42 protein-coding genes (1 of these 42 cut by a window edge) are annotated in these 56,018 nt (G+C 33.7%); 18 read left to right on the top strand and 24 right to left on the bottom strand.

Features of this window, described 5'->3' with window-relative positions:
- The 3 genes from GBO31_RS24045 to GBO31_RS24035 all read right to left on the bottom strand — a co-directional run.
- On the bottom strand, positions 1-221 hold a 221-nt coding region (locus GBO31_RS24045), incomplete at its 3' end, for a hypothetical protein (protein ID WP_219011175.1).
- 13 nt (positions 222-234) lie between these two features.
- The gene (locus tag GBO31_RS24040) at positions 235-3,897 is read right to left on the bottom strand and encodes a hypothetical protein (RefSeq protein ID WP_219011174.1); all 3,663 of its coding nucleotides are present in this window, start codon (positions 3,895-3,897) and stop codon (positions 235-237) included.
- Positions 3,898-4,307: 410 nt separating this feature from the next.
- The gene (locus GBO31_RS24035) at positions 4,308-5,210 is read right to left on the bottom strand and encodes a histone deacetylase family protein (RefSeq protein ID WP_219011173.1); all 903 of its coding nucleotides are present in this window, start codon (positions 5,208-5,210) and stop codon (positions 4,308-4,310) included.
- A 136-nt stretch (positions 5,211-5,346) separates the two neighbouring features.
- Here GBO31_RS24035 and GBO31_RS24030 point away from each other — a divergent pair, with 136 nt between their 5' ends.
- Entirely contained in the window at positions 5,347-6,609 is a 1,263-nt protein-coding gene (locus GBO31_RS24030; protein ID WP_219011172.1) for an MFS transporter, read from the top strand.
- Between the two features lie 60 nt (positions 6,610-6,669).
- Here GBO31_RS24030 and metG read toward each other — a convergent pair whose 3' ends face one another.
- From metG to GBO31_RS24005, 5 genes are all read right to left on the bottom strand, one after another.
- A complete protein-coding gene (metG, locus tag GBO31_RS24025) occupies positions 6,670-8,736 on the bottom strand; it encodes a methionine--tRNA ligase (RefSeq protein WP_246615978.1) in 2,067 nt (688 codons plus the stop codon).
- A gap of 205 nt (positions 8,737-8,941) precedes the next feature.
- On the bottom strand, positions 8,942-10,567 hold the full coding sequence (locus tag GBO31_RS24020; RefSeq protein WP_219011171.1) for a DUF1501 domain-containing protein: 1,626 nt from the start codon (positions 10,565-10,567) through the stop codon (positions 8,942-8,944).
- A 6-nt stretch (positions 10,568-10,573) separates the two neighbouring features.
- The gene (locus tag GBO31_RS24015; protein WP_219011170.1) at positions 10,574-12,034 is read right to left on the bottom strand and encodes a DUF1800 domain-containing protein; all 1,461 of its coding nucleotides are present in this window, start codon (positions 12,032-12,034) and stop codon (positions 10,574-10,576) included.
- 233 nt (positions 12,035-12,267) lie between these two features.
- Positions 12,268-13,896 (bottom strand): DUF1501 domain-containing protein, encoded by a 1,629-nt coding sequence (locus GBO31_RS24010; protein WP_219011169.1) that lies wholly within the window; start codon positions 13,894-13,896, stop codon positions 12,268-12,270.
- Positions 13,897-13,903: 7 nt separating this feature from the next.
- Entirely contained in the window at positions 13,904-15,448 is a 1,545-nt protein-coding gene (locus tag GBO31_RS24005) for a DUF1800 domain-containing protein (RefSeq protein WP_219011168.1), read from the bottom strand.
- Between the two features lie 103 nt (positions 15,449-15,551).
- On the opposite strand from GBO31_RS24005, the gene GBO31_RS24000 reads away from it, so the two are divergent.
- The 10 genes from GBO31_RS24000 (at position 15,552) to GBO31_RS23955 (ending at position 22,494) form a co-directional block, all read left to right on the top strand.
- Positions 15,552-16,448, top strand: a complete 897-nt coding sequence (locus GBO31_RS24000; RefSeq protein ID WP_219011167.1) for a S66 peptidase family protein — start codon at positions 15,552-15,554, stop codon at positions 16,446-16,448.
- Positions 16,449-16,457: 9 nt separating this feature from the next.
- Positions 16,458-16,817: a YraN family protein gene (locus GBO31_RS23995; RefSeq protein WP_219011166.1), complete on the top strand. Its 360-nt coding sequence runs from the start codon at positions 16,458-16,460 to the stop codon at positions 16,815-16,817.
- A 35-nt stretch (positions 16,818-16,852) separates the two neighbouring features.
- Positions 16,853-17,749, top strand: a complete 897-nt coding sequence (locus GBO31_RS23990; RefSeq protein WP_219011165.1) for an aldo/keto reductase — start codon at positions 16,853-16,855, stop codon at positions 17,747-17,749.
- Positions 17,750-17,846: 97 nt separating this feature from the next.
- The gene (locus GBO31_RS23985; protein WP_219011164.1) at positions 17,847-18,968 is read left to right on the top strand and encodes a helix-turn-helix domain-containing protein; all 1,122 of its coding nucleotides are present in this window, start codon (positions 17,847-17,849) and stop codon (positions 18,966-18,968) included.
- Positions 18,969-19,053: 85 nt separating this feature from the next.
- Positions 19,054-20,175, top strand: a complete 1,122-nt coding sequence (locus GBO31_RS23980; protein ID WP_219011163.1) for a T9SS type A sorting domain-containing protein — start codon at positions 19,054-19,056, stop codon at positions 20,173-20,175.
- Positions 20,176-20,279: 104 nt separating this feature from the next.
- Complete coding sequence (locus tag GBO31_RS23975; protein WP_219011162.1) at positions 20,280-21,200, top strand: SMP-30/gluconolactonase/LRE family protein; 921 nt, start codon at positions 20,280-20,282, stop codon at positions 21,198-21,200.
- Positions 21,201-21,291: 91 nt separating this feature from the next.
- Positions 21,292-21,462 (top strand): hypothetical protein, encoded by a 171-nt coding sequence (locus GBO31_RS23970; RefSeq protein ID WP_219011161.1) that lies wholly within the window; start codon positions 21,292-21,294, stop codon positions 21,460-21,462.
- 228 nt (positions 21,463-21,690) lie between these two features.
- Positions 21,691-21,873 (top strand): hypothetical protein, encoded by a 183-nt coding sequence (locus tag GBO31_RS23965; RefSeq protein ID WP_219011160.1) that lies wholly within the window; start codon positions 21,691-21,693, stop codon positions 21,871-21,873.
- Between the two features lie 59 nt (positions 21,874-21,932).
- Positions 21,933-22,103, top strand: coding sequence for a hypothetical protein (locus GBO31_RS23960; RefSeq protein ID WP_219011159.1), 171 nt, complete (start codon positions 21,933-21,935; stop codon positions 22,101-22,103).
- 181 nt (positions 22,104-22,284) lie between these two features.
- Positions 22,285-22,494, top strand: a complete 210-nt coding sequence (locus tag GBO31_RS23955) for a hypothetical protein (RefSeq protein WP_219011158.1) — start codon at positions 22,285-22,287, stop codon at positions 22,492-22,494.
- Between the two features lie 1,426 nt (positions 22,495-23,920).
- On the opposite strand, the gene GBO31_RS23950 is transcribed toward GBO31_RS23955, so the two are convergent.
- The 5 genes from GBO31_RS23950 to mfd form a co-directional block, all read right to left on the bottom strand.
- A complete protein-coding gene (locus GBO31_RS23950; protein ID WP_219011157.1) occupies positions 23,921-25,072 on the bottom strand; it encodes a carcinine hydrolase/isopenicillin-N N-acyltransferase family protein in 1,152 nt (383 codons plus the stop codon).
- 4 nt (positions 25,073-25,076) lie between these two features.
- Positions 25,077-26,267, bottom strand: a complete 1,191-nt coding sequence (locus tag GBO31_RS23945) for a serine hydrolase domain-containing protein (protein WP_219011156.1) — start codon at positions 26,265-26,267, stop codon at positions 25,077-25,079.
- 87 nt (positions 26,268-26,354) lie between these two features.
- Positions 26,355-27,335, bottom strand: coding sequence for a helix-turn-helix domain-containing protein (locus GBO31_RS23940; RefSeq protein ID WP_219011155.1), 981 nt, complete (start codon positions 27,333-27,335; stop codon positions 26,355-26,357).
- A gap of 198 nt (positions 27,336-27,533) precedes the next feature.
- Positions 27,534-27,851 carry a hypothetical protein gene (locus GBO31_RS23935; protein WP_219011154.1) on the bottom strand — a complete coding sequence of 106 codons (318 nt, stop codon included), beginning with the start codon at positions 27,849-27,851 and terminating at the stop codon, positions 27,534-27,536.
- Positions 27,852-28,013: 162 nt separating this feature from the next.
- Entirely contained in the window at positions 28,014-31,379 is a 3,366-nt protein-coding gene (mfd, locus tag GBO31_RS23930; protein ID WP_219011153.1) for a transcription-repair coupling factor, read from the bottom strand.
- 308 nt (positions 31,380-31,687) lie between these two features.
- Between mfd and GBO31_RS23925 the strand changes: the two genes are divergently transcribed.
- Positions 31,688-33,394 carry a LamG-like jellyroll fold domain-containing protein gene (locus GBO31_RS23925; RefSeq protein WP_219011152.1) on the top strand — a complete coding sequence of 569 codons (1,707 nt, stop codon included), beginning with the start codon at positions 31,688-31,690 and terminating at the stop codon, positions 33,392-33,394.
- 56 nt (positions 33,395-33,450) lie between these two features.
- Here GBO31_RS23925 and GBO31_RS23920 read toward each other — a convergent pair whose 3' ends face one another.
- From GBO31_RS23920 to GBO31_RS27415, 3 genes are all read right to left on the bottom strand, one after another.
- Complete coding sequence (locus GBO31_RS23920; protein ID WP_219011151.1) at positions 33,451-34,590, bottom strand: aminotransferase class V-fold PLP-dependent enzyme; 1,140 nt, start codon at positions 34,588-34,590, stop codon at positions 33,451-33,453.
- Between the two features lie 168 nt (positions 34,591-34,758).
- Positions 34,759-34,914: a hypothetical protein gene (locus GBO31_RS23915; protein ID WP_219011150.1), complete on the bottom strand. Its 156-nt coding sequence runs from the start codon at positions 34,912-34,914 to the stop codon at positions 34,759-34,761.
- Between the two features lie 151 nt (positions 34,915-35,065).
- Complete coding sequence (locus tag GBO31_RS27415; RefSeq protein WP_429725825.1) at positions 35,066-35,839, bottom strand: helix-turn-helix domain-containing protein; 774 nt, start codon at positions 35,837-35,839, stop codon at positions 35,066-35,068.
- Positions 35,840-37,162: 1,323 nt separating this feature from the next.
- Here GBO31_RS27415 and GBO31_RS23905 point away from each other — a divergent pair.
- Complete coding sequence (locus GBO31_RS23905; RefSeq protein ID WP_219011148.1) at positions 37,163-37,315, top strand: hypothetical protein; 153 nt, start codon at positions 37,163-37,165, stop codon at positions 37,313-37,315.
- A gap of 29 nt (positions 37,316-37,344) precedes the next feature.
- Here GBO31_RS23905 and GBO31_RS23900 read toward each other — a convergent pair whose 3' ends face one another.
- The 8 genes from GBO31_RS23900 to GBO31_RS23865 form a co-directional block, all read right to left on the bottom strand.
- Positions 37,345-37,545, bottom strand: coding sequence for a hypothetical protein (locus GBO31_RS23900; RefSeq protein ID WP_219011147.1), 201 nt, complete (start codon positions 37,543-37,545; stop codon positions 37,345-37,347).
- 8 nt (positions 37,546-37,553) lie between these two features.
- The gene (gene pdeM, locus GBO31_RS23895; protein ID WP_219011146.1) at positions 37,554-38,195 is read right to left on the bottom strand and encodes a ligase-associated DNA damage response endonuclease PdeM; all 642 of its coding nucleotides are present in this window, start codon (positions 38,193-38,195) and stop codon (positions 37,554-37,556) included.
- Positions 38,195-38,491 (bottom strand): type II toxin-antitoxin system RelE/ParE family toxin, encoded by a 297-nt coding sequence (locus GBO31_RS23890; RefSeq protein ID WP_219011145.1) that lies wholly within the window; start codon positions 38,489-38,491, stop codon positions 38,195-38,197. The genes pdeM and GBO31_RS23890 overlap by 1 nt, the downstream gene beginning before the upstream one ends.
- Positions 38,476-38,709 carry a hypothetical protein gene (locus GBO31_RS23885; RefSeq protein WP_219011144.1) on the bottom strand — a complete coding sequence of 78 codons (234 nt, stop codon included), beginning with the start codon at positions 38,707-38,709 and terminating at the stop codon, positions 38,476-38,478. The genes GBO31_RS23890 and GBO31_RS23885 overlap by 16 nt, the downstream gene beginning before the upstream one ends.
- A 38-nt stretch (positions 38,710-38,747) precedes the next feature.
- Positions 38,748-41,225, bottom strand: coding sequence for a ligase-associated DNA damage response DEXH box helicase (locus tag GBO31_RS23880; RefSeq protein ID WP_219011143.1), 2,478 nt, complete (start codon positions 41,223-41,225; stop codon positions 38,748-38,750).
- Positions 41,226-41,353: 128 nt separating this feature from the next.
- On the bottom strand, positions 41,354-41,719 hold the full coding sequence (locus tag GBO31_RS23875) for an endonuclease domain-containing protein (protein WP_219011142.1): 366 nt from the start codon (positions 41,717-41,719) through the stop codon (positions 41,354-41,356).
- A 76-nt stretch (positions 41,720-41,795) separates the two neighbouring features.
- On the bottom strand, positions 41,796-43,406 hold the full coding sequence (locus GBO31_RS23870; protein WP_219011141.1) for an ATP-dependent DNA ligase: 1,611 nt from the start codon (positions 43,404-43,406) through the stop codon (positions 41,796-41,798).
- Positions 43,403-44,431 carry a ligase-associated DNA damage response exonuclease gene (locus GBO31_RS23865; protein WP_219011140.1) on the bottom strand — a complete coding sequence of 343 codons (1,029 nt, stop codon included), beginning with the start codon at positions 44,429-44,431 and terminating at the stop codon, positions 43,403-43,405. The genes GBO31_RS23870 and GBO31_RS23865 overlap by 4 nt, the downstream gene beginning before the upstream one ends.
- Before the next feature lie 372 nt (positions 44,432-44,803).
- On the opposite strand from GBO31_RS23865, the gene GBO31_RS23860 reads away from it, so the two are divergent.
- From GBO31_RS23860 to GBO31_RS23840, 5 genes are all read left to right on the top strand, one after another.
- Positions 44,804-45,373 carry an RNA polymerase sigma factor gene (locus tag GBO31_RS23860; protein ID WP_219011139.1) on the top strand — a complete coding sequence of 190 codons (570 nt, stop codon included), beginning with the start codon at positions 44,804-44,806 and terminating at the stop codon, positions 45,371-45,373.
- 97 nt (positions 45,374-45,470) lie between these two features.
- Entirely contained in the window at positions 45,471-47,087 is a 1,617-nt protein-coding gene (locus tag GBO31_RS23855) for a vitamin K epoxide reductase family protein (RefSeq protein WP_219011138.1), read from the top strand.
- Positions 47,088-47,192: 105 nt separating this feature from the next.
- The gene (locus GBO31_RS23850; protein WP_219011137.1) at positions 47,193-47,435 is read left to right on the top strand and encodes a hypothetical protein; all 243 of its coding nucleotides are present in this window, start codon (positions 47,193-47,195) and stop codon (positions 47,433-47,435) included.
- A 200-nt stretch (positions 47,436-47,635) separates the two neighbouring features.
- Entirely contained in the window at positions 47,636-51,004 is a 3,369-nt protein-coding gene (locus GBO31_RS23845; RefSeq protein ID WP_219011136.1) for a hypothetical protein, read from the top strand.
- 20 nt (positions 51,005-51,024) lie between these two features.
- Positions 51,025-56,018: the 5' portion of a DUF6443 domain-containing protein gene (locus tag GBO31_RS23840; RefSeq protein WP_219011135.1), read on the top strand. The gene runs 373 nt beyond the window's last position; only the first 4,994 of its 5,367 coding nucleotides appear in the window; the start codon lies at positions 51,025-51,027; the stop codon falls past the right edge of the window.

Here is a 56,018-nt window from a genome sequence, read left to right as displayed (position 1 = left end):
CCACCAGCTCTTACGGCTACAGATTGTTTGGCTCTTCCTAATCCATCAAAATAGTTTACCGATACTATCTTATCACTTTCTAATACCTGTGATTGTTGTCCGTCTTGCACTTCGGTTTGATAAGCGGTGGTTTGTACATAATTTTCTGATGTTGTCTGTGCACTTGTTATGGTAGCTACTAATACAGCAACTACGGTCATTAATTTTTGTAATGTCTTCATGTTGTGTTCTGTATTAATTGTTTTTATAATTGTACGTGTTCTCTGAAAGGATATTTCCATCCTGATCTTTTACTTTAGACAATCGATTCAGGGTATCATATTCATAGAACATGGTATATCCACGAGGATCGGTCATACTTTTTACACCTACCATTGGATCATAGAGATAATAACTCATTTGTCCGTTAGCGAAGAATGGTTTAGTTCGCAGCGTTTCGAACTGCCCTCTCATCGCGTTTTCTTCTCCAAGGGTGTTTTCAGTATTAGAGTTAGCTCTTATGGTATTGATCAAACTGGTCACATCTCCAGGCATTCCACTATAGGTAGCATTATCAATTTTAGCAATTGGATATAGATTATTATATCCCCAGATGTATATGGAATGTGTGCCATCAGTTTGTGAGACTTCTAAAGGATTTCCATAGATGTCATAATTATGATATTGCATTCGTTTTTCTAGAGCTGCTGTTCCTTTGGCTGTGTATACAAACTCTGGAAATATCTTTTTTGCACTTCCCCATAATCGATAATCGGTTCGTTGTTTAGAAAGTAAAGAAGTTGTACTTCCTCGTTTGGAATATGCTTCTACTTGCAAAGGCATCCCGATACGATGGGTAGTAATCATCTTATCAATGGCTTTATTAGCATTGGTACTTAGGGTTCCTAACTGCGATCTATCTTGTGGATAATACAATTTAGAGATGGTAACCTCTCCATTATTTTGGATCGTCTCTGTTCTGGTGAGTTGTTTATGAGTAGCATTATCATAGAAGTAATTGGTTTTCTTTTCCAGGATTTGATCCTCAAAAAACTGCTTGTCGATGGTTTCTTCCAATCGTACCCATACAGGAGTGAAACGATATTTATTAGCAATAAAAGTACTCATAGAAACAGCTTCTCCTAAACCAAAACACGGATTAGGTCCTCCTGTTCCTTGACTTACGGAGATATAGAAATTAGATCCGCTTTGTGTTTTTAATTTACACCCACTACTATAGGTCTCATCTGGTACCATAAATACTCCATTRTGAGGCATGCTGTTACTTAAGGTTTCTTGTGCATACGTTTGAGTAGTCTGTTGCACCATTTTTTTCTGATCATCATAATGGGAAGTTGTTTTTACTTTTCCATTGAGGTGATATCTTGTTATAAAAGGACTCCAAGCACTGAGAATACCTTCATCAGTATTGTGGTAGGTATAGGTAGTATGTCCTTCATAAGTGGTTCCTCTAAACCTGACTTCAGATACGTTCGAATAGGTAATGTTATACTTTGTTTTTGGAGCTAGGTTACTACTATAGAATTTAAAATGAGAGATGGGATTCGTTAGATTCAAACTTGTAAAACGTCCGTAGTCTCTTTTTGTTTCCGAAAACAATAATTTTTGATGAATCACTCCAGAAGATGAGATTTGGTTTTCCATCATCCCTAATGTTACAGCTTGATTTTCAGCAATGGCATCATAATAATAATATTTTGTGATTGGAGTAGCGCTACTGTTTGGAGTACTTTCAGTTTTAAGTAATCGCAATCCACCTACTTGATTGTTTATAAAAAAAGCATTCTCTCTAATCAAACTATAGGTCACTTTTAAAGAAGAATTCTCTTTCCCATTTACCATAAGAATTCTATAATCTCCTTTAGGAAGGCTTAGTGTGAAATCTGCTCCTGGATTGGAAGACATATACATCACATCAGGATGATTAGGCCCCATGGTTACCAACTCACAATAGGATTTTGCGGGAAATCCGTTATCACAATCTTCAAAAGTATCTCCTGGAACGCTTAAAGAACAACCATGGGGTTGTAGCAGTCCTTCAGGACATAGTCTTGTTACACATCCTGTTCCAAATCTGGATTTGTAAATCGCTATAAACCGAACTTCATTATTGTTGACACCACCATTGTTGCTTATATATTCAACATCAAATACAATAGGTATATTTTTATTTCTATCATCAATTGTAAATCCACCTTTTACAGCATTTTGGAAACTATGTAATTGCCCGATATCATCATTGCCACAATTAGCTACATCTTCAGTAGAGGAACTATCATGACCACCTATTACTGTCACATAATCCGTAAATAAGCCATCTTCACTATCTTCTTCTTTAAGTCCTCTATGCAATCCATAAGTAAATGTGGTGCTTCCACCAGTAGGATAGGTGACCTTTTTTAGCGTTCCATTGATAGCATTTGCAAGAACAGCAGAACGATTTGCTCCTATATAGTTTAGGTCTATGGATTTGATTCCATATTGCTCATTATATTTTAAGCTATTTCCAGGCGCTTTGGCTTTGAAATATTCAGTAATACTATTGCTATTACTTCCGTTTTGATATCCCCATAGATCAGCGCCTCCACTGGCAATATGAGGTAAGCTGTTGGGATTGTGATATTCAAAACTATGTACTTTATCTTGAGTGTTATCCGCTGCATTTACCTCTCTAATCTCATCTAATTTTAGACGTTTGTTTCCAAAACTACTTCCATTAGTGGTAGCAGTAAAGTAGGAATAGCTAAAGTCAACATCTTTTATCTTTTGTCCTACCGTATTGAATACCTCTATACCGGTAATAGCCGATCTTCCTGGTAAATCTTGTCGAGCGTGGTTATGTTCCAGCGCCACGATTTGTTTATTATTATGATAGATTGCTAACAGGTTGAACTGTTTTATTTTGTAAAGTGTTTGACTATGCTGACTAATTTGTTCCTCTATTCTATTCCCAGTAACCGGATGAAAATAGAATTGTGTCATGGTTTGTAAAGGAAGTGGTACTTCCTGAGTGTAATACTGTCCAGCATCATATGCAAATGTGATATGATCTTCTGTATCTGCTGTTTTGATATCAGAAATGTACCAAGAGGACACATATTGATATTCATATTCATTAAGTGCTCCTGCAGAATACGCACTATTGGTATATTCTTTTTTAGCAAAGGTATAGATAGTTCCCTGGGTATCGGTTAGTGTCCAAGAAGTGATTTCTTTGGAGACACTTCCTGTAATGGTATAATCGATTTTTAGCGTAGGATCTTCAATACAGAATACTTGATATTTTCCATTTTCAGTGACATCATAATTGATGGCAATGGTACCCGATAAGCCGTTAATTGAAAAGCTAAAGGTATCCGCTTGTGTATCGATTCTGTTTAGGTTGTAGTTTGTCAATAAAGCATCTGCATAGTATTGATCTTCTGCATTGGAGAATCCATTAATTCTTGGGCTGTCGTATACTGCTTCCAAACCTCTTCGAGTCCCTACGTCTGTGATATGTACATAAGAACCAGAAGATTGATCTGGTAATCCTTGAACTTGTCTAGAAACTACACCTCCGTAATTCAGGTTCCAACCCAATCCTACATTGGTAGCTAATTGATTGACTTTGATTCCTGAGGCATCATAAGTCATACTGATAGGAAGCGAAAAACGCTTACCAGCTACTTGACAGATAGGTACTGAAATAGAAGGAGTACCGGTATAATGATTTAAAGGAATGTTCCCATACTTTATAAAAGCGGCTGCTTCTGGTGCATTAGGAATGGATATGTTTCTTGCTAATTCTGCACTGTAATCAAATGCAGAAGAAGCATTACCATCATCTCCTAATTGTGCATACCCAAATCTCACTACCATCAAAAAGAGCGTGAGACACTTTACAATGTTTCTCATAAAATTCACTGATTTATTTACTATACTTTTTTGTTTCCTTTAGGAGAATGTTCGAAAGAAAACTCTCCCTTATATTAACTATGTGTCATTTATTGAGGAAGTGTTACCTCGATTTTGTGTTTTTTTGAAATATTTTTTTGGAGAGGGTTTTTAGATGTCGGGAGTTGGGAGTTAGATGTTGGGTGTTGGGTGTTGGGTGTTAGGAGTGAGGTGTTGGGTGTTGGGTGTTGGGCTTCGAGAGCCTCAGCCCTCAATATTAGATTAATTGTATTTGTTGAAAATAAATACTGGGTATAAAAAAACCCAGCCTACTATAGTAAGCTGGGTTTGGATTATTTATTTTATCACTTCTCCATTTTGATCATGGAAATGATATTCTAAATATGTGTAAGCGTCTCTAGGTATAATTTCTAAAAGAAAATGTCCTGTGCCAATCTAAAAGTATTGGCATGAGCATCGATGATAACCTTAATATCAGGAGAATAGCCGCCTCCCATAGAACACATTACCGGAATTTCAAGATCTTTACAATTTTGCAAAACAAATCGATCTCTTTCTTTGCATCCTTCAATCGTACATCCAAGTTTACCTAATTTATCCGAGGCTAGAATATCAACACCACATAAATAATAAATAAAATCAGGTTGCTGATCTTCGATGAGTTTTGGTAATGTTTCTTTTAGAATATTCAAATACTCATCGTCACCAGTATTATTTGCTAAAGGAATATCGAGATCAGATTGTTCCTTCTTAAAAGGATAATTACTAGCGCCATGCATAGAAAACGTAAAGACATCTGGATTCTTCTCAAAAATTTCTGCTGTTCCATTACCTTGATGCACATCTAGATCTACAATCAAAACTTTTTGTACTAGGTTTTTAGATAGTAATTGCCTAGCACCAATTGCTTGATCATTTAACAGACAAAATGCTTCTCCACGATCTGTATAAGCATGGTGTGTTCCTCCAGCGATATTCATAGCAATACCATGCTGTAAAGCATATTCAGAGGCTTTCAACGTTCCATCTGCAATGATAATTTCTCTATCTACAAGCTCTTGAGATAATGGAAACCCTATTTTTCTTATGGCTTTACGATCTAAAGAAAGCGAAGTTAATTGATTGTAATATTCTGTATCGTGAACTGCTAAAATTGGCTTACTATCAGGAATTTCCGGGGTAAAAAAATTCTCCTTAGTGCAAGTACCTTCATGCAGTAATTGTCTAGGAAGAAGCTCATATTTAATCATCGGAAATCGATGTCCTTCCGGTAAAGGATGTTTGTATATAGGATGATATGCTATTTTTAGCATTTGATCTATAGCAATGATAAGTTCAATAAAGCAAACGAATATACTATCTTTTTTGTTATTGCTAGGATTTTAAGTTTTTGTGTCAAGGTAAATTTTAATGTAATACATATCTTTACCAGAATAAATTGGGCTGTTAATGAAAAATGATCCGTATTCGGCATTACGATATCAAGAATTTAGTATTTTTTTAGTATTGCGTTTTTCTTTGGTCATGGCTTGGACCATGCAATTTATTGTTGTCGAATGGCAGGTTTATAGCATTACAAAAGATCCTCTTTCTTTGGGTATTATTGGTCTTATGGAGGTTATTCCTGCTGTATCTTTGGCTTTATTTGCAGGTCACATTGTAGATCAAAAAGAAAAAAAGAATTTGCTTAGTATTTGTATTGCAGGTTTTTTGTGTATTAGTCTTGGATTATTTTTTCTCACCAATCCAAGTATTATAGATTCGATGGAACAGTCTGCCATGTTGTTTGGGATTTATGCGCTGGTTTTTTGTGGTGGAATCGTACGCGCTTTTTTGGGTCCAACAATATTTTCCCTCTTAGCATTGTTAGTGCCTAAAAAAATATATCCAAATGCTGCTACTTGGAGTAGTTCGACTTGGCAAGTCGGCGCAGTACTAGGGCCAGCACTAGCGGGTTTTATGATAAATTTAATTGGAGTAAATTGGTCTATGTTGGTAATCGTAGGTTGGGCGACCTTTGCATTTATTTGCTTGATGAGAATTCCTAAAAAACCAATTATGAATCCTAATATAGGAGAACCAGTATTAAAAAGTTTGAAAGAGGGAATTCAATTTGTTTTTAAAACTAAGGCAGTACTGGGAGCACTTACACTAGATATGATCGCTGTTCTTTTTGGTGGAGCAGTAGCTTTATTGCCAGTTTTTGCCCAAGATATTCTTAAGGTAGGTCCACAAGGATTTGGTGTTTTAAGAGCGGCTCCAGCGGTTGGAGCATTTATCATTATGTTTACTACGGCTTATTTTCCAATTAATAAAAATGCTGGGAAAAAGTTACTACTCGCTGTTTTCGGATTCGGAATCTGTATTATAGTATTTGGACTTTCTTCCGTTTTTTGGATATCGGTCGTAGCGCTCTTTTTTAGTGGTGTTACTGATGGTATATCGATGGTGATACGCCAGACGATCCTTCAATTGAAAACACCAGATCATATGAGAGGACGAGTGTCGTCTGTAAATTCAATATTTGTAGGTTCTTCTAATGAATTAGGTGCTTTTGAAAGTGGTATTACAGCTAAATATATGGGAACTGTAACAGCAGTGGTTTTTGGAGGTAGTATGACATTGCTTACCGTGATTCTTACTTCTATACTCTCTCCAGCGTTTAGAAAACTGGATCTTAGAAAGGATCTGGAAGAAGAGAAGACTGAATAATAAAAAAAGGGGTAAATGTTACCCCCTTTTTTATAAAAGCTTTTATGTATCAGCTTTTTATTAGTTAATTACCGCACCTGGTTTTACACCGTCTTCGTCTGGATTAAGGAATACCAATTTGCCATCTGGAGTCTCTGTCATAAGAATCATTCCTTCGCTTTCTACACCTCTTAATTTTCTTGGTGCAAGATTTACAAGAACAGTTACTTTTTTACCAATAAGATCTTCGGGCTTGAAATGTTCTGCAATTCCCGAAACGATCGTTCTGGTATTAATTCCAGTATCTACTTTAAGAACTAATAATTTCTTAGCTTTCGGCATCTTTTCAGCTTCTACAATCGTACCGACACGAAGGTCCATTTTAGTAAAATCTTCAAATGTAGCCGTATCTTTTTGTGGTTCTACAACTTTGTTTTCAGCTTCGTTTGCTTTCTTAGTAGCTTCTAGTTTGTCTAGTTGTTTTTGGATATCAGTATCTTCAATTTTAGAAAACAATAATTCACCTTTTTCAATCTTATGACCAGCAGCTAATAAAACTTCTCTTGTAGCAATTTCATTCCATTGAATTACAGATTCATCAGAAGTGATTGCTAATATGTTCTTTAATTTTTCTGAGGTAAACGGTAAAAACGGTTCTGATAAAGTTACCAAAGCAGATGCTATTTGTAACCCTACATACATTATTGTTTTAACACGCTCTGGATCCGTTTTGATCAATTTCCAAGGTTCTTCATCAGCAAGGTACTTATTTCCTAATCTGGAAACGTTTAATAACTCCTGACTCGCTTCTCTAAAACGATATCTTTCTATAGAACTTCCAATAACACTCGGATACGCTCTTAATTCGGTTAAGGTTTGCAAATCTAAATCCGAAAATTCATTAGGAGTAGGTACAATACCATCATAATATTTATTCGTAAGTACCACAATACGATTGATGAAATTTCCGAAGTTTCCAACTAATTCATTATTATTTCGGTCTTGAAAATCTTTCCATGTAAAATCGTTATCCTTCGTTTCTGGTGCATTTGCTGTAAGTACATATCGCAGTACATCCTGTTTTCCTGGAAATTCTTCCAAATATTCATGAAGCCATACCGCCCAATTTTTGGAAGTAGATAATTTGTTTCCTTCTAAATTTAGGAATTCATTGGCAGGTACGTTTTCAGGTAAAATATAATTTCCTTCTGCTTTTAGCATACTCGGGAAAATAATACAATGGAATACGATATTATCTTTACCAATAAAATGAATAAGCTTAGTGTCTTTGTCTTTCCAATAAGGTTCCCAATCTTTTCCTTCTCTTTCAGCCCATTCTTTGGTAGAAGAAATGTAACCAATTGGAGCATCAAACCATACATATAATACTTTTCCTTCTGCTCCTTCAACAGGAACAGGGATTCCCCAATCTAAATCTCTTGTAACGGCTCTTGGTCTTAACCCATCATCAACCCACGATTTTATTTGACCATATACATTCGTTTTCCAATCCTTTTTGTGACCTACTAAAACCCATTCTTTCAAAAAATCTTCATATTGATCTAATGGTAAAAACCAATGCTTGGTTTGTTTTAATGTTGGTTTTGCGCCAGAGATGGTAGATTTTGGATTAATTAAATCTGTTGCATTCAATGAGCTTCCACAGTTTTCACATTGATCTCCATATGCTTCTTCATGACCACATTTTGGACATGTGCCAATAACAAAACGATCTGCTAAAAATTGATCCGCTTCGGGATCATACAATTGCTCAGAGGTTTCTTCTATAAATTTTCCATCATCATATAATTTCTTGAAAAATTCTGATGCTGTTTCATGATGTATAGGAGCAGAGGTACGAGAGTAATTATCGAATGTAATACCAAAATCTTCAAAAGACTTTTTGATAATTGCGTGATATTTATCAATAATGACCTGAGGAGAAACTCCTTCTTTTTTAGCTCGCATTGGTATTGCTGCACCATGCTCATCACTACCACAAATAAAGGCAACATCATTTCCAGTGATTCTAAGATATCTTGAGTAAATGTCAGCAGGAACATAAACTCCYGCCAAGTGACCAATATGAATAGGACCATTTGTGTATGGTAAAGCCGACGTGATTGTATATCTTTTTGGTGTGCTCATAATGCTTGTAAAAATGAGGCACAAAGGTAATAAACACCTTGATAAAATAAGAAAGCTTTAAGTAATTAATCTAATTGCCTTCTAATAAAATATATACTAAAGTTATCCTTGTTTTATTTAGTTGAAATAATGACGAATACAAATAAAAAAACAGTATTTATTAAGGAAATAAATACTGTTTTTTTATTTAAAAGCTCTGATTCAATTATAGAATCAGAACAGGTTTACTGTAACTTTTTTTGTTTTTAGTAATTCGATACGCATAAAAACCTTCTGATAAGGTAGTTTTTGCGGCTTCTTTCACGTTAATGACATGTTCTCCCTCTAAAAGTACTTCATTTTTTAGATTAGCAATTTTTTGTCCAGACATACTATATAAATCCACATTTGTATGACCAGCTTGAGCATTGGTAATATGAATATAAGATTGATTGTCTGTGTAAGTAACAGTGTGATTAAAGTTTTCGAAGGTTGGTGGCAGGTCTCCATCATTATCATCTGTACCTAAACTATTGCAATTAAAGCCTAAATCAAGTGAGTTATATTCTTGGCCAAGCAAAATTTCATCAACTAAACCGCTGTCTACACATAACCACTCTTTCATAATTGAAGCATACGCTTGTCTAAAATCATTGGTATTGTATAGATTTCCATTTTGGTTTAGGTTGGATAAGTCTGGGTGCTCACCAATAAAACCATTACCATCCAAGCCCGTTCCAAATAACATCATTGGTGCAGCGGTACCATGATCTGTACCACGAGAACCATTTTCTTTAACTCTTCTACCAAACTCCGAAATTGTCATTGAAAGTACTTTGTCATCCCATCCAGCATCCGTAAGATCTTTATAGAAATGTTCCATGGTTTCTGATAATTGTGTAATCAGTTGTTCTTGTCTGTTTAATTGATCATTATGTGTGTCGAAACCTCCTAGCGTCACAAAGTATACCTTCGTTCCTAAATTTCCTTTAATAAGTCGTGAAACCACACTTAATTGTTGAGAAAGTTTGTTGTCAGGATAATTTCCGAAATCAGATGTGCTTTCATAGGCTTCGTTAATAACACCTGCATAGGTAAATGTGGTATTAGCTACTCCTTTGAGATATCCAACTTTTTCACCATGAGTACAATCCGGTAAGTTGTTTAGATCATATAATGCACCATTTTGGGCAATTTCGAAAAGTTTTTTTGGATCTGCTACGGAAAAAGCAAAATTGTTTTGATCTCCATTGAAAATTAAATTACCACTACTTCCAATTTGTATAGCCGCTGGTTTTTCCGGCGGATTTAGTAAGTAATCAGGGTATATGTTTTCAAAATATCGCGCCATCCATCCAGATGTTTCTTGATCTGTAACATCCGATGTAGCCCAAATATCTGAACCTGTAAAATGAGATAATGCACTTTGTTCATATCCAACACCATGGATTATTTTCATTTGACCATTCCCCCATAATTGTTCGAATTTATTTGCATAATTCGGCATTCCGTATTCATCGGTAAGATTGAATAGCTGATTTTCTCTAATTCTTATGTTAGGACGAGCGTTGGCATAGGAATCATATTGGTTTAATGGAATCACAGTATTTAATCCGTCATTTCCTCCTTTAAGCCTAACGATAACAAGTACTCTGTCTGTTTCTGTGTCATTAAGAGCAGCGGATAGAGGAGAAGGTTTAGATACTGATAAAGCCGTATTGGCAAATGCAACTGTTCCTCCACCTACAATCCCTAAGGCTTGTAAAAATGAACGACGATTCCATTTTTTATGTTCTTTGGTATTACAACTCCCTGGTTGAGGAGTAAAATTTTTATGATGAGTATCGCACATGATGTTTTATTTAAGTTGGAATTCGGGAATTTTTATTAGAAATTGTAAAAGTTGGTACGTCTGTCTTGGAACAGTATTCCAATCAAGATCCCAAGTGCCATCTTCAAAATAGTTTTCTGGAACTTGATCTTTAAAAATTTCTAAACCTTGAGTATATTCTGTGTCATTAATAAGTTCCTTGGATAGGAAATTATCCATGATAGCTTTTGAAACTAGGACTACATCATCAGAGTTGCCACCTAAAATACTTTTAGCGATTACCCTAAATTGTTCCTCATTATGTCTCCAAGCTCTCCAAATATACCAACCTAGTCTATCCCATCTTGTGGTCATGGTACTTGAATCGATCCAATCTTTATCTCCTTGCCAACCTGCAACATCAACTGGTTTTAGAAGATCTTGCCCTAATTCCTGACAACCACCTCGAATTTTGTTATTAAATCCAAAATCTTCAGGCAATTCAAAATCAAGATCTTTGAAGAAATTGATTTGTACATCAACTGGACTCTTAATGTGAACACCATACGTTTTTTCATCAAAAAAGTGTTCACTCTTAAAAAGCCTTCTAAGCACTGGAGCAATTTCAAAATTATTGTCAAGAAAAGTTTGAGCGAGTTGGTTAACAATATTTTGATTTACAACAGGGCTTACAAAATAACGGTAGAATTTACCACAAATGAATTCTGCTATCTGCTGTGGACGTTGTTCAAATAAAATGTTAATTACATCCGTGTAATCCCAATTTCCTACTTGACCAAAAATAGTTTTGTCTTCATTATCAAATTTGTTAGCATCAAAAGTTATAGGACCCCATCTTTGCTCTCTTTTATTCCATCCCGTTAATGCTCTGGAAGTTTCTACAATATCATTTTGAGTATATCCATTGTCAACACCCAAAGTGAAAAGTTCATAAAGTTCTCGTCCGTAATTTTCATTAGGCTTATTCTTGGTGTTTTCGTAACCATTCAAATAAATCAACATTGCAGACGAGAGCCCTATGTCGAAAGTAAATTCCTTAAAATTACCAATAGAATGTAATTGTAGAAGATTGTAATATTGAAATAAATATGCAGGACTTTGGTAGTTAATATCTTCGGTTACAAAGTGGTTGCTCCAGAATAATGTGAGACGATCTCTTAGGTTGTTTTGGAACATATCTGCTACCATCTGATTTTTCCAGTCTCTACGATATACAAATGGATTATCCGGAGTGGCATCAAAATCATCTTTTACCCAATATCCCCATTCGGGAGCTGGAGTAGGATTGAGGTTCAACGCTTCATCTATAAGATTATCAACTAAGTTAGAAGGGCTTTGATTGAGAGCATTATTCACCATTTGTGGTGTTGCCCCAAAACCAAGTCTTCTATATAAATGATTTACTTTTTGTCTATTCCAAGGATTTGAATTGTTAGGTGAATAGACATCTAATGAAGCAACATTACATGAAGTATTTGTTGTTGTCATAAATAGATTGAGTTAGTTAAGAATTTTATTAATTTGATTAAAGCGAGTGATTGTTTGGAGTTGTTTTTTTAAAATAAAAAACGTTATAAATTACGCAATAACAGTATTTTTTTTACAGCTTATCTAGTATCCGTTTAGGTTCAGCTAGTATCTGTAGTGGGTTGTAAAAAAAGACACTTTTTGGGTAACCAAAAAGTGTCTTTTTTTACTGAATTTTTAAATGTTTGTTTGTTCTAGGAAATCAATAGAGATCTACTAAACTCCCCAGTTCCCGTTTCAATTCTATATACATATTGACCAGTGCTTAATCTAGTTCCTGAAGAAGCTTTTACATCAATCACATGTTCTCCTTCGAGAAGCATCTCATTTCTTAGTGTTGCTACTTTTTGACCAATAATATTAAACAAGGTAATATCAACGTGAGTAGTTTCAGGATTATTAATATTTATAAAGGTTTGACCTCCATCATAAGTCACGATATGAGAAAGTGTTTCTCCATCTCCCGGAATATTCGGGCTAACACCACCACAAGAAAAACCTAAATCCAAAGATTCAAACTCTGCTCCCAATAATGCGTTGTTTACTGTACTAGGATCTATACACAACCATTCTTTCATTACAGTCGAATATATTTGCCTAAAATCATTGGTACTCTCGGCATTGAAACCTACTGAAGGATTATCTGGAAGTGTAGGATGTTCCCCCACAAAACCGTTTCCATTTAATCCTGTACCAAAGAACATCATTGGTGCTACTGTACCGTGATCCGTTCCTAAAGAACCATTTTCAACTAATCTTCTCCCAAATTCAGAGATTGTCATTGTAAGGACTTTATCATCCCATCCAGAAGCTTGAAGATCTGCATAAAAATTACTAATTCCTTCAGAAAAAGAATTTAATAGCTGTTGATGTCTTTGTATTTGATTGTTATGTGTATCAAAACCACCAAGGGTTACCATATACACTTTAGTACCTAAATTACCTTTTATCAAACGAGCAACAATTCGCATTTGCCTTGCAAAATTGTCATCTTCCAAATATCCTCCAAAATCAGTGGATCTATTAAAAGCTGCAGAGATTGCTTCGGCATAGGTATATGTTACATTGGTACTTTCTCTTATAAAATTCAATCGATCTCCATAAGTACATTCTGGAGAAGGATCTAAACTATATCCCTGATTTTCTATATAGGCTTCTAATCTTCTAGGATCTGAAATGGCAAAAGAAAAGTCATTTTCTGGTCCTCTAAAAATAAGATTCCCAATGCTACCAATCTGAATTGATGGCGGGCTCTCAGGTGGATTTGTTATATAACTTGGATATAATTCTTGAAAATATCGACCCATAAAACCAGATCGCTCTATTTCAGTAAGATTTGTATTTGCCCATATATCTGTTCCTCTAAAATGAGATAAAGTCTGATCTTGATAACCAACTCCGTGAGCAACCCTCATTTGTCCATCTCCCCATAAATTTTCTAATTTATTCATGGGTTTGGGCATAGCATATTCATTTTCTTCGAGATTAATGAATTCACTAGGAGGAATTTTAATCAATGGTCTGGCATTTGCATAAATGTCATATTGATTTACCGGAATAATCGTATTATAACCATCATTTCCTCCTCCAAGTCTACAAATGATTAATATATTATCAGTTTCAGCTTGACTTAAAGCGACTGAAAGAGGTGAAGGTTTTGAAACCGTAAGGTTGGTATTTGCTAACATCATAGAACCTCCTCCTACTAGCCCAAGTGCTTGTAGAAAAGATCTACGATTCCATTTTTTGTGATCTTCTGTATTACAAACGCCTTCTTTTACGTTTGTCTTTATATTATTGTTGGGGTGGTGTGTATCGCACATAGGTTTTTTATTTAAGTTGGAATTCAGGCAATTCATCAATGTGACTAAGTAGCGCATAAAATTGATCAGGAACACCTGACAAATCTAATGTCCAAAGAAATGGAGCAACAGCGTCAGGCTCATAGTAATTCTCAGGATAAAATTCCTTGAATATTGCTAGAGCTTCATCGAATAGCGTTTGGTCTTCTAAACCTCGTGGTAAAAAGTAATCTAAAATGGCTTTTACAACTACATTTACTTGTTCTCCTTGTAGCGTATTATTTACAAAGCCATCTGCTAGCGTTCCAATCGGAAGACCATTTAGAAAATCACCGAATTGTGTTTGATTTTGAGCATAAAACGTATTAACAATGTTTTGTACGCCTTCCCATCTACCGATTAGGTAATCTGGGCTGATCCAATCTTCATCTCCTTGCCATCCTTCTACATCAATAGGGTTAAGTACTTCTTGACCTATTGTACTTGTTCTTCCTAATAAAGAGTTCAATGTGGCTAAAGAAGGTGGTGCCTCAAAGTTTAACTGATTAAAATGAGAAACAAATAAATCAATCGGACTTTTGATAATCGCCCCTATTGCTTCTAAATCAAAGAAATGCTCACTTTTAAAAAGTTGACGTAAAACAGGTGCAATTTGAAAGTTGTTATCTATAAATGTTTGAGCCATCTGTGCAACAATGGCCTCATTACATGTAGGACTCACAAAATAAGTGTATAATTTACCACAGATAAAGTTTGCGATGAGCGTTTCTCTTTGCGTAAATAAATGCGCTATCACATCATCTTCGCTTCCTAAACCATAATAACCAAAATTTGCAGTTTGACCAAAGATAGTTTTAGTGTCATTACTGAACTGACCAGGATTAAAAGTAATTGGTCCCCAAGGAATGTCATTGGTTTCTACCCAACCTGTAATAGCCTTGGCAGTTTCCAAAATATCATTTTCGTCATATCCATTATCTACCCCTAAAGTAAATAGCTCATATAATTCACGGGCGTAATTTTCATTCGGGCGATCTCTAGTGTTTTCGTCTCCATTAAGATATACCAGCATTGCAGAAGAAATTCCTATATCATATACAAATTGTCTAAAATCTCCTAATGCATGAAATTGAAGAAGATTATAATATTGGTATTGATAAGCTGGACTTCGATACATTCTATCTTCTGTAACGAAGTGATTACTCCAGAATAAAGTCAATCGATCTCTTAAACCATTTTGTAAGAAATCATAAATCATTTGTCTTTTACCTTCTTCACGGTAAAAATTAACATCATTGTCCTCATTTAGCATTTCTGCAGCTTCAAATTGATCACGATTCCAGAAACCCCATTCGGGTGCAGCTGTAGGAACTAGTGCTAAAGCCTGGTCTATTAACGTGTCAACCAAGCCTGAAGGATTGTTTTGATTTAAAGCATCAATTACCTGAGCCTTAGTGGCTCCAAAGGAGACCCTACGGTATAAATGATTAATTTTACTTACATTCCAAGGATTCTCTGCTGTAGGAATATAAGGGTCTAACGATGCTAAGTTACAAGAAGTATCAGAGATCATAGGCAATAGGTTTAATTAGTGTTAAGGGACGATTTTCACTGTAATATAATAGTTTAGAACGAAAACATTTGTTAATTAGTATTATAAATTGAAATTTTAAGAAATGTTGAAGCCGGATTTTGTAAGAAAAGGGGATAAAATAGCCATCGTTTCTACAGCCCGAAAGATCCATCAAAAAGAGGTTGAAGAAGCAGTTAAAATTCTGGAGAAATGGAATTTAGTTCCAATTATAGGTAAAACAATTGGGTTAGAAAATCATCAGTTCGCCGGAACAGATGAGGAACGTATAGGTGATTTTCAAAGAATGCTTGATGATCCAGAAATTAAGGCCATCTGGTGCGCACGAGGTGGTTATGGAACGATAAGAATTATAGACGCACTGGATTTTTCAAAATTTCAGGAAAGACCCAAATGGATTATTGGATATTCAGATGTAACTGTACTTCATGCACATATTCATAATCTATCAATTTCAACGATACATGCTGCTATGCCTATTGATATTTTCAAAGGAACTAACGAAGCAAAACAATCGCTGTATGATGCTCTTTTTGGGACAAATTTTAACTATCAGATTCCTTCCAATCAAAATAATAGAATGGGCACGTCAAGAGGGAAACTAATAGGAGGGAACTTATCAATTTTATATGCTATCTGTGGTTCTATATCTTCCATTGATTGCGAAGGGAAAATCCTTTGTATTGAAGATTTAGATGAGTATTTGTATCACATAGACAGAATGCTCCAGAATCTAAAACGAAATGGATATTTTGATAAATTATCGGGTCTAATTGTTGGTGGAATGACCAAAATGCATGATAATAATATTCCTTTTGGTAAAAATGCTGAGGAGATTATTTTAGACACTGTAAAAGAGTATGATTTTCCGGTAGCTTTTGATTTTCCCATGGGACATATAGAAGATAACAGAGCGTTGGTTTTAGGAACAGAAGTTTCTTTAAGCGTTTCCGAAACTGAAGTAATTCTAGAATATTTATAAGTAATTCGAATGGCAGAACATAATACACTTGGAAAAGAAGGTGAAAAATTAGCGATTGAGTTTTTAGAAAAGAAAGGATATGCTATTCTTGAAAAGAATTTCAGGTATCAAAAAGCTGAAGTGGATATCATCGCTCAAAAAGAAACTACAGTCATAGTTGTGGAAGTAAAAACAAGAAGTACTCCAGAGTTTGGAGACCCACAAGATTTCGTGAAACCAAAGCAAATCCAATTGTTGGTAAAGGCGATTGATCATTATGTTGTAGAAAATGATCTTGATGTAGAAATTCGATTTGATATTATAGCAATCATAAAGAATACTTTAGGAACTAAAATTGAGCATCTTGAAGATGCATTTTATCACTTTTAGTAAATGTTTCAAATTAAAAATAAGAAACACAAGGCATGAACTATTGTAAATTAGGGAACTCCGATCTTGAGCTTAGCGAAATTTCTTTTGGATGTATGTCTTTAAAAGAAGATACATCTTACAACCAAAAACTAATTCATACAGCTTTTGATCAAGGGATCAATTATTTTGATACAGCAGATTTATACGAAAAAGGACAAAATGAAATACTTCTAGGGAAATCAGTAAAAGATTTTAGAGATCAAATCATCATTGGAACCAAAGTAGGCAATCAACTTAGGAAAAATGGTGATGGTTGGGATTGGAATCCAAGTAAAAAACATATTATCAATGCGGTAGAAAATAGTTTAATACGACTACAAACAGATTATATAGATCTATACCAATTGCATGGAGGTACTATTGATGATCCTATAGAAGAAACTATAGATGCTTTTGAAATATTAAAAAAAGAAGGTAAAATTAGATACTATGGAATTTCGTCTATTAGACCAAATGTAATAAGATCTTACGTAAAAAACTCTCATATTTCTAGTGTTATGATGCAATATAGTGTTTTGGACAGAAGACCCGAAGAATCTAGTCTAAAACTACTACAAGAAAACAATATAGGAATTTTAGCAAGAGGTACGCTAGCCAAAGGATTATTGGCTGGAAAGCCTATTAAAGAATATTTAGGTCATTTGCTTCAGGATGTGAAGAAAAGTGTGGAGAAATTAAATGAATTATCTAAGCCGGATCGATCTCTTGCTCAAACGGCTATTCAATTTGTGTTAAAACATTCTGCCGTAAGTTCATCCGTGATAGGTTTTAGAACTAGAGAACAACTTTTAGAATGCATACAAGCTTTAAAAGCTCCATTATTATCGATTGAAGAGTATAAAGAATTACAAAATAGCATTTCAATAGCGTATTATGAGAATCATAGATAAAATAGTTGCTTAGACAACTAACTAGTATGAGTGTACCCAAACGCACCTGTTGAYTTTAAAATTTAATTAGTTTTGAAAAAGAACAAAAATCTCCAGTATGAATTCATTCGGAATAATTGATTTGTTACTTTTCTTAGGAGTTAGCCAAGGTGTTTTTCTTGCTATTACACTTTCATTACTTCATAATAGAAATAAATCGGCCAATAGAATTTTATCTCTATTACTACTCATAGCATCTATAATGTTAGTAGGAAGAGTGTTTTATCCCAGATTTTCTGGAATACTTTTTTTTAGAGTTGCAAGTTTTGTGGATACATTGATTTTTATTTTTGGCCCATTGCTCTATACTTATATAAGAAGACTGACTTTTCATGAATCTCCTGTATATAAGATGTCCTGGTATCATTTCATTCCAGCATTTCTTCACCTTATGTTTTTCGGTTGGACGTTGCTGTATACACAGGAAGAAGTTATTACGATGATACGACAAGGAGATTTTAATATTATATACTTTGTGGTAGAAACTTCAGGCTTGATTAGTAATCTGCTATATACCGTTTTTTCTTTTGGTTTACTTAAGATTTATCAAAGGGAAGAAAAAGCGAATCTTTCTTATGCTCAAAAGGTTCAAAAATATATTGGTGTTTTTTTGATAGGTATTTCCTTTTTTATGGTTTTATGGATTGTAAGTTATTTGAATAACTTCTTTATTCGTAGAAGAGAATTGGCTTTTGTAAGCTACCATTTAATTTGGGTCTCCATACCTGTTTTTATTTATATCGTAGGTTTTTTTAGCCTTAAACAACCAGAAATTTTTAGAATTCCGTTGCTCAAGAAAAAAAAGATTACCAAAGAAAGATTAGATGGTGAGGAATTAGAAAATCTTAAAAAATCATTGGAAGATTTGATGGTAAACAAGAAAATATATCTAAATAATGAACTCACGCTTAAGGATCTTTCTAGAGAATTAAATACATCTACAAACAATGTATCCTGGTTGCTTAATAATATTCACAAGTGTAGTTTTTATGACTATATAAACACCTACAGAGTCCAGGAGTTCGTTACTAAAATTCAGAATGGAGAACATTTTACGCATACTATTTTAGCGCTTTCCTTGGATTCAGGTTTTAATTCTAAATCTACTTTTAACAAAGCTTTTAAAATGATTAAGAATGATACACCTAGCAATTATATTAAAAGACTAAAAGCAAGCTAAAGTAGTTTCTTAGTATACATTCGGTCGATTTACATTGCTTTTTGAAATTAGTTTTAAAAAATTAATTTCAAAAACTATTAATGATATGAAAACGAATACGCTCTACTTTATTATTTTATTATTAGCAGCAACTAATTTAAATTCTCAAACCGTAACCACTATTACAGAAGGGCTTTTTCATGATGGACTTGCTTTGGATACAAATGGTAATTTATATGGATCTGATTATTCAGGGGATTCGGTATTTAAAATGGATGTAAATCGCAATGTAAGTACGTTTGTGAGTGGTCTAAATACTCCTAACGGAATTGCCGTGAATAGTAACAATGAAATTTATATCTGTGATCATGAAAGTAATAGAATAATAAAGTACAATGATAATGGAGATGAACTTGCAAACTATACTACTACTACTCCTGCAGGAATAAAAAAAATGCCCAACAGTGATGATATGCTTTTTGTTGGTTATGGTAATAATACTATTAATGTGCTTACATCGGATGGTATGATTACTCAACTGTTTTCTGGGAGTCCATTAAATGGGCCTGCTGGAATAGCGTTTGATGATAGTGGTACCATATTTATAGGAAATTTTAATGATAGAAGAATTTATAAGTATGATAATGGAATGTTGGAGTACGTTGCCCAATTACCATCAGGAGGAATTAGTGCTAATTTTTTGGGTTTCTTGACATATGCGAATGGGTTTTTATATGCTACTCAATTAGGAGAACATCGAATTTACAGAATCAACCCTCAAAACATTGATGATTTCGAGATATTTGCTGGAAGTGGTATTGGGAGTGTAGATGGAAATGTTGCAGATGCTAGATTTAATCTTCCTAACGGTATTTTGGCAAGTCCAGATGGAGCTACTTTATATGTAAGTGATGCAGGAACAAAAAATCTGAGAATAATTTCTGATGTTACCCTTAGTATCAACGAATTCATAGATGCAGACTTTTCTTTAATGCTATATCCCAATCCATCAAGTGAAATACTAACAATAAAAGGGGTACTTCTAGAACAAAGTAGTTTTGATATAGCAGTATACGATACGCTTGGGCAAAGAATTTTTTCAGAATCAAATCCGTTTGAAACCGAAGCCTTCGAAAGAAATATTAATACTAGTGATTGGAGTTCAGGAATATACACAGTTCTTATAACATCAGATAAGTATAGAACATCAAAAAAAGTAGTTAGGTAAACTTCTTTAAGAGAATATACGTTCAAAAACGTTTCATGGTATACCGTCGGTCGATTTATCTTGGTTTTTAAATCAATTTTGGGGAAATTCTAAAATTTAATCAAATGAAACGAACAGTTAGTTATTTTTTAAGTATTAAAAAAAGAAGATACACTTCGATTATTTCATGTACACTTTTTTTATCATTGTTATTTAGCTCTTGTCAACCGGGAGAAGTACCTACAATTACTACTACAGTGGATACTGTAACAGAAGGCTCATTTTATGACGGATTAGCGATTGATAGAAAAGGTAATTTATATGGGTCAGATTTTGTTGGCAATACAGTCTATAAAATGAACCCAGCAAGAGAAGTTACTGTTTTTGTAGACGGTTTAGTATCTCCAAATGGTATTGGTATTAATAAAAGAGATGAAGTATATGTCTGCGATCATTTTGGAAATACCATCTACAAATATTCTGAAGAAGGAATTCAATTAGATAGTATTCCTGCAATATCTCCTGCAGGTATTAAACGAATTCCAGGAACGAATGATATGCTATTTGTAGAGTATAATACAAATACGATTAATATTTTATCTGAGGACAATACCGTTACTAAATTATATGAAGGAGCTCCAATAAATGGACCTGCAGGAATTGCTTTTGACAGAAGAGGAGATGCGTATATCGGAAATTTTAATGACAGAAAAATTTATAAGTATAAAGATGGTGATCTTACGTTTATTGCAGAGCTTCCAGCAACTGCACCTAATGCAAATTTCCTGGGTTTTTTAACGTATGCTAGAGGTTTTCTTTTTGCAACTCAGTTAGGAGAACATAAGATTTATAAGATCAACCCTAAAGCCGAAAATGATTTTGAAGTATTTGCCGGAAGTACCTTAGGAAATGATGATGGCGATATTTCTGAAGCTACGTTTAATTTTCCGAATGGAATTTTAGCAAGTAGAAATCAGAAAACTTTATATGTTTCTGATGCTGGAACAAGTAATCTAAGAATCATAGAAAGCGGCATTGAATATTAAATTAAAATTAATAAATAAAAAAGGGAATTTTCCTCTTTTTTATTTTGTAACTTATACCCACAATACAAATTAATCTTAAAAACAATTCATCATGTTAAAATCGATTTTAGCTCAACAAGGAGTAGAGCAATTGAACAAAGAACAACAACAAATTATCAATGGAGGAGGAGGATTAAACTCTTATTGCCATTCAGATAGCGAATGTGATTACCCTCTTATCTGTGCAGGATGCTTATGCAGACCTGTAGGAGGACCCGTATAGAAACACAGAAAGGCTAATTCAAATGTGATGAAAGGTCAGAATTTTATAATTCTGACCTTTTTTTGTGGGTAACAAGATTCTTTTTAGGGAACTTATCACAAATATCAACTCTTTCGCGAAGGGTAGACAAAAACTTGATTGTCTATAAATGTTCAAGGTCATTATCAAAAAACGTAAATGATGAATTTTAAAAAATAATGCCATCATTATTTACACAAAAACTCAATCATGTTAAATTCAATTAAAAGTTTAAAAGGGGCTCGAATTCTAGAAAAGTCCGAAAAACAAACGGTAATGGGAGGCCAATTTTCATGTCCTCCAGGATGGTATAGCACAAATCCTTGTACTGGAGAACCTCTATCAAGCTGTATGCCACCATGGGATCCTACCTTGGTGTGTTGGAATCCATAATTAATATGGGATATTATTCCCATGAAGTATTTTTTTATTAATCTTAAAATCAAATCATTATGTTAAAATCAATTTTAGCTCAAAAAGGAGTCAATCAATTAAAAAAAGAACAACAGCAAGTTATCAATGGAGGAGGAGGATTAAATTCTTATTGCCATTCGGATAGCGAATGTGATTATCCGCTTATCTGCGCAGGATGTTTATGCAGACCAGTGGGAGGACCAGTATAGAAATATAAAAAGCTAATTTAAATGTGATGAAAGGTCAGAATTTTATGTTTCTGACCTTTTTTATGATGGGTAACAAAAAGGAACTCTAGGAACTTACCATAAATATCTCATTCAGAAGAGATGGACAAAAGCCTGATTGTCTAAAAAAGTTCAGGAGTTTATAATTCTTAAAATTTAAATTATGTTACAGAACATTTTAAAACATGGAGGAGTTCAATTATCTAAAAAAGAACAATCTCAGTTAAAAGCGGGACATTGGAACAATATATGTCCATCAGAAGGTGAACCTTGTGATAACAGCATAGCATCAGCAAATTTAATTGCTAGAAATTGTTTAGCTCCTATGGAACCGTTATACTGCAATGGATCTACATGGCAAACCTATTGGTAAGCACTGGTTAGAATATTGTCACCTAAAAAGATGAAATACTTGTTAATAGGAATAAGGTGACTTGATTTGAAATTTTCAGGTTTTTTATAATGAAGATCATAATCCATAGATTATGATCTTTTTTTATCAATATGGGTAACAAAAATTGTATGACGGAACTTAAAGTTGAGAACCTCTTTCGCGAAGAGAAGATTTGAATCAAGTGGTCCTATGAATTATGGGCATTAATTTTTTAAAACCTTATAAAATGAAAAAAATAGCAATATCAGAATTAATTGGGGTTATTGGAATTCTTTTGTGTGTTCTAATGATTACCTCTTGCGAGAACGATGAGAAAGAGCTTTCTTTTGAAGAAGATTCTATAGAAACATCATCAGTTTTACAAAAAACTACACCGTTACCAAATAGATTTCAATTTTATTGTGGAGCCAGCGGAAATGATAAAATCATTAGCTCTAATAGTGCTACTGGAACTGGTGGTTGGTCTTCTGGGAGATATGTTCCTGGTGCAGGTCTTACTAAAACACACATCAGCGGAACTCAATTTGGAAGTAGGGTAGCAATTGTGTATCGAGGTCGTCGTAATACAGGTAAAATTTATTATACGGTTTCCAATAATGGAACTGATTTTGGCACAGAAAGGACAGTTCCTGGTGCGTTCACTTCTAAAAATGGATTGATTCGAACAGTATCCAAAAATGGAGAATTATATGTGTTTCATACGGGAAAAACATCAGTCAATCGAATTTATATGAGCAAATTTGATGGTACTACTTGGACTACGAATAGACCGGTAACACCTAGTATAAGTTTTAACGATTTTGATGTAATACAAAGTAATGGAGTATTTTTATTGGCAATGATAGGTAGTGTGCATCTAAATTATTACCGAAGTGTAGATGGGCTAGCTTTTCAAGATTTAAACATCAATATAAGTATTCCTTTTCCTAATTTTCAGTCTCCTGGTAATGCRTTGGATATTGCCATAACCTCAAGAAAAGACACTAGAGGATTGAATCATGTAGTCATTAGAACAGATAAAAACGAAATGTGGACATCTTCTTTCGGGAATTCCTTAATTCCTGGTACATTCCAACGGGTAGAAGTCGGAACAAGAAATTATGCTAAAACGGATCAACGTCCTGGNATTGCCACAAATGGAACACGAGTTATATTGGTATATGAAGGGAATAGCTCTAGTAATATATATTATGCTTTTAAAAATGGATTTTTTTGGTCGCAGACTAAAACTGGAATAAAGACAAAAGAATCAGGAGTAGATCTTTTATATATAGATTAAAATAATGAATAAGTATAAAAAAATTTATAAAGTAGTTTAGTCAAGAATTAGTTTCGATGATCAATTCTTAATGGCTGATTCAAATATGATGAAAGGTCAGAATTGTAAAATTCTGACCTTATTTAATTATGAAGATGCTTCCCATGCAGTAAATGACCAAAGTCCATTTTCAAAGAAATTTATAGACATTTTATCTCTTTCTTTATCGAAGCTAAACCTAACAACAATATCTTCAAATGGGAAAAAGAAAGTATCAGAAGCAGAAGGATTAACCGTTAATTTCATACCATCTGAAAATAATATTTCTAAACCTTTGCGATTCTTTTTGACCATAACATTGCCAATAAATCCGTTCTTATAGATTCCTATATAATTATCTAAAACAGTATCATTTAAAGGTATTTCTGTTGGTTTAGACGATATATGTTTTTTGTCTTTAGCCTGAATCGATTTTAGATCACTAAAACTATATGATACATTACCTTTTGATATAAGGTCATTGATATTTGTTTTAATTAGTGTATCAGGGTCATGTTTTGAAAAAAACCAAATATCACCTGTAGTAAGATTTTGAATATTCGAATACATGGTAGCTCCATTTTTTTGAGCGGTTTCTTTACATATTGCGGTCATAGTAGATAGACTAGCACCAAGCTTGGATAACTTTGCAGTAGCAATAGGATATCTCCAACAAGAAGTATTTTCTTCCTTTTTACAAATATCAAAGTTTGTAGATACCAAATGGTTGCCGTTTTTAACTAACTTCATTCCAGAGGCACTGATAATAGCGAAATTACCTTGTTTATCTGCTACATGCATTTGAGCACTTGTAAATCCGTTTTGAAACCAATACGTATTAAAGAAATCAATTACTTGTTCTACAGAATTAAAGTTTGCTAAAATAAAAGGTAATATGGCATTATCACCTTTTGGAAATACTTTCTTAGATTTAGGATCGAAATCTTCTACTTTAGGTATAGCATTAAAATCAAAAGTTAATCCGGCTTCATTCATTCCACCTTGCATTTGTCCTCCTTGACCATATTTAGGAGATAGATAGGATAACGTATAATACCCATATTTTTGATCTTTAGACTTTGGATATACATTTATAAAATTCGCTATTCCAAAAGGGCCATCTTCATTATTAGCATTCCATACATGACCATTTGCTGCAATCGCGCTGACTATTGTGCATGGTACAGCTGAAAAAGGAAGGCAAAATAGGATACTAAAGAATACTATTGTTTTTAAAATTGATATTGTTTGATTTTTCATGCTCCTAAGATTTTTCGTTTATAAATATTTTAGCAATCGCGTATACGTTTTCAAATAGATCAGCAGATGTTCCATTTTTATTGGCCAGCATTGATATAGAAAGATTGTGTTCTGGAAATAACATTAGTAATGAAATAGATCCATTAGCGATACCTCCATGATGCCATATATTGATTTGCGTACCATTTTCAAATATGTCTTTAGTATCATTCCTCCAACCAATAGCATAATTTTGTTCATTGATTTCTGAATTGTTTAGTGGTACCGGAGTGGTAAGTAATTCTCTTGTTTTTTGATCAAAAAGTTGATGATTCATGAAAGCGTTTCCTAATTTGACCAAAGCAGTGGGAGAGGCTAAATATCCTCCGCCAGCCCACTTGTTACTGTTATTCACTGGATATACTTCTTTGTATTGTTGATCATAAATCTCATAAAACTTTGCAGCATTTTGGATAGTTTCTGAAGTCTCCTCTTCAATATTTATTGCTTGTAAAGGAGCAAAAACGGATTCTTTCATAAATTTTGGGAACGCTTTTCCCGAAGCTCCTTCTAGCATCGCACTTAATAGGGTGTAATTGTAACTACTATAGCTAAATTGCTCTCCAGGATCAAATAGTAATTTGTCATTACTGAATAATCCAACACTTTGTTCTACACTAGAAAATGAGTTGTTGTTGTAATATTCCCAAACAGGGAAGCAAAAACAAACACCATAATTTCTAATTCCAGAGGTGTGTGATGCTAGTTGTTTCAATGTTAATTCTCCAAGATGATTTGTTATATAAGGAACTAATTGTTTTACCTGATGATCTAAATGAATTTTATTTTCTTGCAAAAGAACACCAATCCCTAATGAAGTAACAGCTTTAGATGTACTTCCTATTCTGAATTTGGTATTTAGGTCAACCAACGTTTTGTTTTCAACATCTTGATAGCCCATCGCATTGGACCAAATAACTTTATTATTCTGACCTACAGCAATAGATACTGCTGGTGTGTTTAATCTGTTATAAATAAGTTTTAATGTACTATCAGCTTTTTTCTGAATAAGATTTTCATGTGTTTGAATAGGTTTTAATTCACTTTTGTCTGGAGAATTATTCCAGCCTGATGCATATGTAAAAATGGGTTCGAAAAAGAAATAACTTAAAATAAGTACTACTATTATTGATGTAAATATGATCGTTTTTTTCATGATATTGTTTTAAAAATGGATATAGGTTTTCTTGTCATTAAGTAATTACCTAATGAAAAAAAGGGATTTTAAAAATGGGAGAGAATGCTATGCTAGCTCAGTTTCCTTTTGTTTGGCTTTAAGCATTTCAGAAATTCTGTACAGGAGAATTACTTCCAGGATAATAACAGGAGTAAGTAAGAAATATCCAAGGAAACCTAAAATAACAGTCGCCATACATCCGTAGGCAATAATCTGGAAGATACCGGTAGTTTTTGCCAAGGTTCCTAAAGCATTTTTCAGTCTGATGATGGCAATTCCAAATAACACCCCAATAATACCAATAGATACTCCATAAGCACCAATGATATACATATAATCAAATCCTCCAAGGTATAACGATACAATATCATAACTGTAGAAAATGATGGTCATAATGGTTAGGATGAAAGCTATAATTCGTAGTAGATAGTTTTTGAAAATTTTTCCAGATAATATAAAACCACGCATGAAAAGAATAAATGAAGCTAAAACGGTTAATTTAATAACACTATAGACAGCATTAGATGTGATCATTGAATAATCAAAGTATCTTGCATAGTCCAAAGCAAACTCACCAAATCCTAGAATGAAATACACAATTCCACTTATCCATGATATGGTTAGCTGTCTGGTTAAAAAAGAGGCTTCTTTTGTATCATCAATATCTAAAAGAAATAATTTTTTAAACTCTTTGGTTACTTGAGAATCTGTTGTTTTTATGTCCTCAAGGTCATAATCCAATGCAGATAATATAGTTTTGATAGTATAACTTCTGGGTGTTACTTCTCCTGCTTCTATTCTTTGAATAGTTCGAACACTTATATTACATTGTTCTACGAGTTCTTCTTGAGTTAATCCTTTAGATTTTCTTAATTCAGATATTTTTATTCCTAATGCTGGCTGTTCCATGATTTTTAAGTTTTTAGTTTCTTTAGAAGTAGTACTCTCTGCAGTAGAATTACTAGAACTTGTTTTCATTTTTGATACAGCAATATTAGGTGTAAGAGATAGAATCTCAAATTTTTTAGCTTGACTTTGACCCGACATTAACCTGACATTTCAGTAATAACAGGCTTTTTCGGAGATTGCGTCTGTTTTTTTATATTGCGAAATATAGGAATTATTCTGAAGTATTTACGATTGTCTTAACAAGATATTTAGATCGATCATACAAAAATTGAATTGAGAAGTGAATGGATTTTTGTAACTATAAAGGAATTTAGGTTGTAAGAATGTGAAAAATAATTAGGCACGATTCTTTATATTATTTAAGTAGCTTTTTACTTCTATAAACATAGCTTGCTTACTACACATACTATCTATATTATTTGAAGAATGATATCCAAAGGCATAGTTCGCAGAAAATTCTTCAATATCGATTAATTCCGGATGGTTTTTATAATTTTCTAGTTCTTCAGCAAACCGTTGCTTAAGATTACTATAGTTAATAGCGTATAGCTTATTGGTATCTAATCCCTCTATGATTCGATTAACCTTACTGTTTATTTTTTTTAATTGTTTCCAAGTTCCTTTTAAAAAACTAAATTCTTCATTCCTTTTCATAGTCTAAGCTGGTTTTTCACATTGTATTCCGATGTAAAATTACCGATAAAAAGAGCTTACAAATATTTTAAACGACTAGATCGATATTACTGTCGATGAATTGCAATTAAGTGTCGTTAAACTGAAAACCCTATAGCTGAGCTTAGGTTTAATGGAACTTAGTTAAGAATTTTGTTCAGTTCCGGGCTTAAATTTTAAAGGTTGTAAAACATGTAAAGCACGATCAATAGTATTTATATTTTCAAATGTTAAAAGTAATCTCAATCCGTTTCGTGTATTTTTTTCTTTCATCTTACACTTATTTGGATTTTTCTGTACAAATTGAAGTACTTTACTAAATGCAGGGCTTTGATAGAAACTAGATTGTTGATCGCTAATAAAATATCCTATCAGTCGGTCTTGTTTCATTATCACTTTCTCAATTCCAATACTTGTCGCAATCCATTTAATACGCACCGAATTCAGAAGATCGGTTGCTTGATCTGGTAATTCACCAAAACGATCTACTAATCTTTTTTCATAGGCTTGCAACCCTTCTTCGTCTTTGATCTCGTTTAATTCTTTATACAAGTTAAGACGTTCCGTGATATTATTGATATAGCTATCTGGGTATAGCAATTCAAAATCTGTATCGATTTGAGTATCTTTAAGATATACTTTTTCTTTAGAAGTGTCTTCATATAATTCTGCAAACTCATTTTCTTTGAGTTCTTCAATAGCTTCATTTAAGATTTTTTGATACGTATCAAATCCAATTTCATTAATAAAACCACTTTGTTCTCCGCCCAATAAATCTCCTGCACCTCTAATTTCTAGATCTTTCATTGCGATGTTGAATCCGCTTCCTAATTCTGAAAATTGTTCTAATGCTGTAATTCTTTTTCTGGCATCTTCAGTCATAGCAGAATAGGGAGGTGTAATAAAGTAGCAAAATGCTTTTTTATTACTTCTACCCACACGACCACGCATTTGATGTAAATCTGAAAGCCCAAAATTATTAGCGTTATTAATAAAAATAGTATTGGCATTCGGTACATCCAATCCACTTTCTACAATGGTAGTAGAAATCAATACATCGAATTCTCCATTCATAAAAGAAAGCATAAGACTTTCTAATTTTTTGCCATCCATTTGTCCATGTCCTACAGCAACTTTAGCATCAGGAACTAATCGTTGTACCATTCCGGCGACTTCTTTGATATTTTCTATTCTATTATGAATAAAATATACTTGTCCGCCTCGTTGTATTTCATAGCTAACGGCATCTCTGATGCTTTCCTCATTAAATCTAATAACATTAGTTTCAATTGGGTAGCGATTTGGTGGAGGAGTAGTAATGGTAGAAAGATCTCTGGCGGCCATTAAACTAAATTGTAAAGTCCTTGGAATTGGAGTTGCTGTCAGTGTTAAAGTGTCAACATTTTCTTTAATAGTTTTCAACTTATCTTTTACCGATACACCAAACTTTTGTTCTTCATCAATAACTAATAGTCCAAGATCTTTAAACTTTACATTTTTATTGACCAATTGATGTGTTCCAATAATAATATCGACTTTACCATTAGCTAGGTCTTCTAAAGTTTCTCTTTTTTGTTTGGCGGTTCTAAAACGATTCACATAATCAACAACGACTGGAAAATCTTTAAGCCGTTCTCTAAAGGTTTTTGCGTGTTGAAAAGCAAGAATTGTTGTCGGTACGAGAATAGCCACTTGTTTGCCATTATCTACAGCTTTGAAAGCCGCTCGAATTGCAACTTCTGTTTTTCCAAAACCAACATCACCACAGATCAGACGATCCATGGGTCTTTCACTTTCCATATCTGCTTTTACCGCTTCCGTAGCAGTACTTTGATCAGGAGTATCTTCATAAATAAATGAGGCTTCTAGTTCATGCTGCAAATAGCTATCGGGTGCATATTGAAATCCTTTCTGTAGCTTTCTCTTTGCATACAATTGGATTAAATTAAAAGCAATATGCTTTACTCTAGCTTTTGTTTTTTGTTTTAGCGTTTTCCAAGCTTTAGAACCTAATTTGTAGATCTGAGGTGCTTTACCATCTTTACCATTAAATTTCGAAATTTTATGAAGGGAATGAATACTAAGGTATAAGACATCTCTCTCTCCATATATTAATTTGATGGCTTCTTGTTTTTTACCTTCAACGTCTATTTTCTGAAGCCCTCCAAACTTTCCAATTCCATGATCGATATGGGTTACATAATCTCCAACTTCAAGGTTGGTAAGTTCTTTTAAGGTAATTGCCTGTTTTTTTGCATACCCACTTTTTAGATTGAATTTGTGGTACCTTTCAAAAATCTGATGATCGGTATAGCATATAATTTTTTGATCGTGGTCGATAAAACCTTGATAAGCAGAAAAAACTACAGTTTCATATTGTTTAACATCTAAATCAGCATCATCAAAAATGTCATGAAAACGCTTTGCTTGCTGCTCACTAACACAAAAAATATAGTTTTTATAACCTTCTTCATGGTTTTCATTAAGATTTTCAATTAACAAGTTGAATTGCTTATTGAAAGACGGTTGAGGTTTGGTATTATATTTTATAGCATAATCTGCTTTGGTAAATGGTCTATTTCCAATTTCTACCAATGTAAAATCCAATAACTGTTTTTTGATAACCTCAGAAGAAGTGAATAGTTCTTCTGGGGTANCATGCTTAATGGCTGAGGATAATGTTTTAAAAGCCTCTTTTGCCTTCTCGTAATTTTTGTCAATTCTTGATGATAACAAATCAATATCTTTAACAAAAATCACTGTTTTTGAAGCAATATATTTTAAGAAACTTTCTCGTGTTTCTTGTATCGCTTTATTCTCTACATTAGGGATGATCGTGATTTTTTTGATTTGATCGGTAGATAATTGTGTTTCCACATCAAAAGTTCGAAGACTATCTACTTCATCTCCAAAAAACTCTATACGATAAGGTTCGTCATTACTGAAAGAAAAGACATCTACAATACCACCACGAACTGAAAACTCTCCAGGTTCTGTAACAAAATCTACTCTTTGGAATTGATATTCAAACAATACTTCGTTTACAAAATCTAATGATAGGGTATCTCCAATCGAAATCTTTAGTGTGTTTTTTTCCAGTTCTTTTCTAGTTACTACCTTTTCAAATAAGGCATCAGGATAGGTAACAATTAATGCTGGTTTCTTTCTTGAGTTGATTCTGTTAAGTACTTCAGCTCTTAATAAAACATTTGCATTATCAGTCTCTTCTATCTGATACGGTCTACGATAACTTCCTGGATAGAAAAGCACATTTTTATCTCCTAATAATTGTTCTAAATCATTTAGATAATAGGCAGCTTCTTCTTTATCATTAAAAATACATAAGAAAGGTTTTTCACTCTTATTAAAAGAGTCTTCTATAGCAAAAGATAATGCAGATCCTATAAGACCTTGTACATGTGTTTTACTTTCAGACTGGGCAATAGCAGTTCCCAGTTTCTGCAATTGCGGAGACTGTGCAAAAGTTTGCGAGATAGCTGTTTTACTCACGTAGTAAATATTTTAGCGCAAATATACTATATAGATGTTAGCTCTAAAAAATAAATTAGTAGAAGGAATTACTGTGTTGTTTTATTTTCAAAGTTGCTTCTTTTCGACAGCTATAAAAGTTGATAGTATCATTTTTGAAAACCAAAATGTGATGAGGCACTCAACTTACGATAAATTGTTATTTCCATTCGTCACAATTTTAAACCCGTTCGTCACAATTCTAATTATAGAAGGGTTTTGTTTGAATTACGTGTAGTTATTTTGGGGTTTTATTAAAATTAAAACTTACTTAAATAATTACACTCACTATGGTAAAAAAATTACTAGTATCAATGATGTTTTTCCAATCGTTGTTTTTGATTGGACAAAGTGAACAATTAGAATTTTCGCAATCGGAAAATGATAAAGTTCTCATTCCTGCTAACGCAGCTTACGAGTTAGGGAATAATTCCTTTACAGTAGAAGCGGTCATTAATGCTTCCGAAACTCAAAATGTAGGCTTTCCTATGATTGTTTCAAAAAGAGGGTCAGAGCCGTTTAGTGGTTTCTTTTTAGCCTTAGATCAAGTAGGCTCCGATTATCATCTTTTTGTACAAGTAGATGGGCTTAACTATTTTGCAGATCAAAGTCGAGGTATTCCTTTAAATGATGGACAATGTCATCATGTAGCAGCCAGAAGAGATGGAGATATGATTAGTATTTTTGTAGATGGTGTTATGGTTGCGGATGCTACTATCGGATCAAATCGAGAAATCAATAACGATGCTAACATTTTTATTGGATTAGACGAGCCAACTGGAAATGGTTTTAATGGAATTATAGGCGAAGTTCGATTTTGGGATGTAGCTCGTAGTGATGAAGAGATCCAAAACAATTCTCTTGTAGCATTATCCGAAACACAACCATCAGGTTTAATTGGTTATTGGCAGTTAGATGAAACTGGAAATGAACAAAGTATAACAGATCTTTCTGGTACATCTAATAATGGTTTTTTAGGAAACTCAAATACTGTGGATAATCAGGATCCTGAAAGAATATCAGGAAATTGTATTGAAAAAAATGTTCAGAATCAATTGGTTTTCGATGTGTCAGAAAATGACAAAGTTCTGATTCCTGCGAATGCAGCGTATGAGTTAGGAAATAATTCCTTTACAGTAGAAGCGGTTATTAATGCTTCCGAAACTCAAAATGTAAGTTTTCCTATGATTGTTTCAAAAAGAGGGTCAGAGCCGTTTAGTGGTTTCTTTTTAGCCTTAGATCAGGTAGGTGCAGATTATTATCTTTTTGTACAGGTAGACGGGCTTAACTATTTTGCAGATCAAAGTCGTGGAATTCCTTTGAATGATGGTCAATGTCATCATGTAGCAGCCAGAAGAGATGGGGATATGATTAGTATTTTTGTGGATGGTGCTATGGTTGCCAATGCTACTATTGGATCCAATCGAGAAATCAATAACGATGCAGACATCTTTATTGGATTAGACGAACCAACTGGAAATGGATTTAATGGAATTATAGGCGAAGTTAGATTTTGGGATATAGCTCGTAGTGATCAGGAGATATTAGACAATTCTTCAATGGAGTTATCTGAAACACAACCATCAGGGCTGATTGGTTATTGGCAATTGGATGAGATCGGAAGTCAACAAGCAGTTGGAGATCTTTCAGTAACATCTAATAATGGAGTGCTAGGAGATACGAATGCTTCGGAGAATAATGATCCTGAAGTTATAGAAGGTTTTTGTATAGCGCAAACACTTAGTGTAACGGATATTGATAGGAATACTCAAAAAATTGCTGTGTATCCAAATCCTTTTACCGATAGCATCACTTTTGTAAATGAAATAAATAATGGAAGTTATGAACTATATTCTATAACCGGTAAATTGGTAATGAGCGGAGCAATTACAGAAAGTAAATCCTTAGTGTTTACCGATATTTCTTCAGGAACCTACTTCTTAACAGTAAAAGACAAAGTAGGTAATCAACAAGTAATTAAATTGGTAAAAATTTAAATTGGAGTCATAGCAAACCCTAAGGTTATATAGAAGATAACCTAGGGTTTGTTATTTTAAAAACAGTTTAACAATTTTTCAAAATCCTTTTCACTATTGTAAACATTACAGGATACTCTGATGGCATTTCCTCGGTAAGAAACAAAAATCTGTTGTTTTTTAAGAGCTGATTTTATCTTTTCTAAATTCATATGACTGGGCAGATATATGCCAAAAAGATGATGAGCCCTATACGTATCTTCTTCGATGAAACACCCCAATTCTCTTAACTTTTTAATAGTATGAGAAGATATGTTTTTTGCATATTCCTGAATATTTTTAGGTTGCCATTCAATGAGTTGTTCGAGCGCTTTGATAAGCATCGGAGTTAGTATGAAATTACTGGATTCTCCTACAGAATATTTAGCTGCTTTTTCTTTATACCGATCTTGGTAATTGGTCAGTCCAGAAAAATCCTCGCTATTATGTCGATTCATCCAATTATGTTCTATAGGTATTCCGTTATTAAAAGCATCACTGTAATATGCCATCCCGATAGAGTAAGGACCTAATAACCATTTGTATCCTCCACAGACTAAAGCATCTGGTTGTATTTCCTTTACAGAAAATGGTAACGCGCCTATACTTTGGGTACCATCAATGACCATCATTGCATTTACTGCTGTCGTCTTTTCTCTGATTGCTTGAAGATCAAATAAAGTTCCATCTGCCCAATGAGCATGTGGTAAGGCTATTACAGCGGTGTTTTCGGAAATAGCATCTAATATATTTTGATTCCATTTCTTACCACGGTTTTCAAACTCTTTAGGCGGATATATAATTTTAATAATGGCATTATTTTTCTTTGCTACTTCCTGCCATATGTAGACATTACTCGGAAATTGTTCATCGACCAAAATAATCTCATCTCCCTTTTGTAATGAAATATTATTGGCTGCATTCGCAATTCCATATGAAACAGAAGGTATAATTGCAGTATGCTTGTAATCATTGGCCTGTATTAATGAAGCAAAACGTTTTTTTAAAACCTCTCTTTGACTAAAAAAATCTTCAGGTAAAATTTGATTAGGCTGTGCTTTTCTTTGCACAGCAGATATACCAATTTCAGTTACTGATTTTAATTGTGGAGACATATAGGCTCCGTTGAGGTAAGTGATTTCTTCAGAAAGATTAAAAAGGTGTTGTTGGTTTTGCATATACAATTTTATGTAACAACTAAACTAAGATATCTGTAATAATATATGAAACCGTTTATGAAAATATTTAGAACATCTAATAATTAATGGACATTGAATTATTTAAGGTGCAATTAACCTAGATGTTACTAATAGATAAAATATTTACTTAGTATACTTTTTTAAACTTTACAGGGTTCCATCCTCCGTAAAATAGTCACTCTCTGGAGGTTTAGATGTACAACTTTTTCTAACCCTAGAATCACAAGCGGGTTCTCCTCCTTTGATAGTTTGTAAATTATTCAGTCTTGTGATTGTAATTTTGTTTAATTTAATCTTTTTCATTTTCAGATCGTTTTCTTATAAGTATGATTTTTTTTAGATATAATAATCTTATTAATTCTGATTCAAATATAATTAGTAATGCAATTGGTTCTTACTTTTTTTCTAAATGGTTGTGTGTTTTCGGTGAAAACAAGGTGATGCAATTTCATTTTTATTGCCCTAACTGTTTTTCTAATTCTTTGATGAAATAGGAAGGGTGTATTCCGTTTTTTTTATAAAAAGCTTTAGAAAATGCATCGGTCGTATTAAAACCCATTTCTTTTGCAATTGCTTTTATCGTATAGTTTCTAAATTTAGAGTCGGTTTTAAGCCTAACTATGGATTGGTCAATTCTAAGACCATTTATGTAACTATTAAATGATTTCTTTTTGTAGGTGTTTATAATTTTAGATAAATATTTAGAATTGGTTCCAAATTTCTTCGCTAATATATTTATAGATAAATTCGTTTGTGTAAATCCTAATTCATCTTCAAAATTGGTTAATTTATTAAGTATATCTTTTATACTTTCTTCGGGGATGGTAAGTTTGGTCTTCTCTGTTTTTACTAATATTGATATGTCTGGTTTTTTATCTGAATTAGGTTTATGATATAATTCTTCGAAACGTTGTTTATATTGTTTTCGTCTTTGATGATTAATTAACCATAAAACAAGTAATAAAAGNCTTATAATAGTTAATATACCAATGATTATATAAGATGTTCTTTTTCTGCTTTCTAAGCTGTCGATGATTTCTTGTTTTTCAGAAATTAATCTTTGTGTATCATAGTTTTGTACTACTGTTTTTATTAGATATCGATAGTTAGTGTGTAATACACTATCGACAGTGATTAATTGCTTGATATATTTTAATTGATTATTCTTATCTCCTAGCTTTTTGTAATAATTAATTAATATTTCATAATTCTCTCGGTTATTAGGCATAATCTCGGATATTTCCTGAAATATATCATCGACTTTTATATGTGCAGCAATAGCCTCTTCTTGTTTATCTAAGGCCATTAACGTTTTTCCATAAAAAAAGTAAGCCATAGATAAATTGGCCTTATCATCATTTGCTTTAAGCGCTTCGATAGCAATCAGTAAACTGTCTTTAGCTGTTGTGAATCTTTTTTTGTCAAATAAATTAATCCCTTCATTTAGTGTAAAATAGTACTTAAAACTTTCATTTTTGAACTTTACTGATTCTTTATATCCGAGGATGTTAAGGGTTGTAGCTGAATCTAATTTTTTATTCAAATTGTAAGAATCCGATAGCGCAATTAACGTACTTAAATAGTTTTTAGGTTTTGTCTTTTTTAAATTTGAATAGTATTCATGACTTTCTTTAAGTTCTGCTAAAGCGTCCTTATGTTCACCAATCCTACTTTTTAAGATACCTATACTCTTTTTACTGGCATAAAAAAGATGAATATTTTCAAATTCTCTTGCTTTTTCATTAGTCTTAAGATATAGGTCAAGTGCTTTTTTGAAATTACCTTTGTTATATTCGATTTTTCCCTTGTTGTAATATGCTAGTGCAGGATAGGATGCTGTTTTTAGATTCTGAGAGAATAGAATCATACTGTCTAAATATTTTTCACGAATTTTTTCACTTTTGGTAATACCTGAAAAATAATAGAATCCATCTACTATTTTTAAAGTGTCAGTATCTTTTTTTGCTTTAAATAAATATGGTTTAGCATATATTATAGCTTTTGATGAATCTTTTGCATTCTTGAATATCATTTTTTTTAAATATGTATACTCTTTGGTAAGTAAGCTATCAAATGAATTCTGAAAAGCAAAAAGACTATAGGTATTAAAGAGTAAAAACAGTTTTAAAAAAACAGCAATGAAATATTTATTTTTTAGACTTGACGAAGCAACAGCAAGTGACATATATTTACCTATTTGTGTCGTACAAACCTAAAGATTTAGTCAATAAAAAGCTAACGTTAAACTTTTAATGATTATCTGCTTTAGTTTCTAAATATTTATAACGTTTAGAGTAACTCTTGATTCCTGGAAAACACAGTATGTTTTCCCTGAAAGTCGATTCACTTCGTTTGATTTCGATCTATAACCCCTCTTATATTTGTTCCAGACAAAGTTTAGATTAACGACTAACATAAACAAATAGAAAATAAAGGAGAGATCACAAATAATCTATAGAATACATTTTTAGAAATAGATAAAGATAGAGACAGAATTCCTGAATGTCTATAAATGCTCAGGAGATTATTCATATTATCAAATAACTTATATATGTTAGAAAACATTTTAAATTTAAAAGGGGTAAGTCAATTAGACAGAAATCAACAAATCATTGTAAAAGGAGGAAATAAAAATGCAAATGAAAGTCCATTTGATGAAGAAACACCTGGTGGAGGTTGTTATACAACAGGAGGTTGTCATTAAAAAAGAATAATGTAATAAGACTTGTTCGTTTAGAGCAAGTCTTGTTTCTTAGTTGGTAAAACCTCTCTTAAACTAAAAAAATCTTCAGGTAAAATTTGATAAGGCTGTGCTTTTCTTTGCACAGCAGATATACCAATTTCAGTTACTGATTTTAATTGTGGAGACATATAGGCTCCGTTGAGGTAAATGATTTCTTCAGAAAGATCAAAAAGATGTTGTTGGTTTTGCATATGAAGTATTATTGATGCACTAAAATAACTTCGGTTTGGGTAATTGCATATATTTTGGTGTTTTCAATGGGTTCTAGCATATGATTTCCAGTAAATTCTCCAAAAGCAGGAAGTATTAGTCGATGTTCACTTTGGTAAAAACAAGGCAATCGTAAGCGCTGTTTCCCAATACCACCTAATAATACTCCTGGATGAATATGCCCACAAAAATTATAGAAACCTTCTCTTTTTTCAGGATGATGACTTAATAGAAAATCATAGATAAGTATTTCTGAAGCTACTTTTAGACCGATTTCTTCATATTTGTGTGGAGAAATAATGTCATGATTTCCTACGACAAGAATAAATTCTATAGCAGACTTTTGTGTAATCCAAGATTCGAATAATTCCCACTCTTTATTCAAATAGCTATGGAAAAGATCTCCAAGAAAACAAATACGAGAAGGTTTGAAAAGATGTATAACAGTATCTAATTGTTCAAAGTTTTTTTGGATTGCATTCTGTGGAACGGCACTACCATGTTTCCTAAAATGCGATACTTTACCCAAATGAAGGTCCGCAATCAAAAGCATATTTCGCTCTTCCCAAAAGATAACTCCTGAAGGATGCAAAATAAAGGATTGATTTTGTATTTGTATGGTTTGGATCATTATTCTAGTGGAATCTTTGTTGGATCTTGTCTGGTATCCCAAACTAAAAGAATAATAATTTCTGAAGGTTTATTTTCGTAAAATACCTTATAATTTCCCTTGATCAAAACTCTTATACTATCAATTTCAGTTTTGATTCCGATGAAAGGATATTTTGGAAGAAGTTGTACTATAGTGTTGACTTCTCTATTGAGTTTTCTACTATAGGTTTTGGATTTATTTCGATTACAATAGAATTCCAAAATTTCAGTAAAAATAATGTCAGCCTTTGAAGTCCAAACTATTCTTCGAGCCATTCATTATTTTTTTTAAATACAGCGTCATTCTCGATTATATTTCCAGAATTATAATCAGATCGACTTTCAGAAACCATTGTTTTTTCAAACTCTGACATTTTATACAATGATGTTTCTTTTTTGTTCATAAGAATCTCCTTAAAAAACTTCAAAAACTCCTGATCTTCAATAGATAGAACTTGTTTAATAATGTCATTTTGAAGTTTGGAAATATTCATTTTTCTTACTTTTTGTAAAGATAATAAAAAAGACAAAGTTATTTCTTAGATAACAAAGCTACCATCTTTTTGATACGATCTTCTAGTTTTTCACTAGATAATTTTTCTCTAGAGAATCGATCTGTAATAATTGGAAATGAAAAAGGAGTTGGCTTGGTACAGGATTTCCAGACAATAGATTGCCGTTCAATTCTTTCTAGTGCTTCTTGCAATCTCCCTTCTTCTAATTGATGTTCAAAAGTTTCGATATAGGATTGTTGATAGAGCAAATTATCTGGTTCGTAATCTCTGAATACATTAAATAGCAATTGCGAACTGGATTGTAGATGTTTGCTTTTCAACATTTTTTCTGGATAACCGGTAAAAACCATTCCCGAGATCACAGCAATATCCCTGAATTTTCTTCTTGCCATTTCTGTTGCATTCAAACTTTTTTGAAGATCACTATGCATATGATCTTTAGTAAATAGATCATTATCGATTACTTGTTGCATATCAATTTCCTGATCTGATAACAATTCAAATCCATAGTCGTTAAACGCTATTGAAAAGGAAATAGGTGATAAAAGACTAATGCGATATGCAATTAAACTTCCTAGAGCTTCATGTACAAATCTACCTTCAAAAGGATAAAAAATAGCATGATATCCTTCTCTTGTCTTAAAGGTTTCAATTAAAAATTCATCTGGACCAGGAACAATACTCTCTAATTGTTGTCTTTTGAAAATATGAGCCAAAGATTTTAGCTCTACAGATTGAGTAGTGGTGTTTTTTGATGTAGAAGAGGCAGTATATAGTTCATTTCTTAATAATTCTGACATCTGAGAAGTAAGCGTTAATCTTCCGCCCATCCAACTAGGTACTTTTGAAGTCTTCTTTGAAGATTTTCGTACCAAAACCTGCATCTCTTTAATTCGTACGAGCTCTAGGTTTCTACCAGCAAATGTGAATACATCACCAGGATTTAATTTGGAAACAAACCACTCTTCTATACTACCAATATAACCTCCTTTGAGATATTTTACAGTTAAAACAGCATCACTTACAATAGTTCCAATTTGTAAACGATGGCGCATAGCAATTCCTCGGTTATTTACTTTAAATAAACCATCTTCTAGAATTTCTACTTTTTTATATTCATCATATTGTTGCAAGCTTTGACTTCCAATCGTAATAAAATTGAGAATCCATCTCCAATCTTCTTCAGAAATAGCCTGATAACAGAAAGTATTCTTAATTTCAGGAAAGATAGTCGCTGGATGAAAACCATCAGAAACCGCAAGTGTAGTGAGATATTGTACCAATACATCAAAACTATTGAGGTATGGAATACGATCTTCGACAGTGTTTTCTTGAACAGCTTTTTGTAGGGCAGAAGCTTCTATTAATTCTATGGCATGAGTTGGTAAAAAGTAAATCACACTTGTTTTACCAGGTTGATGACCACTTCGACCTGCGCGTTGCAAAAATCGAGCTACTCCTTTCGGTCCACCGATCTGAATAATAGTCTCTACAGGAGCGAAGTCAACACCCAGATCCAAACTAGAAGTACAAACCACTGCTTTTAATGATTCATTTCTAATTGCCTGTTCTACCCATAATCGCGTTTCTTTATTGATACTGCCATGATGCATAGCCATTTCTCCGGCAAATTCGGGATATTTTTGTAGTATTTTTTGAAACCAAATTTCACATTGACTTCGTGTGTTTGTAAAAAGCAAGGTGGTTTTACTTTTCTTAATAATAGGTACTACCTCATCCAATAAATGAATCCCTAAATGACCTCTCCAAGGAAAAGTTTCCATTTCTTTTGGGATGATACTTTTAACCTTTATTTTCTTTTTGATATTCGCCTTAACAAGTATTGAGTTTTGTAGCGCTTTTGATTGATGACCTAGTAAAACCTCTTGTGCCTGTTCTAGATTGCCAATAGTAGCAGAAATACCCCAAATACGAAGATCTTTCGAAATAGTTTTTAGTCTGGATAAAGCTAGCTCAATTTGAACTCCTCTTTTGGTTCCTAATAGTTCATGCCATTCGTCAATAATAATAGCAGTGCAATTTTTGAACGTTTTATCATAACCTTTGGATGCCAGTAATAATTGTAGACTTTCTGGAGTAGTAATTAATAGGTCTGGCATGGATCGTTTTTGAGCAACTCTTTCTTTTTGAGAAGTATCCCCAGTTCGGATTCCAACAGTTAGTTGTGTGCCTAAATCTTCTGCAAATCGTTCAGTGGCTTGTTTAATTTCTTGCGATAAGGCTCTTAATGGAGTAATCCATATGGCTTTTAAACCTTTTTTGTGCTTGTTTTTATAATCAGGGTTTTGTTTGATGTAATTGAGTACAATAGGCACCCACAACGCATAAGTTTTTCCACTACCAGTTGGCGCGTTTAATAGTCCGTTTTTTCCTTGTAAGAATGCTTTCCAAGTTTGCATCTGAAAAGGGAAAGATTTCCATTGCTGTTGCTGAAACCACGATTCGGCGATATGAAAAAGTTCTTTTTGTGTCATTATGTATTTATTATTCCTTACCCTGATAGGGGAAGGTGTCCTGTCTTGACAGGGCGGAAGGGGTAAACGCTACCCTATCCGATTCAGCGTTGCTGAACCACCTTTCCCTTCAAAGGGGAAGGAACTTTTTATTCTTTTTTAAATTTTTCTTTTATTTCTTGTAAAACAGAAGGTAGATAATCAAACACCATTTTGTTTTCAAACCGGATTACTGAAAAACCCAACTCACTCAGATCTTTGTCCCTTTTTGTATCTCTCTCTTCTGCCGTGGGATTGTTATGGACTTCACCATCTAATTCAATAATTAACTTCTCCTCTGCACAATAGAAATCCACTATATAATTATTTATACTATGTTGTCTCCGAAATTTTTTGCCTTCGAATTTTCTTTTTTGAAGATATTTCCATAGAAAAGCCTCCGCTGAAGTTAAGTTTTTGCGAAGTTGTTTTCTATTATTTCTAAGCTCTGGTTTGTTATGTATTTTTTTCATCATTATTAAACCTATATACCCTATTCGATTCAACCTTGTTGAACTATCTATTCCTTTGAAGGAAAGGTGTCTTAAGATACTATTTTATGAGTAATTTCAAATCCTCCAAAGAATTAGCTTCTTCAATTTTTTTGTCTTGTCGCCATCGTAAAATACGAGGAAAACGAGTAGCAACACCACTTTTGTGTCTTTTAGATAGTGCAATTCCTTCAAAAGCTATTTCAAAAACTAATTCTGGAGTTACACTTCTTACAGGTCCAAAGCGTTCTAAGGTGTTTGCCTTTATAAATTTATCCACTTCTTTAAATTCTGCATCCGTAAGTCCGGAATAGGCTTTTGCAAAAGTTACAAGCTCCGTTTTATCATCATTCCAAAGCCCAAAGGTGTAATCTGTAAATAGATTAGATCGTCGTCCATGTCCTCTCATAGCATAAGTCAATACTGCGTCAATAGTTAAAGGATCTACTTTCCATTTCCACCAATCTCCTTTTTTTCTACCAACTAGATAAGGAGAGTCTTTTCTTTTTAACATCAATCCTTCTGATCTTACGGATCGGGATCTATTACGTTCATCAGCTACTGCTGTCCAAGAGTTAAAAGTCATTTTTTCTGATAGCTGTAATGGTATTTTGAGTGCTTCTTCTGAAGTATCTTTAGAAATATTATGATAGAGAATTTCCAAGAATTCTCTTCTTTTGGAAAAAGAAAGGTTTCGTATATCTTTTCCTTCCCATTCCAAAAGATCGTACGCTTTTAATACTACAGGAGTTTTTTGTAATAAATTTTTAGAAATGGTTTTTCTACCGATTCTGGTTTGTAGCTCATTAAAAGTTCCAATTTCTCCATTAGGAAATGGTAAAATTTCACCATCCAAAACGGTTCCATCAGGAATAAAATCTAAAAACTGTTGAAATTCAGGGTATTTGTCAGTAACAAGCTCTTCCCCACGACTCCAAACAAAAATTTCGCGATTTCTAATAATAACTTGCGCTCTAATACCATCCCATTTATGTTCTGCATACCAATCGGTTACCTCTCCTAAATCTGACGCTTCATTTTCAACGGCATAGGCCAAATAAAAAGGATAGGGTTTGGAAAGAAAGTCGGATTCTTTTTCTTCTAACACCAAATCTTGAAAGGAAATACGATTAGGATCCCAGTTTCCCATTAGTTTATACGCCAAAATATCTTCATCAATGTTGGTAGCTTTAGACAAGGCTCTTGTCATCAATTTTTGACTTACTCCAATTCGAAAACCACCTGTAATTAATTTGGTAAATACGAATCGTTCATAATAATTCAATACTGCCCAGTTTTCATGAAGATATGTTTTTTTTTCTTGCTCTGTTTTCTTTTTAAGGGCAATCATTTCTTCCAAAAACTGAGTTAATGTTTTTGTAGTGCTTTTTGTTGAAGATGGGATGACCAAAGCAATCGTTTCGGCAAGATCACCCACAATATGGTAGGATTCTTCAAATAGCCAAAGTGGAATATTTGCTAGTTCTGAAGCCCATGTTCTTAATAAGGTAGTATTTACAGGCCTCGGAGGTCTTCGATGTGAAAGAATAGCAATGGTCCATACTTTATCTTTTTCTTCTGCTTGTTCAAAATAGGAGGCTAATGCATTTACTTTTATGTTTGTTTTATTCGTGCTGTCCAGCGTTTTGATAAGGTTTGCGAATCGTTTCATTCGAGTACCTCGCTCTCTTTTTTAGCATCTATTTCAGCAAGTTCACCTTCATATTGTGTTTGTTCTGTAAGAGCATCATACCCTAATTCTCTCAGGTATCTAGAAAATATCTCGGTATATCCGTGAGTAGCAATAACTTTAGTTGCTCCTGTTTCTTTGATAGCGGTTAGTAATCCATCCCAATCGCAGTGGTCAGAAAGTACAAAGCCCTTATCAATTGCTCGACGTCTTCTGGCTCCTCTAAAGGTCATCCATCCACTTGCTGATGCGGTAACATAAGGAACCATTTTACGAATCCAAGTGCTGCCATGCGCACTTGGTGGAGCAATAACCATATTACCAACAAAATCTTCTTTTTTAGTTTCTCTAGTAACTAATGTAGTTTCTGGAAAGGAAACCATAGGTCTAATAACATTTGTCATATTTTCTATGGCGCCATGAGTATAGATTTTACCAATTTCAGGATTTAGGTGTTTCAATAATCGCTGCGCTTTTCCCAGAGAATACCCAAAAAGAATCGATGTTTTGCCTTCAGATTTATTTTCAGCCCACCAAGTATTGATATCGTTAAATACTTCTTTTTGAGAAGCCCATTTAAATGCAGGCAATCCAAAAGTGCATTCTGTGATGAACGTATGGCATTTTATGGGGTCGAAAGGAACTGAAATTCCGTCATTTTCTACTTTGTAATCTCCGGTAAACACCCAGATTTCACCTTTATGCTCTACTCTAATTTGTGAACTTCCAATGATATGACCAGCAGGATGAAAACTAAATGTTACATTATTGATAGAGAACGTCTCTCCATATGCTTTTCCGGTAACATTGATGTCGCCTAAGCGATGTTTTATGATAGGGATATTGGTATGATGTGTTATATATTGTTTGTGTCCCCATCTACTATGATCTGCATGTCCATGTGTAATAATTGCTTTATCTACAGGTTTCCAGGGATCTAAGTACACTTTTGCAGCGGCACAATAAATTCCTTTTTCAGTAAATTCTAAAAGCGGTCTTGATGGCATAAAAGATTACTACTAAGTTGTACTTGTTTTTTGGAAATTACGGAATACTTGATTTACAAAAAAGTGTTTAAAGAAATATTAGGAGTTGTTGATGCTCTTTTCCAAGATCCAACTTTTAGTGATAATATCTAAATTTTCTCTCATTTTAAGTTCTTTTTTATTGCTTTTTATAGTCAGAATAGAAGAATCCAGATTTTATTTTGAATTTAGTGTAACTAATTGATTTTTAAATTTTTGCAAATGTTTTTATGAGGTATGATTCCACGAATTGGAGGCTGAGGTTCTTGTAATTGGACATTTTCTGACCTTATATTTGACCCCAGATTGTTGAACGAAAGTTTAGGGAAAAATAACTACTACAAAACAGAAAATATGAAAGGGATTACTGAACAGAAAATAAGAGAAGGAATCAAAAATGGGGATGAAATCATCTTAACATGGTTTTATAAAAAGAACTTTCCCTTGGTCAAAAATTATATCCTTAAAAATGGTGGTTGCATAGAAGATACTGAAGATATTTTTCAAGAAGCAATTATGCTATTATACTTAAAATTTAAGAGTTCAGAGTTAGTTGTGGATACTCCAATACAGAATTATTTTTATGGAGTTTGTAAAAATATGTGGTTAAAGAAAGCAAATAGAAACAAAAAGGTATTGTTCATGGATGTTTTGAAGGATGACTGGAATCAGGAAGAATCTACTGTCATAGAGAAGCTTTTTCAGAAAGAACGTAAACAACTGTTTCATGAGTACTTTTCTAATCTACAGGATACAACAAAGAGGTTGTGGCAACTCATTTTTGAAGGGAAAGATTACCAAGAGATGGCGCGAATTACTGGATGTACAGAAAATTACTTACGTAAAAAGAAAAGTGAGACTAAAAAGAGTATGATACAAAGTATCTCAAAAGACCCTGTTTTTCAGGAATTAGCAAGCGCATAAATAGTTAGTCCAGCATAAAGCCGATAACTTTTTATTTCGGTTAGGTTAATGGAAGTTAAAAATCTCAAGAAAACATCTTCAAATACATAATTTCGTTGTGAAAACACCTATCTATCATATCATCAAAAAATACTTAGATATCTCTGGATATCATTTTAGTATGGATGAATTAAACCTGCAGTTGGTAAGCCATCCTAATTTTCCAAATTTAATTGCTATCGTAGACCTGTTTAATCATCTAGGTATTGAACATTACGCACTTGAACTTCAAAAAGAGCTTTCGATACTTGCCGAATTACCAAAATACTTTTTAGCACACATTATTGGAGATAAAGGACCGCAATTGGCTTTAATTTCTATGAAACGAAATAAGTTGGTTGTAAAAACAGGTAAAAAAGAAGAGCAAATCATTTCCAAAGAGGAGTTTATAAAAATTTGGTCTGGAATTGTTATTTGTATTAATGATGAGAAAAGTGAAGTAAACGAGAGGAGTATTGGTAGCACTTCTGTTCAATCCATTGTATTGACGGCAACTTTAGTGAGTATTATAGCTATCATGCTAAAATCAGACTTTACAACGTTCCAACTTATTTCATTTGTTCTTTCGATTGTTGGAGCATTTATTAGTTTTTTGATCATTCAGCAAGAGATAGGTTCAGGATCTAGTGCGGTAGCAAAGTTTTGTAATGCTTCTGAAAAAACAAGCTGTGAAGCTACCATCAATTCAAAAGGAGCTTTGTTATTTGGCGTGCTAAAATTAAGTGATATGGGGATTGTTTATTTCTCATCCTTACTATTACTTTGGTTACTGAGTTCAATTAGCACCACGTCACTAGCTCCATTAGTAATACTAGCCGGCTATTGTAGTATACCAATGATGTTATATTCGGTAGTATATCAGTGGTTGGTAATTAAAAAATGGTGTCTTTTATGTTTAGGAATTGTGAGTGTTCTACTTGTTCAGTTTTTGAGTTCTTTTATAGATAATCAACCACTTAACCAATTACTTTCTGCAATTACATTAAATCAAGTATTGTTGTTTTCTTTTGGAATATTGATAGTTATGGCAATTTGGTTTTTCATAAAACCACTTTTAAAGAAGGATAAGGAGCTATCTGTTTTGAAGATTCAACATCTAAAATTTAAGCGTAATTTCAACTTTTTTAAAGCTTCTCTAGTAAAAGAATCCCCTATAAATAATATCAATATACCTGATGAGATTGTTTTAGGAAATCCTTCGGCTCCAATAGCATTAACTTTGATTACCAATCCCTTATGTTCTTATTGTAAAAAGGCACATGAAGCTATAGATAAAATTCTTGATATATACCCTCATAAAGTTAAAGTTGTGATTCGTTTTAGTGTAGATTTTAGCAATATAGAAGATACAGCTACACAAATTGCGCATCACTTGATCCATATCTATAGTCAGAAAGGAGAAAGTAGTTGTCGAAATGCACTAAATGATATCTATGGTTTTGATTCGAATCAAGGTAAAAAGAAATGGCTGGAGAATCAATTTATAGATATACATCCAGCAATTATAAAGGTTCTTCAAGAACAAAAGGTTTGGGGAATCAACGAAAAAGTATATCTCACGCCTACCTTATTGGTCAATAATTATGTTTTTAATAGAGAAGAGTACATTATTGAAGATCTCCTCTATTTTATTGAAGACTTACAAGAAGAAAATTTGCGCTATGAACTAGTGTAAATAACCAAATTCAAAATTCAAAAATATTTTTCGCGCGCTGAATAGACATACGTTCTGAGTGTCTATAAATGTTCAGATCTTATACTAATTCTTAATTTTTTAAAAATGAAAAAAGTGAATGTAAATGGCTTATTTAATAAAGGAGCCAAAACTCTTGATAGAACAGCATTAAAATTGATTTCTGGAGGATCTGGTCCTTATGAAACATCTTTTCCAGGTGGAGGAAATAGCACAGGTACCTGTGGAAAACCATGTCCACGCTATTCAACGACTGCCTGTGACGCACAAAGTGAATGTAGTTTCTGTGCACCAACTATTAATGGATATGGTTTCTGCACTACTCCATAAGAGGATCAATGGGGTAATAGTGTTTTAAAATGACTTTAAGCCCATATTTATAAATCATTAGATATGGGCTTATTATTCTTGATTTTTTGAATTTTTTCATGTTAAAATTTGTTAAGAAGAGTAACAAATGATGAAAGAAAGCTATTACCTATAGATTTAACTTTTTTAGGGAAAAACACAATTGTAATTCAAAACACTTTATGAAAAAGCTTTTAGTTTTAATGCTGACAATGGTAAGTGTCATTACCAATGCTCAGGAGCTACCGGATGTAACACCCATTTCTCCGGAAGCCGCTTCTATTGGAAAATATGGACAGATTCCAGTAGGATTATTTACAGGAACTCCGCAAGTGAGTATTCCGATTCACGAATTTAAGTCAGGTCCGTTATCTGTTCCAATTAGTCTTAATTATAGTTCTAACGGAATTCGGATTGATGAATACGCATCCTCAGTAGGTTTAGGATGGAACCTTTCTGCAGGTGGTGTTATCACAAGATCTGTAAGAGGACAGAGAGATGAAAATCAATATGTTCCCGCAAAGGATGTGAACTTAGATTTTAGCGTAGATCAATATAATTTTGTAACTGCAGCGACCATGCCTGGTAATAATGCAATAGATACACAACCTGATATATTTTCATTCAATTTTAATGGTTTTAGCGGTAAGTTTTATCTAGATGATAACTCCACTTCTTTTTTGAATCGTGAAGTGGTTTTTATAGAACCTTCTCCATTAAAAGTAGAGTTGATACAAGTACATCCGGAAACACATTTTAGAATAACAGACCCCAATGGAATCAAATATTACTTTGGAGGAGAAAATGCTATTGAGAAATTCAGATATGAAGCTACAAATCAAGCGGATAATCCTGAAAATTCTGCTGCAGTTGCTTCTGCATGGTATTTAACCAAAATAACACATCCTTCTGGGGAAGAAATTTCATTTTCATATCAAGTAGGAGGAGGTCGATATATCAATAGTATTTCGCAAAGCGTAAGGAGAGAGGATCGATTGGTAAATTACCAAGGTCTTGCTGGTTATTGTGCTCCTTCGGCAAGCGATACTGCATATCTGAACATAGCACTCGGGAATTTCTGTTATTTGACAGAAATAAGATCTACACATTCCGGAAGTGTACTTTTTTCATACTCGCAAAAGGCTTCAATGCCAACCAATTTTTTAAAACTAGATGCGATTGATATCAAAAATGTACACAATCAAAAGATTTCATCTTTTGATTTAGATTATTCTGTGTACGATGCAACTGGACCCAAGAATTGGGATATCGTTGATGAAGAGTACTATAGTAAAAGGTATTTTCTTTCTTCCGTTACACAAAAATCTGAAAATGGGACTGCTTTAAATCCTTATGTATTGTCTTATGATCATCCAGAGGACTTACCATCAAGATTCTCATATGCTCAGGATTATTGGGGTTTTTATAACGGAAAAAGCTCAAATAGCAACCTTATTGATCAAAAGTCTATTGATAGGGTATCAAGTAATTTTGTACTATATAATGGGCTAAATGATTTTGATGCAGCAGATCGAACGCCAAGCGCATCTTTCGCTCAAAAAGGAATACTATCTCAAATTACCTATCCAACAAAAGGTAGTAATACTTTCTTATACGAAGGACATGGTTATTACGGTACAGTTACCGTTGACCCTCCAACTACAAGTAAAACTGCTGAGGTCACCAATCCTGCTGTAATGAATAATAGCTTTGAGATTTATGACATCAAATATGCACACGAAGGTACTTTATCTTTTACCGCTAATATTGATGATTTTGTTGGTGATATTAATGGCGGAGGTGATAATCCTTTAGATTTTGATATCGCTCAAATCAGAATCTACGATATCACTGGAAGTACTCCAGTATTACAACCTATTTATTTTACTTCTGATATTAATTTTACAAATCCTGTTACCACACCATATGGTATTACCAATACCAATTTTAGTAAATCTATGGTGATTCGATTGGAAAAAGACCATGATTATCGTTTTGAAATTAGTTTGGACCCGCATTACAGCTTGTCTCATATTCAATTATCCTATAAAGACGCTTTCCCAACAGAAGTACAGCAAAATATTCCTGTAGGAGGTGTTCGATTAGCACAAGTAAATACACTCAATGGAGAAGGAAAAACAGAAGTAAAGAAGTTTCATTATGGGAGTTTAGACTGTTTGGACTGTGAATCTGGTACAGTATTTAATAGAAATATTGAACCACAAATTACCAATTCGGAAACTTTCTTTTGTTTTTATAATCCTGTAGGGAAATGTATTCCAGCAGGAGTATGTGGAAATACAATATTAAGTTCAAATACAGCTTTCCCATTGTATGGTTCTCAAGGATATCACATAGGATATCGATATGTAGTTGAAGAGTTTGGGGAAAATTTCTTAGGAGGAGCAAAAGAGCACATTTTTGATACTAATTATAGTATTGAACCGAATGTTGCGGTATTAGGCGAATATATATCGGGAACTCCACTTTCAAACTTCTTTGGTTTTGGAAGAAAATTAGGAGAAAGAGTTTTCAAAAAAGAAGGCAATCAGTTTACAATAGTTCAAGAAGTTATTAATAACTATTATCACGACACTTCTTTAGATAAGAATACCAATGTTTATGCGGTAAGAAAACATACTAATATTATTCAAGGATATATTTATATTACAGATGAAAACTTCACTTTTGAGAACAGATTATTTGATATTACCCAGTACAATATAAAACGGCAATGGCATGTACTACAAAAACAAATAACAAAACAATATGATCAAGAAGGAAACAATCCTTTAGTTACTTCTCAGACATATTTCTATGATAATGCACAGCATTTGCAACAGACAAGAGTACATGTTGAAGATAGTAAAGGAAGAATTGTAGATACGAAAACTATTTTCCCTCAAGATATTGCTTTATCAAGTAGAACCACAGAACAACAACAATTAATTGATTTACATCAGATTTCGACACCTATCGAAGTGATTACAGCAGAAGTAGAAGGAACAGCGAATCGTAAAGTTTCCAGAGTACATACAGATTTTGAAAACTGGGGTACAAATTTACTGTTGCCAAAAGTAGTGGAATCTGCAAAAAATACAAGTGCTTTAGAGCCGAGAATAGTATACACATCGTATGATTCATATGGCAATCCACAGGAAGTTTCAAGAGCCGATGGAATGCCAATTACCTATATCTGGGGATATGACCATCAATATCCAGTGGCTAAAATTGAAAATGCTACCTATGAGGATGTTGAAAGTTATGTGGCTAATATACAGTCTAAATCGAATGATGATGTAGATAGAACTATTGGTAATCTCGGAACAGAAGGTGATTTAAGACAGGCACTGAATGCATTAAGAAATATACTCCCTGATGATGTTATGGTAAGTACGTATACCTATGATCCTATGATTGGAATTACAAGTATGACCGATGCCAGAGGATATACTGTTTACTACCAATATGACGAACATCAACGATTGCAATATGTAAGAGATGAAGAAGGTCATCTGATTTCAGAAAATGCATATAACTACAAAAATTAATTCTCATAAACCTAAAAGACATGCAAAATAAATTATATATACTGGTAGTCCTATGGTTTATGGGATATACCGTACAAGCGCAATTAACAGATGAACCCATAGATGGTACTCCTGGTACCAGATATTACTTTGATAGTGACAAGGATGGCTATGGAGATCCAAATTCAAATTGGTTAAGTTCTCCTGCAAGTGGATACGTTCCTAACAATGTGGACTGTAATGACAATGATAAAACCATATTTCCCGGCGCACCAGAACTATGTGATGGTAAGGACAATGATTGTGATGGTAGTGTTGATGAAGCACCAAAACCAGGAACCCCTTCCGCACCTACATCGATAACAGTCAATTGTGGAAATACAAAGATCACCAGAAGTAATCCTCCTGGAGGTATTACTTGGTATTGGCAGAGTAGCGCTTCAGGTACCAGTACAGGCAATTCTTCTTCGGTTTATACTGCTTATAATGGAAGTAGGGTCTACTTACGTGGAAGAAATAATAGTACAGGTTGTTGGGGTTCGTCTAGAACGATAACCTATAGTATGAAATACAATCCGGCTACACCTGCTATGCCAACAATTGATAAGAATTGTGGAAATACCAAATTAACTCGTGGTAATCCACCAAGTGGAATAACCTGGTACTGGCAAACGATTCCATCGGGTATCAGTACTTCAAATTCATCAACGACATATACGGCAACTAGTGGGACACGAGTATATTTAAAGGCAAGAAATAATAGCACAGGTTGTTGGAGTGCGGCTAGATATGTTGATTATACGATTAACGCTATACCTCCAATACCGTCAGCTCCTTCGATTACCCAAAGTTGTGGCAGTACTAGACTTACTCGTAGTAACCCTCCAAGTGGTATTACTTGGTATTGGCAAAGCAGTGCATCTGGAACAAGTACTTCAAATATATCTGCTTCAGTAACTAGAACAAGTGGAAGTGTTTACTATTTGAGAGCGAGAAATAACAGTACAGGTTGTTGGAGTCCAGCTAGAACGGTAAATTATAGTATTAATAGTAATCCTGCGATACCTTCGGCACCAACGGTAAGTAATGATTGTGGTCATGCAAATATTACTAAAAGTGCTTCTCCAAGCGGTATCACTTGGTATTGGCAATATAGTGTTGATGGAATAGATACTTCGAATACTTCAACAACTATAACCTTAGATAAAGGTGATACATATTATTTAAGAGCAAGAAATAATTCTACTGGTTGTTGGAGTAGTGCTAGGACTATAAGCTATACTATCTATACAATTCCTGATGTTCCAGCAGCACCTACAGTGGATAATAATTGTGGTAATAGTTTGCTTACAAGAGGAAATCCACCAAGTGGAATAACCTGGTATTGGCAAAGAAGTGATTCTGGATTTGATGCTACTGATTCTTCTACTTCCGTGACCAGAACAGAAGGGAGTATTTATTATTTAAGAGCGAGAAATAACAGTACAGGTTGTTGGAGTACTTCTTCAAGGGCAATAAGTTATAGTATAAAAACAATTCCTGATATTCCGTCAATGCCTGTGATTACTAATAACTGTAGTAATACAACGATCACTAGGGGCAATCCTCCAACTGGAATTACTTGGTATTGGCAAAACAGTATATCAGGAACAAGTACTGCTAATTCATCAGCAATAGTTACGAAGACCAATGGTTCTGTAGATTATTTGAGAGCAAGGAATAATAGCACCGGTTGCTGGAGTACCGCTCTAACTATTAATTATACTATTGATTTTCCAGTCACTTGGTATGCCGATATTGATGGTGATGGGTATGGAGATCCAAATACATCTGTAGAAGCATGTACACCACCTGCTGGATATGTACTGAATAGTCAGGATCAATGTCCTAATGATGCAACGGCTTTTAAAGGATGTGCTCCAGTCATAGGGTCGTTGGATTTATCGAATGAAAATTATGTGTTCTCCAGAAGCTTTCAAAGAGCACTATCATCAGCAACTGAAATTCAAGAAAGTGCAGACGTTCTTGAAAACGTTACTTACTTTGATGGTTTAGGACGAGCAAAGCAGCAAGTTGCTATCCAGGCGTCTCCTAATTATAAAGATATCATTACACACTTGGTATATGATGATTTAGGAAGACAGGAAAAAACGTATTTACCATTTGAAAGAAATACCACTTCAGGAAGTTATGAAGCGGTAACTATATCAAGCGATATTAATAGTTATTATAAAGCAACCTATCCTAATGATTTTACTGGAGTAACGGCTACAAGTTCTGAGTTTAATGCATACGCTGAAGCAGTTTTAGAAAATTCGCCCTTGAATAGAACCTTAGAACAAGGAGCTCCTGGAAAGGATTGGAAAGCAGATCGATCTAGCGATACGGATCATACCATAAAATTTGATTGGGGTACAAATACTACGGATGAGGTAGTTCGTTTTGATGTTACCTTTTTGTACAATGATACAGAAAGACCACAATTGGTGAAGAATGACAATCCATACACTGCAGAAGAATTGTATGTAACTATTACCAAAGATGAAAATTGGACACCTGCGGATGGAAACAATCATACGACCAAAGAATACAAAGACAAGTTAGGTAGAGTTGTTCTAAAACGAGCATTCAATAGCTCTTCCCCATCTTCAGGGGGAAGTACCGAAGGAGATGGGGGTGAACACGACACCTATTATGTATATGACCGTTTTGGAAATCTTACGTTTGTAATTCCACCAAAAGTAACTGTTGCAGATGGTGTATCAGACGAAGAATTATCAGAATTGTGTTACCAGTATAAATATGATGTTAGAAATAGAGTTGTAGAGAAGAAAATTCCTGGAAAAGGATGGGAGTATATCGTGTATAATAAATTGGATCAGCCTGTATTAACGCAAGACGCCAATCTTCGAAAAGTGAATACTGGTAAAACCTTTGATTATTGGTTGTTTACCAAATATGATGCTCATGGAAGAGTAGCATATACCGGAAAATTGATCAATAATTCTAGTCGTAAAATACTACAAGGGCGCACCTATTCTTCATCTTTTAAGCAATATGAGCGAAAAAGTAGTGCACCTATTACCGTGTATGGAGTAGATGCCTATTATACGAAAGAAGCATATCCTACCAGTATACAGAATATATATACAATTAATTATTATGATACCTATGATTTTGATATCGAAGGATTATCAAATCCAGGAACGGTTTATGGACAGTCTGTATCAGACAGAACTAGATCCTTACCTACAGGAAGCAAAGTAAGAGTATTAGATACCAATGAATGGATTACTACGGTTACCTATTATGATCAAAAGGGAAGACCGATTTATGTAGCTAGTAAAAATGAGTATTTAAAAACCTTAGACATTGTAGAAACCCAGTTGGATTTTGCGGGTAAGGTGTTAGCAACTAAAACTACGCATACCAAAGACGGGCATACTCCAATCGTAACGATTGATAGGTTTACCTATGATCATATGGGGAGATTGCTATCGCAAGTGCAGAAAATCAATGAGCAACAAGAAGAGTTGATTGTAGCAAACGCTTATGATGCATTAGGACAATTGACCCGTAAAAAAGTAGGAGGAACCGTATCGAGTGATGAGGTTACTGCAAGTGCAGGATTACAAACAGTAGATTACAGCTATAATGTACGTGGTTGGTTAGCGAAAATTAATGATCCTGATGTGATAGGGAACGATTTGTTTGCTTTTAAGATTGCTTATAATACAGGAATGAATCCTCTTTACAATGGTAATATCTCCCAAACTTCATGGAAAACTGCAAATGATAATACCAAACGTTGGTATGATTATGAGTATGATGCGCTAAATCGTATTACAGGAGCTACCAGTAATGATAATCGCTATAATCTGAGTGGTGTAACCTATGATAAAATGGGGAATATTGAGAGTCTTACTCGAAACGGTTTTCAAAATACATCTAGTTACACCCATATGGACATTTTAAGTTATGACTATGATAGTGGTAATAAACTAAGAAAAGTAACAGATGGAGGAAATGATGATTACGGATTTAAAGATGGTACCAATACCAATGATGATTATGTGTATGATATCAATGGTAATATGATTTTGGATCGTAATAAAGGAATCACTGATATCCAGTATAATCATTTAAATCTACCTACAAAAGTTACCATAGATAATGGGCAGACCTCTGGTGATATTGATTATATTTATGATGCCACTGGAGCGAAATTGAAAAAAATCGTAGCAGAGGGAAGTTCTTTAACGCAAACGGAATATGCAGGTAATTATGTGTACAAAAATAATACCCTTGAATTCTTTAACCATGCAGAAGGAATTGTAGAAAAAGAAGCGAACGGGTATAAGTATGTGTATCAATTCAAGGATCATCTTGATAACATACGATTATCCTATAAGGATGCCAATAAAGATGGTAGCATTACCCAAGATGAGATTGTACAGGAAAAAAATTATTATCCGTTTGGATTGACGCATAATGGATATAATGAGGTATTGAGAGGTAGAGATCATACCTATGGATTTACGAATAAAGAAGAGCAGGATGAAATTGGTTTGGGCTGGATTGATATAACTGCTCGTAACTATGATGCCGCATTAGGTAGATGGATGAACCTAGATCCGCTTGCTGAAGAAATGCGCAGACACTCACCGTATAACTATTCGTTTGATAATCCAGTTTATTTTATGGATCCTGATGGTATGGCTCCAACAGATTGGTTTAAGAATAAATCTGGAAATAGTATTGTTTGGTTTGATAACCAATCTGAATCTTTTTCCAATGATAGTGGGGAATGGACAAATGTAGGAGCGAATTTACAAGAAGTAGCTAGTACATTAGATCTCCCTTCAGGTACAGCTGAATTTTCTGACACAAGCTTTATTATGATAGGCGCGGGAAGAGGTGCGTATGGAGGAATAGGAGAAGGGTTCTTAGGTTTGCCAGCACCTGTGCGATTAAATGTAGCACTTAACGTAAGTAGTAGTTTTGAACTTGACAATGCAGGAGATAGTGGGATGGA

The organism is Aquimarina litoralis (assembly GCF_019295435.1).
Classification (GTDB): domain Bacteria; phylum Bacteroidota; class Bacteroidia; order Flavobacteriales; family Flavobacteriaceae; genus Aquimarina; species Aquimarina litoralis_A.
This window is presented reverse-complemented; position numbering and strand designations above follow the sequence as displayed.

What these genes read in the sequence shown, in the direction of transcription:
- GBO31_RS24035 (WP_219011173.1), bottom strand. Translation starts at nt 5,210, where the DNA reads ATGCTAAAAATAGCATATCATCCTATATACAAACATCCTTTACCGGAA.
- GBO31_RS24030 (WP_219011172.1), top strand. Translation starts at nt 5,347, where the DNA reads ATGAAAAATGATCCGTATTCGGCATTACGATATCAAGAATTTAGTATT.
- GBO31_RS24020 (WP_219011171.1), bottom strand. Translation starts at nt 10,567, where the DNA reads ATGTGCGATACTCATCATAAAAATTTTACTCCTCAACCAGGGAGTTGT.
- GBO31_RS24015 (WP_219011170.1), bottom strand. Translation starts at nt 12,034, where the DNA reads ATGACAACAACAAATACTTCATGTAATGTTGCTTCATTAGATGTCTAT.
- GBO31_RS24010 (WP_219011169.1), bottom strand. Translation starts at nt 13,896, where the DNA reads ATGTGCGATACACACCACCCCAACAATAATATAAAGACAAACGTAAAA.
- GBO31_RS24005 (WP_219011168.1), bottom strand. Translation starts at nt 15,448, where the DNA reads ATGATCTCTGATACTTCTTGTAACTTAGCATCGTTAGACCCTTATATT.
- GBO31_RS24000 (WP_219011167.1), top strand. Translation starts at nt 15,552, where the DNA reads ATGTTGAAGCCGGATTTTGTAAGAAAAGGGGATAAAATAGCCATCGTT.
- GBO31_RS23995 (WP_219011166.1), top strand. Translation starts at nt 16,458, where the DNA reads ATGGCAGAACATAATACACTTGGAAAAGAAGGTGAAAAATTAGCGATT.
- GBO31_RS23990 (WP_219011165.1), top strand. Translation starts at nt 16,853, where the DNA reads ATGAACTATTGTAAATTAGGGAACTCCGATCTTGAGCTTAGCGAAATT.
- GBO31_RS23985 (WP_219011164.1), top strand. Translation starts at nt 17,847, where the DNA reads ATGAATTCATTCGGAATAATTGATTTGTTACTTTTCTTAGGAGTTAGC.
- GBO31_RS23980 (WP_219011163.1), top strand. Translation starts at nt 19,054, where the DNA reads ATGAAAACGAATACGCTCTACTTTATTATTTTATTATTAGCAGCAACT.
- GBO31_RS23975 (WP_219011162.1), top strand. Translation starts at nt 20,280, where the DNA reads ATGAAACGAACAGTTAGTTATTTTTTAAGTATTAAAAAAAGAAGATAC.
- GBO31_RS23970 (WP_219011161.1), top strand. Translation starts at nt 21,292, where the DNA reads ATGTTAAAATCGATTTTAGCTCAACAAGGAGTAGAGCAATTGAACAAA.
- GBO31_RS23965 (WP_219011160.1), top strand. Translation starts at nt 21,691, where the DNA reads ATGTTAAATTCAATTAAAAGTTTAAAAGGGGCTCGAATTCTAGAAAAG.
- GBO31_RS23960 (WP_219011159.1), top strand. Translation starts at nt 21,933, where the DNA reads ATGTTAAAATCAATTTTAGCTCAAAAAGGAGTCAATCAATTAAAAAAA.
- GBO31_RS23955 (WP_219011158.1), top strand. Translation starts at nt 22,285, where the DNA reads ATGTTACAGAACATTTTAAAACATGGAGGAGTTCAATTATCTAAAAAA.
- GBO31_RS23950 (WP_219011157.1), bottom strand. Translation starts at nt 25,072, where the DNA reads ATGAAAAATCAAACAATATCAATTTTAAAAACAATAGTATTCTTTAGT.
- GBO31_RS23945 (WP_219011156.1), bottom strand. Translation starts at nt 26,267, where the DNA reads ATGAAAAAAACGATCATATTTACATCAATAATAGTAGTACTTATTTTA.
- GBO31_RS23940 (WP_219011155.1), bottom strand. Translation starts at nt 27,335, where the DNA reads ATGTCGGGTCAAAGTCAAGCTAAAAAATTTGAGATTCTATCTCTTACA.
- GBO31_RS23935 (WP_219011154.1), bottom strand. Translation starts at nt 27,851, where the DNA reads ATGAAAAGGAATGAAGAATTTAGTTTTTTAAAAGGAACTTGGAAACAA.
- GBO31_RS23925 (WP_219011152.1), top strand. Translation starts at nt 31,688, where the DNA reads ATGGTAAAAAAATTACTAGTATCAATGATGTTTTTCCAATCGTTGTTT.
- GBO31_RS23920 (WP_219011151.1), bottom strand. Translation starts at nt 34,590, where the DNA reads ATGCAAAACCAACAACACCTTTTTAATCTTTCTGAAGAAATCACTTAC.
- GBO31_RS23915 (WP_219011150.1), bottom strand. Translation starts at nt 34,914, where the DNA reads ATGAAAAAGATTAAATTAAACAAAATTACAATCACAAGACTGAATAAT.
- GBO31_RS23905 (WP_219011148.1), top strand. Translation starts at nt 37,163, where the DNA reads ATGTTAGAAAACATTTTAAATTTAAAAGGGGTAAGTCAATTAGACAGA.
- GBO31_RS23900 (WP_219011147.1), bottom strand. Translation starts at nt 37,545, where the DNA reads ATGCAAAACCAACAACATCTTTTTGATCTTTCTGAAGAAATCATTTAC.
- pdeM (WP_219011146.1), bottom strand. Translation starts at nt 38,195, where the DNA reads ATGATCCAAACCATACAAATACAAAATCAATCCTTTATTTTGCATCCT.
- GBO31_RS23890 (WP_219011145.1), bottom strand. Translation starts at nt 38,491, where the DNA reads ATGGCTCGAAGAATAGTTTGGACTTCAAAGGCTGACATTATTTTTACT.
- GBO31_RS23885 (WP_219011144.1), bottom strand. Translation starts at nt 38,709, where the DNA reads ATGAATATTTCCAAACTTCAAAATGACATTATTAAACAAGTTCTATCT.
- GBO31_RS23880 (WP_219011143.1), bottom strand. Translation starts at nt 41,225, where the DNA reads ATGACACAAAAAGAACTTTTTCATATCGCCGAATCGTGGTTTCAGCAA.
- GBO31_RS23875 (WP_219011142.1), bottom strand. Translation starts at nt 41,719, where the DNA reads ATGATGAAAAAAATACATAACAAACCAGAGCTTAGAAATAATAGAAAA.
- GBO31_RS23870 (WP_219011141.1), bottom strand. Translation starts at nt 43,406, where the DNA reads ATGAAACGATTCGCAAACCTTATCAAAACGCTGGACAGCACGAATAAA.
- GBO31_RS23865 (WP_219011140.1), bottom strand. Translation starts at nt 44,431, where the DNA reads ATGCCATCAAGACCGCTTTTAGAATTTACTGAAAAAGGAATTTATTGT.
- GBO31_RS23860 (WP_219011139.1), top strand. Translation starts at nt 44,804, where the DNA reads ATGAAAGGGATTACTGAACAGAAAATAAGAGAAGGAATCAAAAATGGG.
- GBO31_RS23850 (WP_219011137.1), top strand. Translation starts at nt 47,193, where the DNA reads ATGAAAAAAGTGAATGTAAATGGCTTATTTAATAAAGGAGCCAAAACT.
- GBO31_RS23845 (WP_219011136.1), top strand. Translation starts at nt 47,636, where the DNA reads ATGAAAAAGCTTTTAGTTTTAATGCTGACAATGGTAAGTGTCATTACC.